The following is a 56,724-nucleotide window of genomic DNA, read 5'->3' as shown; positions in this document are numbered from 1 at the left end:
ACGCCGGCTGAACCGACCCACCTTTTTCCCCCGCAAACGCACACCAGGACTTCTTCATGAGCAACTCCGTCTACATCGGCGCCAAGGAATACTTCCCGGGCATCGGCCGCATCGCGTTCGAAGGCAAGGCCTCGGACAATCCGCTGGCATTCAAGGTCTACGAGGCCGACAAGAAGATCGGCGACAAGACCATGGCCGAGCACCTGCGCTTCGCGGTGGCGTACTGGCACAGCTTCTGCGGCAACGGCGCCGATCCGTTCGGGCCGGGCACGCGCGCCTATCCGTGGGACGCCGGCAGCGACGCGCTGGGCCGCGCCGAGGCCAAGGCCGATGCGGCGTTCGAGTTCTTCACCAAGCTCGGCGTGCCGTACTACTGCTTCCACGACGTGGACCTGGCGCCGGACGCCGAGGACGTGGGCCAGTACGAGAAGAACGTCAAGCACATGGTCGGCATCGCCAGGCAGCGCCAGGCCGACACCGGCATCAAGCTGCTGTGGGGCACCGCGAACCTGTTCTCGCACCCGCGCTACATGAACGGCGCGGCGACCAACCCGGACTTCAACGTGGTCGTGCGCGCGGCGGTGCAGGTCAAGGCCGCGCTGGAGGCGACGGTGGAGCTGGGCGGGGAGAACTACGTGTTCTGGGGCGGCCGCGAAGGCTATGCCTGCCTGCACAACACGCAGATGAAGCGCGAGCAGGACAACATGGCGCGCTTCCTCACCATCGCCCGCGACTACGGCCGCAGCATCGGCTTCACCGGCAACTTCCTGATCGAGCCCAAGCCGATGGAGCCGATGAAGCACCAGTACGACTTCGACAGCGCCACGGTGATCGGCTTCCTGCGCCAGCACGGCCTGGACAACGATTTCAAGCTCAACATCGAGGCCAATCACGCCACGCTGTCGGGCCACAGCTTCGAGCACGACCTGCAGGTGGCGTCCGACGCCGGGCTGCTGGGCAGCATCGACGCCAACCGCGGCAATCCGCAGAACGGCTGGGACACCGACCAGTTCCCGACAGACCTGTACGACACGGTGGGCGCGATGCTGGTGGTGCTGCGCCAGGGCGGGCTGGCGCCGGGCGGGCTGAACTTCGATGCCAAGGTGCGGCGCGAGTCGTCCGATCCGCAGGACCTGTTCCTGGCGCACATCGGCGGCATGGACGCGTTCGCGCGCGGGCTGGAAGTGGCCCATGCGCTGCTGACGTCCTCGCCGCTGGAGCAGTGGCGCGCCGAGCGCTACAGCAGCTTCGACAGCGGCGCCGGCGCGGCGTTCGCGGCCGGCAGCAGTTCGCTGGCGGACCTGGCCGCGCACGCGGCCAAGGCCGGCGAGCCGAAGCAGGCCAGCGGCCGCCAGGAAGCCTACGAGAACCTGATCAACCAGTACCTGATCCGCTGATGCGCGCGGCGGCCGGCGGCAGCGTTGCCGCCGGCCGTGTCGTCCTCCCCCCGATGGCCGCCTTCCTTCCTGCACGACACCAGGTGACTCCATGTCCAGCGTATCCCTAGACCGCCACGCCGATGGCGCAGGCGAGAACACGCGTCTCATCATCCTCATCAGCTGCGTCGCCACCATCGGCGGCTTCCTGTTCGGCTTCGACAGCGGCGTGATCAACGGCACCGTCGACGGCCTCAAGCAGACCTTCCATTCCAGCGCCGCCGGCACCGGCTTCGAGGTCGCCTCGATGCTGCTGGGCTGCGCGATCGGCGCGTTCTTCGCCGGCTGGCTGGCCGACCGCCTCGGCCGCCGCGCGGTGCTGATCATCTCCGCGGTGCTGTTCCTGCTGTCCGCGCTCGGCGCCGGCGCCGCGCACAGCTCCGTGTTCTTCGTCTGCGCCCGGGTCATGGGCGGCTTCGCGGTCGGCGCGGCCAGCGTGATGTCGCCGGCGTACATCGCCGAGGTCGCGCCGGCGCGCTACCGCGGGCGCCTGGCCACGGTGCAGCAGATCGCCATCATCAGCGGCCTGTTCACCGCGTTCCTGAGCAACTACGTGCTGGTCAAGCTGGCCAGCGCCTCGACCGAGCCGCTGTGGCTGGGCCAGGCCGCGTGGCGCTGGATGTTCTGGATGCAGGCGTTCCCGTCGCTGCTGTTCCTGCTGCTGTTGCTGGCTATCCCGGAAAGCCCGCGCTACCTGGTGGTCAAGGGCCGCCGCGAGGATGCGCTGGCGGTGCTGACCAAGCTCTACGGGCTGCGCGAGGCCAACGCCAAGCTGACCGAGATCTCCGCCTCGCTGGCCGCGGACCAGCACAAGCCGAAGCTGTCGGACCTGGTCAGCAAGGTCACCGGCAAGGTGCGCCCGATCGTATGGATCGGCATCGGCCTGGCCACCTTCCAGCAGCTGGTCGGCATCAACGTGGTGTTCTACTACGGCGCGGTGCTGTGGCAGGCGGTGGGCTTCTCCGAGAGCGATTCGCTGCTGATCAACGTGCTGTCCGGCGCGCTGAGCATCGGCGCCTGCCTGATCACGGTGCTGCTGATCGACAAGATCGGGCGCAAACCCTTGCTCTGGATCGGTTCGGCCGGCATGGCGGTGTCGCTGGCGCTGGTCACGCTGGCCTTCGCCAGCGCCTCGCTGGACGAGGCCGGCAAGCTGGCGATGTCGCCGGGCATGGGCCGGCTGGCACTGATCGCCGCCAACGTCTACGTGATCTTCTTCAACATGTCCTGGGGCCCGGTGATGTGGGTGATGCTGGGCGAGATGTTCCCGAACCAGATCCGCGGCTCCGGCCTGGCGGTGGCGGGCGCGGCGCAGTGGACCTCGAACTTCGCCATCACCGTGTCGTTCCCGATCCTGCTCGGCAGCATCGGCCTGGCCGGCGCCTACGGCATCTACACCGTGGCCGCGTTCATCTCGGTGTTCTTCGTGCTCAAGTACGTGTACGAGACCAAGGGCCGCGAGCTGGAGCAGATGCAGGGGTGAACCCGGTGCCGGCGCGAGCTCATCGCGCCGGCGCTGCCGAGGGCGGCGCTGCGCGCCGCGCCCGGCTCAATGCGACTGCAGGTAGCGGTTGAACGCGAGCATGTCCACGCTGCCCCAGCCGGACACGGCGTCCCAGCCCGTCGCGGCGCTGTAACCGTCGCCGTACAGACCGTTGTCGCCGCTGGTCACGTCGTGTTTGCCGTCCGCGTTCTTCGCATAGGCGTACAGCGCCGGCGCGACGAAGCCGATCCGGCTGCCGTTGGCCTGCAGCACCCGCGCGAGCAGGCCGGCGAAGGTCGGCGTCGCGGCGCTGGTGCCATAGACATAGCCGCTGATCTGGTTGCCGTTGCTGCCGGTCTGCAGGACGAACGCGCTGCTGTCGCCCGAGCCGTTGAAGCTGACGTCGGGTACTGCGCGGTAGCCGCTACGGACCATGCCGGGGATCAGGGTCTTCTGCCAGCTCGGTGCGCTGTACAGCTTGCTGATCCCGCCCTGGGTGATGCCGTGGCCACGGTGTGCGTTCCAGGCGATTTCGCTGCCATAGGTGCTGCTGGCGCCGGCAGGGGTGCGCAATTCGGTGGCGCCAACCGCGATCGCGTAGGGATGCGAGGCGGGGAAGCCGACCTGGCGCTGCTCCGGCTTGCCCAGCAGGCTGGCGTAGTAGGGCGGGGTGTCGCTGGCGCTCTGCGGCGTGTAGATGCCGTCGTCGCCGCTGCAGAACAGGAAGTTCTGCCCATTGCCGACCGCCTGGTCGAGGCTGGCGTTCAAGGCCTGGTAGATGTCCTGCGAGACCGAGCCCTCCGGCCCGTAGATCGAGGTGCTGACCACTCTGGCCGCATTGTCGTCGACGGCGCGCTGCACGCCGTCGATCAGGCTCTTCCAGGAAAAGTCCGGCACGTTGTAGATGATCAGCGTGCGCAGACCGCCGGCGTTGCCGAGCAGCAACTGGGTGTCCATGTCCCATTCCACTTCGTTCTGCTTGCTGGCGTCGCTGGAGCGGTAGCCGGCCGCGGCCGGATCGCCGACCTGCACGACGCGCACGTTGGCGCGCAGGCGGTGCTGCGCCTGGAAGCTGGCCAGGCGCAGCAGCGTGTTCTCGAGGTTGCCTGCGGCGATGATCGCGGCGGTGGTGCTGGCGGCGGCGGGCAGGCTCGCGGCGTCGTACAGCACCGGCAGGTCTTCCACCGGATGCATCACCGCGACGGTCCCGGTCGCTGCGGCCGTCGCCTGCGGCGACACCGCGGCGGCGCTGGCGGCCTTGTCCAGCTGCTGTGGAAGGATCCGCGGTGGCGCCGCGCTGCGCACGGTATCCAGGCCGAGCACGCCGACCACGCTGCCGGCTAGCGCGGCCGGCACCTTGGCCGCGCCTTCGTTGACGTAGTGGGTCTGGCCGTCGGCGGTGTAGCGGCGGATCGCGGTGTCGAACGCGGCCTGGATCGCGCCGACGCTCGCGCTGGCCTGCAGCAGGCTGCCGTTGCCGGCCGCGCGCACGCCGGTGATGCCCTTGCCGAGCAGGTAGTCCGTGACCCGCTGCACGTCGGCGGCGTTCGGCGTCGCCAAGGCCTTGGCCCGCGCCTGCAGGGCCGGGTCGGCGGCGATCTGCGCCGTCAGCGCCGCTGTCGCCTGGCGCAGTGCAGCCGGATTCGCCGGCCTGAGCACGATGCTGATGTCCAGCCGTGCGTCCAGCGGAGCCGGGTCCAGCGCCTGCTCCGGCCGGGCGAGCGCATGGCCAGCGGCGACCTGGCTGCCGGTCGCGGTCTCGACCCAGCCGTCCGCGGGCGCGGCGCCGGCGGCGCTGGCAACGGCGCACAGCGCGCTGCTCAACAGCAGTTTGCGGGAACGGTGTTTTTTCATTTCTCGATGCTCGCTGCGGAAGGGAGTTGGCTGGACACGGCGGGTGGCGAAGGAGTTCCGGTTTCCTTGTCGCCGTCTACGCGATTTCAGGGCTCGGTGCCGGCGCATGCGCGCGCGGGCGTCCGCATCGCCTGCCGCGATGGCATGCGGGCTGAAGCGGGGCAGTACGGCGCCGTGGCGGGCGATGACATTTGGCGTCAGTATTGTTATTTTATAACATTACAAAAAAGAGCATTTCCGTGTCCCGTCATCCCGTTTCCCGTGCACGTCATTCCGTCATGGTCCGGCGTCGAGCGCCAAGGCCGGGGAGCGCATGAACCGCCGCGAATGGCTGGGCCTGGCCGGTGCCGCGCTGTTGTTGGCGCCCGGGTTCGCGCGCGCCGCGGCGCCGCGGCTGCTGGCCTGCACCCTGGAAACCGAAGCGGGCCGCCTGCGCCTGCGCCTGCAACTGGAGACGGCGGTGGACTACCGCGTCTTCGCCCTGGCCGCGCCGGAGCGGTTGGTGCTGGATCTGCCCGAGGTGGCCGCCGCACCGCCGCCGATCCTGCCGCCGGCGCAGGACAGCGTGGTCGCCGCGATCCGGAGCGGCGCGCACGGCGACGGCCTGCGCCTCGTGCTGGACCTGCGCCGTCCGGTGGCGGCCAACGCGCAGTGGGACACGGCTGCTGCGGGGCCGTCGCCGCAGCTGTTGCTCGACCTCGGACCGGCCGACGCCATGGCGGCCGCGCCCGCTGCGGCGATCGCGGTGCCGCCGCGCACCTCGATCGCGACGCCGTCGCGGCCGCGCGTGGTCGCCATCGATGCCGGCCATGGCGGCAAGGACCCGGGCGCGGTCAGCGCCGATGCGCGCTACGAGAAGCACGTGGCGATGGCCGTGGCCGGGCGCCTGTACCAGGCCTTGCAGGCCGATCCGCGCTACCGGCCGACGATGATCCGCAGCGACGACCGCTTCGTGCCGCTGCACGAGCGGGTGGTGATCGCGCACCAGCGCAAGGCCGATCTGTTCGTGTCGATCCATGCCGATGCGGCGCCCAACCGCAGCGCGCAGGGCGCCTCGGTGTACGCGCTGTCGGAAAACGGCGCCAGTTCGGCGCTGGCGCGCTGGATCGCCGACAGCGAGAACAGCGCCGACCAGTACGGCAATGTCGCCGAGCGCTATCTGCGGCAGAAGGACCCGGTGCTGTCGAAGGTGCTGGTGGACCTGTCGATGAGCGGCACCATCGCCACCAGCCTGCAGTTCGGCAAGCGCATGCTCGGGCGCCTGCAGCAGGTCACCCGCTTGCACCAGGGCGAGGTCGGCCAGGCCGGCTTCGCGGTGCTCAAATCGCCGGACATTCCGTCGCTGCTGGTCGAGACCGGCTTCATGAGCAATGCCGACGATTGCCGCCGGCTGGTCAGCGACCGCCACCAGGAAGAACTGGCGCAGTCGCTGCAGCTGGGCATCGACGATTACTTCCAGGCGTTCCCGATCCACCCTGCCTGAGCCTGCCCGCTGCGCGGCGCCGCGGTGCTCGCCGCGCGCACGCATCGCCCATCATCATGTCCTGCCGCCGGTCCAATGAATCCGCCACTCCGATCGCCCTTGCCCGATGTCGCTTGCGACGAAGCGCCCGCCATCGCCGCCTCGCTGCAATGGGTGGGCATGGACGGCATCGCCGTGCCGGTCCGCCTGTGCGATGCGGTCGAGACCGAGCGCCTGCCGGCGCAGGCCGCGTTGCACGTGGACCTGCCGTCGCCGCAGGTCAAGGGCATCCACATGTCGCGGCTGTACCGGCTGCTGGACGCATACGCGGAGCAGGCGCTGTCGCCGTCGCGGCTGGCGCAGCTGCTGCAGGCGATGGTGCACAGCCATGCCGATTGCGCCTCCACCGCGGCACGGATCTCGTTGCGCATGGCGCTGCTGCGGCGCAGCCCCGCGCTGCGCAGCGAAGGGCTGGCCGGCTGGAAGGCGTATCCGTTGCGGATCGACGCGCAGTTGCGCGGCGCGCATGCGCGCATCCAGGTCGGGGTGGACGTGCTCTATTCCTCGACCTGCCCATGCTCGGCGGCGCTGGCGCGGCAATCGCTCGCGGACGCGTTCCTGCAACAGCACGCCGGGCAGGCGTCGCTGCACCCGGACGCGGTCGCGGCCTGGCTGCTGCAGCATGGCAGCCATGCCACCCCGCACAGCCAGCGCAGCATCGCCACGCTGCAGGTGGCGGTCTCGCCGCGCGCGGTGCGTTTCGACCTGGGCGCGCTGATCGAGCTGGCCGAGCGGAGCCTGGCCACGCCGGTGCAGGCCGCGGTGCGCCGCGCCGACGAACAGGCGTTCGCCCGCCTCAACGGCGCCAACCTGATGTACGTGGAGGACGCCGCACGGCGCCTGCAGCAGGCGCTGGCGACGCGCTATGGCGGCGTGCGGATCCAGGTGCGCCACCTGGAAAGCCTGCATCCGCACGATGCGGTGGCCGAGGCCGGCGACCTCGACGCCGCGCCTGCAGAGCGGTTCGCGGCCGGCGAGGGGGCCGACGGCGCATCCGCGCATCCGGCGCCATGCGGCCCATAACGCAAAAGCCCCGCCAGGGCGGGGCTTTTGTGGTTTTCACTGCAGGCGAGGCGGCGATGGTGCTCCCTAGGGGGCTCGAACCCCTGTTTTAGCCTTGAGAGGGCCACGTCCTAACCATTAGACGAAGGGAGCAGGTTGGTCGCGTCGATTGCAGGGCGCTAGTATATGGGGCTAGCCGCCCGGCGGCAATCCCGCAACTCGATACGGAAGCGCCATCATCAATCCGCCAGTTCCATCGCCGTTCACTCTGCAGTTGATCCCGCGCGATCAGCACAACGTCTCGCGCAAGGACATCAGTCCCAATGCGTTGCGCGTGCTGTACCGGCTGCGCGAAGCCGGCTTCGGCGCATACCTGGTCGGCGGCGCGGTCCGCGACCTGCTGGTCGAGCTGCAGCCCAAGGACTTCGACGTCGCCACCGACGCCACCCCCGAGCAGGTCAAGCAGCTGTTCCGCAACTGCCGCCTGATCGGCCGCCGCTTCCGCCTGGCGCACGTGGTCTACGGCCGCGAGATCATCGAAGTGGCCACGTTCCGCGCCAACGTCGACGACGGCAGCGGCGACCGCGAGCTCGACAACGGCCGCCTGGTCCGCGACAACGTCTACGGCAGCATCGAGGACGACGCGGTGCGCCGCGACTTCACCTGCAACGCGCTGTACTACGCGATCGAGGATTTCTCGGTGCGCGACTACACCGGCGGCTTCGCCGACGTGCAGGCGCGGCTGATGCGCCTGATCGGCGACCCCGAGCAGCGCTACCGCGAAGACCCGGTGCGCATGCTGCGCGCGGTGCGCCTGGCCGCCAAGCTGGATTTCGAGATCGAAGCGGCCACCGCCGAGCCGATCCCGCGCCTGGCCGGGCTGCTGGCCGAAGCGGCGCCGGCGCGGCTGTTCGAGGAAGTGCTGAAGCTGTTCCTGTCCGGCAACGGCGTGGCCAGCTTCGAAGGCCTGGAACGCTACGGCCTGCTGGCCGCGCTGTTCCCGGAGAGCGCCGCGGCGCTCAACTCCAACCGCAGCGGCGCGCTGCGGCGGATGCTGGTCGAAGGCCTGCGCAACACCGATGCGCGGGTGGCCAACGACGAGCCGGTGTCGCCGGCGTTCCTGTTCGCGCTGCTGCTGTGGCCGGCCTACTGCCGCGCGCTGATGGCGCTGCAGAAGCAGGGCATGCAGCTGGAGGAGGCGCAGCGCCGCGCCGCCGACCGGGTGACCCTGCACCAGCTGAGCACGGTCGCGCTGCCGCGGCGCTTCTCGCTGCCGATGCAGGAGATCTGGCTGCTGCAGTCGCGCTTCACCTCGCGCCAGCGCAAGCGGGTGGTGCGGACGCTGTCGCACCCGCGCTTCCGCGCCGCGTTCGATTTCCTGATCCTGCGCCAGTCGGCCTCGGCCGAGCACGAGGCCGACATCGCCTACTGGCGCGAACTGCAGCAGCAGCCCGGCTACGCGCCGCCGCCGCGCGGCTTCGACCCGGAGATCGACTACGTCGGCGACGAGGTGGCGATGGCTCCGGCCGACAGCGAGGAAACCCCCAAGCGCCGCCGGCGCCGGCGCCGGCGTCCGGATGCCGCCGCCCCGGCCGAGTGAGCGAGCCGATCGTTCCCGCGCCGGTGCAGGCCTGCATCGGCCTGGGCGGCAACCTGGGCGATGCGGTGGCGACCCTGCGCGCGGCCCTGGCCGCGCTGGACACGCTGCCGCACACGCGCCTGCTGCGCGCCTCGCAGCTGTATCGCAGCCCGGCCTGGGGCAACCAGGCGCAGCCGGACTTCGTCAACGCCGCCGCCGTGCTGAGCACGCGCCTGCCGGCGCCGGAGCTGCTGCAGGCGCTGCTGGCGCTGGAAGCACGCCACGGCCGCCAGCGCGCGCCTGGCGAGCGCTGGGGCCCGCGCACCCTGGACCTGGACCTGCTTTTGTACGCCGAGGCGGTGATCGACCTGCCCGGGCTGCAGGTGCCGCACCCGCACCTGCACCAGCGCGGCTTCGCCCTGCTGCCGCTGGCCGAGATCGCCGCGGAGGCGGTCATCCCCGGGCATGGAACGGTGCGTGACATACGCGACCGCATCGAAACCGACGGGATCGTGGCAATCGGTAGATAATGCCCGGCTTATCACCGCACCGCATGAGCTTATGAGCAGCCACGCCGACAGCAAGCCCTGGACCGTTCCCGCCCTGGCCGAGGCCAAGCGCCGCCAGCAGAAACTGGTGATGCTGACCGCCTACGACGCCGGGTTCGCGCGCGCGTTCGACGCCAACGGGGTGGACCTGATCCTGATCGGCGATTCGCTGGGCATGGTGGTGCAGGGCCACGATTCGACCCTGCCGGTGACCGTGGACGACATCGTCTACCACACCGCCGCGGTGGCGCGGGTGCTGCAGCGCGCGCTGCTGGTGGCCGACCTGCCGTTCCAGTCCGATGCCACCCCGGAGCGCGCGCTGGACGCGGCGACCCGGCTGCTGCAGGCCGGCGCGGAGATGGTCAAGCTGGAGGGCGCCGGGCACAAGCTGGAGGTGATCCGCTTCCTCAGCGAGCGCGACATCCCGGTGTGTTCGCACCTGGGCCTGACCCCGCAGTCGGTGCTGACCTTCGGCGGCTACAAGATCCAGGGCCGCGAAGAGGCCGCGGCGGACAAGCTGCTTGCCGACGCCAAGGCGGTGGCCGCGGCCGGCGCCGCGCTGCTGGTGCTCGAATGCGTGCCGTCGCCGCTGGCCGCGCGGATCACCGCCGCGATCGACATCCCCACCATCGGCATCGGCGCCGGCCCCGACTGCGACGGCCAGGTGCTGGTGCTGCACGACTTCCTGGGCCTGGACAGCGGCCACCGGCGGCCGCGCTTCGTCAAGGACTTCCTGGCCGAGGGCGGCTCCATCGCCGGCGCCGTGCGCGCCTACGCCGACGCGGTGCGCGCCGGCACCTTCCCCGACGCCGAACACGCCTACGCCAAATGATCGATACCATCACCGACCTGGCCCGGCTGCGCGCCGTCGTTTCCGGCTGGAAGCGGCAGGGCCTGCGGGTGGCCTTCGTGCCGACCATGGGCAACCTGCACGCCGGGCATTTCTCGCTGGTGATGCTGGCCCGGCAGTACGCCGACCGGGTGGTCTCCAGCGTGTTCGTCAATCCGACCCAGTTCGGCCCGAACGAGGACTTCACCCGCTACCCGCGTACCCCCGAGGCCGACACCAGCGGCCTGGAAGGCGCCGGCTGCGACGTGCTGTGGCTGCCGACGGTGGAGAGCATGTACCCGCTGGGCGTGGAACTGGCGCTGCGCATGCACACCCCGGGCGTCAGCGAGGTGCTGGAAGGCGCCTGCCGCCCGGGCCATTTCGACGGCGTCTGCACCGTGGTGGCGCGCCTGTTCAACCAGGTGCAGCCGGACCTGGCCGCGTTCGGCAAGAAGGATTACCAGCAACTGGCGGTGATCCGGCAGATGGTGGCCGACCTGGCGTTCCCGATCGAGATCCTGGGCGGCAGCATCGTGCGCGAAGCCGATGGCCTGGCGATGAGTTCGCGCAACCAGTACCTGTCGGCCGAGGAGCGGCCGCGCGCGGCGCAGATCCGGCAGACCCTGCTGGCGATGCGTGACGGCCACGTCGCCGGGCGTCCGCGCGCCGAGACCGAGGCGGCGGCGAGCGCGCAGCTGCAGGCGGCCGGTTTCGACGTGGACTACACCGTGCTGCGCCTGCCGGATCTCAGCGAGCCGCTCGACGACGAGGGTCCGCGCGTGGCGCTGATCGCGGCGCGGCTGGGGCGCACCCGGCTGATCGACAATCTGGAGTTCTGAGCGCGTTAGCCGCTGGCGGTCGCGCCAGGCGGGATTCGCGGCCAGCCGACTGGGTGCATTGTGCGAGGGGCTCCGGTACCGACGGTGTCCGAAGCCGTCGGCCTCGCCGCTTCGCTTGTCGCGACTGAAGTCGCTCCCACAAGGGACCTGCGGCAAGCCGGCTGGGTGCACTGTGGGAGGGGCTTTAGCCCCGACGGTGTCCGAAGCCGTCAGGTTCGCCGCTACGCGATGCCATCGGCCAGCGCGGGATTCGCCGCTCGGCTGGCTGCGGTTGGCGTCGCTCGCGTCGCGCCTTGCCGCATCGCGCAGTCACATCATGTCCCTACGACCGGCATGCCGGGACGCGCAGCGGACAACGCCGTACACGCTGCGCCAACCCTTGCTGCCACTGCCGCTTAACCCTCCGGCTGCTAAACTGCGCGTCTTTCCTCCCCGCAGTACCGCGAGCATGCAACTGAGCCTGTTGAAGACCAAGATCCACCGCGCCACCGTCACCCATTCCGAGCTCAACTACGAAGGCTCGATCGCCATCGACGGGCTGCTGCTGGACGCCACCGGCATCCGCGAGTTCGAGCAGGTGCACATCTGGGACGTCACCAACGGCGCACGCTTCAGCACCTACGCGATCCGCGCCGACGAAGGCAGCGGCATCGTCTCGCTCAACGGCGGCGCCGCGCGCCACGTGCAGGTCGGCGACCTGATCATCATCGCCGCCTTCGCCGGCATGAGCGAAGAGGAAGCCGCGCGCTTCCAGCCGACCCTGGTCTACGTGGACGGCCGCAACCAGATCACCCATACCAACACCAGCATCCCGAAGCAGGCCGCATGACACAGTCCAACGGTTTCGACGCACTGCATTCCCACGCCCAGCGCTTGCGCGGGGCGCGCCTTCCCGAACTGCTGGCCGCCGAGCCGGGCCGGGTCGAAGACCTGGCGCTGCAGGTCGGACCGTTGTACTTCAACTTCGCGCGGCAGAAATACGACCGCGCCGCGCTGGCCGCGCTGCTGGCGCTGGCCGCCGAGCACGACGTGGCCGGCGCGTTCCAGCGCCTGTTCCGCGGCGAGACGGTCAACGTCACCGAAGGCCGCGCCGCGCTGCATACCGCGCTGCGCGGCGAGCTCAGCGGCGCGCCGGTCGCGGCCGAGGCGAACGCCAGCGCGCGCGAGGTGCAGCAGCGCATGCGCGCGCTGATCGAGGCGCTGGCGCAGACCGAGGTCACCGACATCGTCAGCGTCGGCATCGGCGGTTCCGACCTGGGTCCGCGCCTGGTCGCCGACGCGCTGCGTCCGGTCGATGGCGCGCGTTTCCGCGTGCATTTCGTCTCCAACGTCGACGGCGCGGCGATGCAGCGCACGCTGGCCACGCTGGATCCGGCGCGCACCGCCGGCGTGCTGATCTCCAAGACCTTCGGCACCCAGGAAACCCTGCTCAACGGCCAGATCCTGCGCGACTGGCTCGGCGGCAGCGAGCGCCTGTACGCGGTCAGCGCCAATCCCGAGCGCGCCGCCAAGGCCTTCGACATCGCCGCCAGCCGCGTGCTGCCGATGTGGGACTGGGTCGGCGGGCGCTATTCGCTGTGGTCGGCGGTGGGCTTTCCGATCGCGCTGGCGATCGGCGCCGACGGCTTCGAGCAGCTGCTGGCCGGCGCCGCGCAGTTCGACGAACACGTGTTGAACGCGCCGCTGCAGCGCAACGTGGCGGTGCTGCACGCGCTGACCACGCTGTGGAACCGCAACGTGCTCGGCTACGCCACCCAGGCGGTGATGACCTACGACCAGCGCCTGGCGCTGCTGCCGGCCTACCTGCAGCAGCTGGTGATGGAGAGCCTGGGCAAGCGCGTGCGCCTGGACGGCAGCCCGGTGCAGGCCGATACCGTGCCGGTGTGGTGGGGCGGCGCCGGCACCGACGTGCAGCACAGCTTCTTCCAGGCGCTGCACCAGGGCACCAGCATCGTGCCGGCCGATTTCATCGGCTGCATCCGCAACGACGATCCGTACACGGTCAACCATCAGGCGCTGCTGGCCAACCTGCTGGCGCAGACCGAGGCGCTGGCCAACGGGCAGGGCAGCGACGACCCGCACCGCGACTACCCGGGCGGCCGCCCGAGCACGCTGATCCTGCTCGACGCGCTGACCCCGCAGGCGCTGGGCGCGCTGATCGCGATGTACGAACACAGCGTCTACGTGCAGTCGGTGATCTGGGGCATCAACGCCTTCGACCAGTTCGGCGTGGAGCTGGGCAAGCAACTGGCCAGCCAGCTGCTGCCGGCGCTGCAGGGCGAAACCACCGAGGTCGCCGACCCGGTGACGCGCGCGGTGCTGGCGCGGCTGCGCGGCTGAGCTCGCAGCGTCGATCGAATGCAACGGGGCCTGCGGGCCCCGTTCTTTTTGCGGCGTCGCCGACCTTGCGCGGCCGCCGCGAGGCGTGTCGGCAGCATGGGCCGGTCGGGCCGCCAGCGGCGCCGCGCGGCGTCCGCCAAGGGCCGGACCAGCCCAACACATCCACCCAGGAATGGACGACGCGGCCTAGCCCAATCGCAGCCCGACCACATCGCCGGTGAGGTAGCCCACCGCCGCGCCGTAGCGGTCCTTGTAGTTGGCGCGCACCAGCGGGTCGAGCTGCGCCCTGACCTTGTCGTGCAGCGGGCTTTCCCAATCGCCGGGATGCTGGAAGTTGCTCATCACGTAGGTCCAGCCGTGGATCTCGTCGACCGCGTGCAGGCCGGTGGATTCGGCGCCGGCCGGCACCGACAGCAGGCGCGACAGCTTGCCGGTGTCGACGTTGTAGGCCCACAGGAAATTGTTGACGTGCATGGCGCTGTCCTCGCCGATGAACAGCGTGCGCAGGCGCTCGGAGAACTTGATGTTGTCCGGGTTGGCGATGCGCTCGGGGTCGGCGAGGTTGCCCAGCGCGTCGGCGCTGGCCAGGTCGCGGCCGACCAGGCCGCTCGGCGCGGCCATGTGCACCGGCACCCAGTCGCTGCGGATCGGCTGGCCGTCGCGGTCGCGCTGGCCGCCGCGCAGGTCCAGCGCGTAGATCGCGCCGGAGGTCGGGCCTTCGACGCGGATGTCGCCGGACCCGTCGAGCATGCTGCCCTGGATATAGGACATCGCCGAATAGGCGATCCTGTCGCGGGCGTTGACGGTGGTGCCTTCCATCTTGGTGAAACCCAGGCTGCCGCCGACCAGCGCGGCGTAGCGGTGGGTCTCCAGGAACGCGGCGGCCTTCTCCATGCCCGGCCGCATCCGGATCCAGTTGACGCTGCCGCTGTAGGGGATGCGGGTGTAGCCGGAGTCGCCCGGATCGGTGGTGCGCACGTCCATGATGTCGGCGATGCGCAGCACGTCGGCCATCGCCTCGATCTCGGTGCTGCTGGCGCTGCCCAGGCGGATCCAGCTCAGCGCGGCCGCGCCGGGGCCGCTGCCCGACAGTTGCTGCCACTTGGCCACGTACAGGCTGCCGCTGGACAGGTCGCATTCGCGGTCGGCGACGAACAGGAACAGGCCGCCATTGCTGGCGTCGTCGCCCATCAGCACGGTGCGGCGATCGGGCATCACCTGCACCAGCTCGTGCGAGATCCTGCCCAGGCAGTAGTGCTTGCGGATGCTGCCGGTGCCGTCCGCATGCACGCTGACTTCCGGCAGGTGGCCGTAGTGGTACGGATTGGCGCGCGTGGCGTCGCCGTAGAGATGTTCGCTGAAGCGCTGGAACTGGGTGTTGCCGGCGATGCTGGCCGCGTCGGGCTCGTATTCCTCGCTGGACAGGTGCGTGTTCCATGGCGACAGGCTGGCGCCGCAGGTGGTCCACAGGCCATGCACCGCCGCGGTATCGACGTTGTGGTACTTGACCAGGCGCAACTGGCCGGTGCGCGGATCCTGGTCCAGGGTCAGCACCGCGATCGGCGCCGGCAACTGGCGATAGGTGCCGTTGCCGGCGAGGTCGCGCGTGGCGTACTCGAACTGCACCACCGCGAACACGGTGTTGCCGCGCACGCCGGCCACGCGCGCCTGCGGCAGGGTCAGCAGCGAGGAGCCGTCCGGGCAATCGGAAAAGAACGGGCGCTCGGCACCGGGGACCGAGCGGTCCAGGATCGGGCGGTTGTCGATATCGTAGTAGCCGCCGGCCAGCACGGTGCCGCCGGCGCCGTCGGGCACCTGGTCGCCGGTGACGAAGAACGGGTGATAGGCCAGGGCGTAGCGATGCCGGCTGCCGTCGCCGAGGACGATGTCCACGTGCGAGCGCACCGTGGTGGTGGCCATCGCCGCGGGATCGGCCAGCGAGGGCGCGTCCATGCCGTCGAAGCTCACCGAGCGCAATCGCGGCATGGGCGGGAAGCCGGGCAGTGGCGGCGCGCTGCCGCCATGGCCGGGCGCGCCGCCTGCGGCGTCGCAACCGCTCAGCAGCGCGGCGGCGGACAGACTGCCGAGGGGCAGCAAGGGCGTGCCCGCAAGCAGGCGCAGGGCACGGCGGCGACCGGAATCGGGTAGCTGTGACATCGGGGGCTCTCCAGGTGGGCAGGATGCAGGGCAGGCGCGCCCCCTCGCGCCGCCGAACGCCGGTTCACGCTAGGCGCGCTTTGTGACGCTTCCTTGAAAGCGGCAAGCGCGGTTGCGCCGGCGCCGCAGTCGCACGGCGCCCGCGCTGGCGTTGTCTACGAATCGCACCGAAGGCCACGGCGGAGTTGCGCAGTTCCCGACGCTGGCCGTGCTGCGACGCAGCAAAGCGGGTCTGCCTGCGCCCAGGCGGACGCGGCCTGCGACGCCATCGGTCGCGTGCGAGGGCGGCGTTGGCGGTATTCCATCGCTATAGCGCAATCCGATATCCATCGCCGGGCCAGGCATACCTCGCGGCGTGGTTGACAGCATCGGGGCGATTAATGAAGCGTAGGCTCCGGTCGCGCGTCTCGGGAGGGAACGCGGCCGTCGTGTGTCGCGCGTTCGCCGTTCCTGGGAGGGAAGATCTTGCAAAAACAGTCCGCTGGCGTGTCCGCGCCGATTCGCACTGCGCTGGCCACCGCCGCCGCGCTGGGCCTGCTGGCCCTGGCCGCGGCCGGCCCCGGCCAATCGGCTCCGGCCGCTGCCACGTCCGCCGCGCCGCCGGCGATCCACCCGCAGCTGTGGCCGTCGCCGGCCTGGCCGCTGGCCGAGGATGCGGCGCTGGAAGCGCGCATTTCCAAGCTGATGGCGCAGATGACGGTGGAGCAGAAGGTCGGGCAGATCGTGCAGGGCGACATCGCCAGCATGACCCCGGACGACGTGCGCAAGTACCACATCGGCTCGGTGCTGGCCGGCGGCAATTCCGATCCCGGCGGCAAGTACGACGCCAGCCCGGCGGAGTGGCTGAAGCTGGCCGATGCCTACTACGCGGCGTCGATGGAGAAAGGCAAGGCCGGCCCGGCGATCCCGATCATCTTCGGCATCGACGCGGTGCACGGGCAGAGCAACATCGTCGGCGCCACCCTGTTCCCGCACAACATCGGCCTGGGCGCCACGCGCGACCCGGAGCTGATGCGCAAGATCGGCGCGGTGACCGCCGCCGAGACCCGCACCACCGGCATGGAGTGGACCTTCGCGCCGACCGTGGCGGTGCCGCAGGACGATCGCTGGGGCCGCACCTACGAGGGCTATTCGGAATCGCCCGAGGTGGTCGCCAGTTTCGCCGGCAAGGTGGTCGAAGGCCTGCAGGGCGTGCCCGGACAGCCCGGTTTCCTCGATGGTTCGCACGTGATCGCCTCGGTCAAGCATTTCCTCGGCGATGGCGGCACCACCGACGGCAAGGACCAGGGCGATACCCGGGTCAGCGAGCAGCAGCTGCGCGACATCCACGGCGCCGGCTATCCGCCGGCGATCGCCGCCGGCGCGCAGACGGTGATGGCCTCGTTCAACAGCTTCAACGGGGTCAAGATGCACGGCAACACGCCGATGCTGACCGACGTGCTGAAGGGACAGATGCATTTCGGCGGCTTCGTGGTCGGCGACTGGAACGGCCATGGCCAGGTGCCCGGGTGCCGCAACGACGACTGCCCGGCCGCATTCAATGCCGGCGTGGACATGCTGATGGCGCCGGACAGCTGGAAGGGCTATTACGAGAGCGCGCTGAAGGCGGTGCAGTCGGGCGAGATCCCGATGGCGCGGCTGGACGACGCGGTGCGGCGGATCCTGCGGGTGAAGCTGCGGCTGGGCCTGTTCGAGGCCGGCAAGCCGTCGCAGCGCCCGCTCGGCGGCAAGTTCGAACTGCTCGGCGCGCCCGAGCACCGCGCGGTGGCGCGGCAGGCGGTGCGCGAGTCGCTGGTGCTGCTGAAGAACCAGAAGCAACTGCTGCCGCTGAAGCCGCAGGTCAAGCTGCTGGTCGCCGGCGACGGCGCCAACGACATGGGCAAGCAGTCCGGCGGCTGGACGCTGAACTGGCAGGGCACCGGCACCAAGCGCGCCGACTACCCGAACGGCAATACGATCTGGGAAGGCTTGCAGGAGCAGGTCAAGGCCGCCGGCGGCAGCGCCGAGCTGGCGATCGACGGCAAGTACCAGGCCAAGCCCGACGTGGCGGTGGTGGTGTTCGGCGAGAACCCGTACGCCGAGTTCCAGGGCGACATCGCCACGCTGCTGTACAAGCCCGGCGACGACAGCGACCTGCAGCTGATCAAGAAGCTCAAGGCCGAGGGCATTCCGGTGGTGGCGGTGTTCCTGAGCGGGCGTCCGCTGTGGGTCAACCGCGAGATCAACGCCGCCGACGCCTTCGTCGCCGCGTGGCTGCCGGGCTCGGAAGGCGGCGGCATCGCCGACGTGCTGCTGCGCAAGCCCGATGGCGGCATCCAGTACGACTTCCACGGCAAGCTCAGCTTCTCCTGGCCGCGCACCGCGACCCAGTACGCCAACAATGTCGGGCAGAAGAACTACAACCCGCAGTTCGCGTTCGGCTATGGCCTGCGCTATGCCGACAAGGGCGACCTGGTCCGCCTGTCCGAAGTCTCCGGCGTGTCCGGCGCGCAGGCGGTGGGCGGGGTGTATTTCGAACGCGGCAAGCCGGCGGCGGGCGTCAACATGATCCTGCAGGGCGCCAGCCAGGCCAATCTGCCGGCGGTGACGACCCCGGCGGCGCTGGCCGACGGTTCGCTCAAGGTCACCGCGATCGACCACAAGGCGCAGGAGGATGCGCGCCGCTTCGAATGGTCGGGCAAGGGCAAGGCGGGGATGGCGCTGGTGCTGCCCAGGCCGGTGGACGTCTCGCGCGAGAGCAACGGCGATGTGCAGCTGATCCTGACCCTGAAGGTGGATGCCGCGCCGAGCGGCACGACCCGCATCGGCGTGGCCTGCGGCAATGGCTGTGCGGCGCAGGTCGATCTGGGCAAGGCGCTGGCGGCGCTGCCCAAGGGCGAGTGGCGCACGCTGGGGGTGCCGCTGAAGTGCTTCAGCGTCGCCGGCGCCGACGTGTCCAAGCTGGAGCGGCTGCCGGTGCTCGAGAGCGACGGCACGCTGGACCTGGCGCTGTCGCGGATCGCGCTGGGCGCCAGCAACGATGCGCAGAGCGTGGTCGACTGCCCGGTGCGCTGAGCCGCTCGCCAGGCAGGGGGCGGCGCCGTCGCTTGCCGGACGCCGCCGTCGCTCGCTGAAACGGGCGCGAGCGTCGCCACACAGCAATACCGGAGCGACCTGCGGCGGCTGAGGCGTTGGGCGGCGCACGACCCGCCTGCCGCGTGGCGGATGCGGGAACGGTCGCAGGGCCGTCACAGCCCTGCCGGCCGGGCGACGGGACGCGCCGCAACAGGCAATCCGCGCGACGGCGTAGCGGCGGCAGCGGCCGCACGCGGCGGCACGCGGCCATTCAAGCAACGCCTGTCCCGACCGGACGGGCGCATCGATACACAGGCGAAAGGGCCGCGGCCCGTGGGAGAAGTGCAGTGGGTCTGGCGACGTTGGATGTGGCGATCGTATTGGTCTACCTGACGGGCATCTTCGTGCTCGCGCAGTGGGTATCGCGGGAGAAGGCCGGGCACAGCAAGAGCGCCGAGGATTACTTCCTGGCCGGCAAGACCCTGCCGTGGTGGGCGATCGGCGCCTCGCTGATCGCGGCCAACATCTCCGCCGAGCAGATCATCGGCATGGCCGGTTCCGGCTATGCGATCGGCCTGGCGATCGCGTCCTACGAATGGATGGCGGCGCTGACCCTGCTGATCGTCGGCAAGTTCTTCCTGCCGATCTTCCTGCGCAACGGCATCTACACCATGCCGCAGTTTCTGGAGCAGCGCTACGGCAAGTGGATCCGCACGCTGATGGCCGTGTTCTGGCTGCTGCTGTACGTGTTCGTCAACCTGACCTCGATCCTGTGGCTGGGGTCGATCGCGGTCAGCCAGGTCACCGGCATGGACCAGACCCTGGCGCTGACCCTGATCGGCGTGTTCGCGCTGGTCTACCAGCTGTACGGCGGGCTCAAGGCGGTGGCGCTGACCGACATCGTGCAGGTCACCCTGCTGGTGCTGGGCGGGTTGCTGGTGGCCGGGCTGACGCTGTCGCGCATCGGCGACGGCGCCGGCGTGCTGGCCGGCTTCAAGCACCTGTGGAATGCGCACCCCGAGCACTTCCACATGATCCTGAGCAAGGACAACCCGTTCTACAAGGACCTGCCGGGCCTGAGCGTGCTGCTGGGCGGGCTGTGGGTGATGAACATCAGCTACTGGGGCTTCAACCAGTACATCATCCAGCGCGCGCTGGCCGCCAAGAACATCGGCGAGGCGCAGAAGGGCATCGTGTTCGCCGCGTTCCTGAAGCTGCTGATGCCCTTGGTGATCGTGGTGCCGGGCATCGCCGCGGTGGTGCTGGCGCCGGACCTGGCCAAGCCCGACCAGGCCTATCCGACCATGATGCAGCTGCTGCCCAGCGGCGTGCTCGGCCTGGTGTTCGCCGCGCTGGTGGCCGCGATCGTGGCCTCGCTGGCGTCGAAGATCAATTCGGTGGCGACCATCTTCACCCTGGACTTCTACGCCAAGTTCCGCCCGCAGACCGAGCAGAAGCAGCTGGTGCGGGTGGGCCGCATCGCCGCGGTGTCGTCGGTGATCGTCGGCGTGCTCACCGCGCGGCCGCTGCTCGGCAATTTCGACCAGGGTTTCCAGTTCATCCAGGAATTCACCGGCTTCTTCACCCCGGGCGTGGTGGTGATCTTCATGCTCGGCCTGTTCTGGAAGCGCGCCAACGAAGCCGGCGCGCTGACCGCGGCGATCGGCTCGGTGGTGCTGTCGTTCGCGCTCAAGTTCGCCTGGCCGGAACTGCCGTTCATGGACCGCATCGGCGTGGTGTTCGTGGCGGCGCTGCTGCTGGCGGTGGTGGTGTCGCTGGCCACCCCGGCCACCCAGGCGCGCGACCTGATCCGCACCGACGACGTGGCCTACGGCACCACGCTGGGCTTCAAGATCGGCGCGGTCGGCGTGGTCGCGATCCTGATCGCGCTGTACACGGTGTTCTGGTGAGCGATGCCTGAGCGCCGCCGCCGCGACCGCATGGTCGCGGTGGGAGCGTTCAACCGCGGGCCTGCTCGCGCCACGGCGTGGCCAGCCAGGCGTCCAGCGCCGCCGCCGGCATCGGCCGCGCGATCCAGTAGCCCTGGCCCTCGTCGCAGCCCCAGGCGCGCAGCATGTCGTGGATCTCCTCGCTCTCGATGCCTTCGGCCACCACCTGCTGGCCGAAGTCGTGGCCGAGCCGGATCATCGACGGCACGATCATGCAGTCGGTGCGGCTGCCCGGCAGCGAGCGGATGAACGACTGGTCGATCTTCAGCGCGTTGGCCGGCACGCGCTTGAGGTAGCTGAGGTTGCTGTAGCCGCTGCCGAAGTCGTCGATGGCGATCTTCACCCCCAGCGCGCTGATCTGCTGCAGCTGTTCGGCCACGTGTTGCGGATGCCGGATCATCGCGCTCTCGGTGAACTCGATCTCGATGCGGCTCGGTTCCAGCGCATGCCGCGCCAGCAGTTCGCGCAGGGTGGCGATGAAGTCGGCCTGCTCCAGGTCCACCGCCGAGACGTTCAGCGACACGCTGAAGTGGTGCCCCTGCTGCTGCCACCGCGCGGCCTGGGCGATGCCGGCCTGCAGCACCCAGGCGGTGACCCGGCTCATCAGCGCGGTCTTTTCCGCCAGCGGGATGAACTCGCCGGGCGCGACCGTGCCCAGCAGCGGGTGCTCCCAGCGCAGCAGCGCTTCCACGCCGACGCAATCGCCGCTGCGCAGGCTGACCCGCGGCTGGTAGTGCAGGCTCAATTGCTCGCGCGCGTTCAGCGCTTCCGGCAATGCGGCGAGGAGCCGGAACGCGTTGCGCTGGCTGGCATCGTGGCTGCGCTCGTACAGGCTCCAGGGCAGGCCGCGCTGGCGCGCCATGTCCACCGCGGTGGTCAGCGAGCGCAGCGTATGGTTGGCGCTCAATGCGCCGTCCAGGCGCACCGCGCCGATCGACGGTGTCGCGGCGTGCGGGATGCCCTGGTGCTCGATCGCCTCGGCGAAGGCGCTGCACACGCGCTCGCAGCGCCGCGCCAGTTGCGCGGGGTCGTTGCCCTCCACGACGAAGGCGAAACTGGTGGTGTCGATGCGGTAGGCCGGCAGTCCGTCCAGCGCCTCGAGCAGCCGGTCGCGCGCGGCCAGCAGGTAGCCCTCGGCGTATTCCCAGCCCAGGGCCTTGACCATGTCGCGGAAGTACTCGCTGCCGCAGACGTCGATCGCCACGCCGGTGTCGTGCTGCTCCGCGTTCTGCAGCGACAGCCACATGGTCAGGTCTTCGTTGAAGCGGCTGCGGTTGGGCAGGCCGGTCAAGGCATCGACGAAGCCGGTGTTGCGCAGGGTCTCGATGCGCAGCAGCAGCAGATCGCGCAGGCCCTGCAGGGTCTGGCGCGATTGCGCATCGAATTCATGGCGCGGTTCGGTGTCGATCACGCACAGCGTGCCCAGGCCGGTGCCGTCGGCCAGCAGCAGCGGCGCGCCGGCGTAGAAACGGATGAACGGCGGACCGGTGACCAGCGGATTGTCGCGGAAGCGCGGATCCTGCTGCGCGTCCGCCACCACCAGCAGTTCGGGGCTGTGGATCGCGTAGGCGCAGAACGCCTGGCTGCGCGGGGTCTGCGCCGCCTCCAGGCCGACCCTGGACTTGAACCACTGGCGCTGTTCGTCGATCAGCGAGACCAGGGCGATCGGCGTCCCCAGGGTGCGCGAGGCCAGTTGGGTGATCAGGTCGAAGACGCGGTCGGCCGGGGTGTCGAGCAGGCACAGCTGGCGCAGGGTAGCCAGCCTCCTCTGTTCGTCGGGCGGCAGCGGGGGAGCTGAGGAATGCATGCCAGGTTAGCGGCGCGCCGCTGTGCCACTTGAGTCGCTTTGCGCGGAATACGACCCCGCCGAACAGCCTCGGGTCGGAAAGGTGAGGGTGGTGTGAAATCCGATGCGGCGACGACGGCGGCGCCGCTGCCGGGGGGCTCAGCGCGGCGGATCGCGCTGCGGACTGGGACGCTTGGCCAGCTTGCGCTGCAGCGAGCGGCGGTGCATGCCGAGCAGGCGCGCGGCCGCCGAGACGTTGCCGCCGGTCTCGTGCATGGCCTGCTGGATGTGCTCCCACTGCAGCCGGCTCAGCGGGGTCATCGCGTCCGGCAGCTCGACGCCGTCGTCGTCCTCGGCGCCGTCCGCCTCCAGGCTCAACGCGCGCAGGATCATCGGCACCGTGGCCGGCTTGGGCAGGTAGTCGTCGGCGCCGAGCTTGATCGCCTCCACCGCGGTGGCGATGCTGGCGTAGCCGGTGACCAGCAGGATGCGCATGTCGGCGCGGATCGCGCGCAACGGCTGGATCAGGGCCAGGCCGGATTCGTCGCCGAGCTTGAGATCGATCAGCGCGTAGTCCGGCGGCGTGGCCGTGGCCAGCGCCAGTGCCGCGGCGCCGCTGTCGGCGGTCAGCGTCTCCAGCCCGCGGCGGGCGAGGGTGCGTTGCAGGGTGCGCAGGTACAGCGGGTCGTCGTCGACCAGCAGGCCCAGCGGGGCGTCGATGCTCATGCGGGCGTCTCCAGGGCGAGCAGCGGCAGGCGGAAACCGACCCGCGCGCCGTGGTCCGGCGCGGGCTGGGTCCACAGTTCGCCGCCCAGGCGTTCGATGGTGGCATGCGACAGCGCCAGGCCCACGCCCATGCTGTCGGGCTTGCCGCTGCGGAACAGGGTGGCCGGCAGCGCGACCTGGTTGGCGTCGAAGCCGCCGCCGTAGTCGCGCACTTCGCCGATCAGCTCGCTGCCGGTGACCCGCACGCTCAGGTCCACCTGCGGCCGGCCGGCGCGTTCGCCGGCGTCGGCGGCGTTGTTCAGCAGCACCTGCAGCAGGTGGCCGATCGCGCTCTCCAGGCGCAGCTGCAGCGGCGCGTCGTCGTTGCGGCGCAACTGCACGGTCGGCCGCACCAGCTGCCACTGGTGCAGCACGTGCGCCAGCGACACCGTGCCGCCGCCGGCGCGCTGCGCCGGCGCGGCCAGCGCCAGCACCCGTTCGCGGCACTGCACCAGCAGTTCGCGCAGGGTTTCCAGGTCCTCGCGCAGTTCCGGCTGCTCGATCTGCTCCACGATGTCGTCGGTGAGCAGGGTCATCGTCGCCAGCGGCGTGTTCAGCTCGTGCGCGACCGAGGCGGCGTGGGTGGCCAGGGCGACGATGCCCTCGTTGCGGGTGAAGCGCTCGCGCAGCAGCGCCAGTTCGCGCTCGCGCTCGCGCAGCGACAGCGCCAGGCGGGTGGAGAACACCAGCACCACGATGGTGGACAGCAGGAAGTTGGCGGCCATGCCCCAGCGCTGCAGGTCCAGCGCCTGGTGCGGGCCGCGCGGCAGCGGCAGGCCGAACAGCGCGCTGACCGTGTAGCCGGCCACGCAGGCCAGCGCCACCGCCAGCGCCCAGCGCAGCGGCAGCGCCAGCACCGCCAGCGCGATCAGCACCAGGAACAGCGAGCCGAAGGCGTTGCCGATACCGCCGCTCCAGCCGACCATCCAGGTCAGCACGGTCACGTCGACCAAGATGTGGCCGAAGGCGGTGGCCGGCGCGGCGGTGTCGGCGTGGCGCAGGCGCAGCTGCGCGTACAGGTTGAACAGGGCCAGCGCGGCCACGCCGGACCACAGCGGCGCCTGCGGCAGCGGCAGCCGCATCGCCCAGGTCGCGACCAGGATCGTCGCCGCCTGCCCGGCGGTGGCCAGCCAGCGCAGGCTGCACAAGGTGCGCAGGAACGAGGCGTCGGTGGAGATCATGGCGCGCATCGTATGCGTTGGCGCGCACGGCTGTCTGCGACAAACCGTCGCAGTGCCCGCCGCGCCGCTGAACCGGCGCCGGCGGGGAGTGGGGCCGGGGCGCGGCTCACGCTAAAATGCGCGCATGTACGACGCCGTCAGCCGACCCACCCCCCCCTCCGACGCCGCGCCCTGGGCGCGCCGTCCCACCCAGCCGGTCCGCGTCGGAGGCGTCGTCGTGGGCGGCGGCAAGCCGATCGTGGTGCAGTCGATGACCAACACCGACACCGCCGACGTGGCCTCCTCGGTCAAGCAGGTCGCCGAGCTGTGGCGCGCCGGGTCGGAGCTGGTGCGGCTGACCGTCAACAACGCCGAGTCGGCCGCGGCGATCCCGCGCATCGTCGACAAGCTGCGGATGATGGGCATCGAGGTGCCGCTGATCGGCGACTTCCACTACAACGGGCACCAGCTGCTGGCCGCCGAGCCGGCCTGCGCGCAGGCCCTGGCCAAGTACCGGATCAACCCCGGCAACGTCGGCTTCGGCAAGAAGAAGGACACCCAGTTCGCGCAGCTGATCGAATTCGCGCTGCAGTACGACAAGCCGGTGCGCATCGGCGCCAACTGGGGCTCGCTGGACCAGGCCCTGGCGGCGCAGCTGATGGACGAGAACTCGCGCCGCGACATGCCCTGGGACGCCGGCCGGGTGCTGCGCGAGGCGTTGATCCGCTCGGCGCTGGATTCGGCCGAGCGCGCGGTGGAACTGGGCATGGGCCGCGACCGCATCGTGCTCAGCTGCAAGGTCAGCGGCGTGCAGGAACTGATCGCGGTGTACCGCGACCTGGCGCAGCGCTCGGATTTCGCGCTGCACCTGGGCCTGACCGAGGCCGGCATCGGCAGCAAGGGCATCGTCGCCTCCAGCGCCGCGCTGGCGGTGCTGATGCAGGAAGGCATCGGCGACACCATCCGCATCTCGCTGACGCCCGAGCCGGGCCAGTCGCGCACGCAGGAGGTGATCGTCGCCCAGGAACTGCTGCAGACCACCGGCCAGCGCGCCTTCACCCCGCTGGTCACCGCCTGCCCGGGCTGCGGCCGCACCACCTCCGAGTTCTTCCAGGAGCTGGCCAAGGTGGTGCAGAACCATGTCCGCGCCAAGATGCCGGAGTGGAAGGTGACCCATCCCGGCGCCGAGAACATGACCCTGGCGGTGATGGGCTGCGTGGTCAACGGGCCGGGCGAATCGCGCCATGCCAACATCGGCATCTCGCTGCCGGGCACCGGCGAGGCGCCGTCGGCGCCGGTGTTCGTCGACGGCGAGAAGACCGTCACCCTGCGTGGCGAGAACATCGCCCACGAGTTCGTCGCGCTGATCGACGACTACGTCGAAACCAAGTATGTCCGCCGCGCCGGGTGAGACCCCGGCCGAGCGCGCCGCCGGCGTGCGTCACTGGTTGCGCCGCAACGCATGGCGCATCGGCCTGCTGTTCGCCGGCGTGCTGCTGCCGATGGGCGTGTTCGTGGCGCTGGCCGACGAGGTCCACGAACTGGAGAACTTCTACTTCGACGAACCGCTGCTGTGGAGCATGCGTGGGCTGGCCTCGCCGGGCTGGGACCGGTTCTTCACCGTCATCACCGAGGCCGGCTACCAGTACGGGGTGATCCCGCTGGACACGCTGATCGTGCTGCTGTTGCTGGGCCTGCGGCGCTGGCGCGAGGCCATGTTCGCCGGGTTCTCGTTCGTCGGCTCGGCGCTGTTGAACATGAGCGCCAAGCAGTTCTTCCAGCGCGACCGCCCCAGCCTGTGGGAATCGATCGCGCCGGAACACACCTTCAGCTTCCCCAGCGGCCATGCGATGGGGTCGATGACCCTGGCCGCGGTGCTGATCGCGCTGGCCTGGCGCACCCGCTGGCGCTGGCCGGTGCTGCTGCTGGCGGGTTCGTTCGCGCTGCTGGTGGGCGTGTCGCGGATCTACCTGGGCGTGCATTACCCATCCGACATCCTCGGCGGCTGGTGTGCGGCGCTGGTGTGGGTGGTTGGGCTGTACCTGCTGATGTTCCGCGGCGAACGGCGTCCGCGCTGGCGGTCGCGGCGCCCGGTGTCGCCCGATCGCGGTTAGTTGCGATCGTTCAGTCGTTTTTTCATCCCGAGCGTCCCGGCAGCGATGGGGGGACATCGCCATTGACTGGCTGGCAGTTGCCCGGCTGATCGCTTACTTGATGTTAAATTTCGCTCATTCATGGAATAGGGAAGTTTTGTGAAATGGCAATCGAATATCGCTTGCGCCGTATGGGGCCTTCGGTATTTTTCTGTCGAGCCATCCCATCTCGCTGCCCGAGACCAGAACGACTGCTGGTGGAGCGGGCGCGCCACTTGCCCGCGCAACGTCGGTTCAATCTGCACGGGCAACCGCTGATGCGATGTCTAGCGTGCGCGGGTGCTGCCATCCTCTGGATGGCGGCACTTTTTACGTCCCCGGCATCGGCTGCCCCTGGAAAAGCGGGGGGCGCGACGCTCTATGAGCAGTTGGCGGACTTGAACGCGCAGTTGAGCAGCGAGAGCGGGCAGTCGCGAAGCGACGCGGTAGTGCGCCTCTATCGCCAGCTGACTGCAGATGTTCATCCATGCTTGCAGGGGCAGGGAAGCGCTGGCGATTTCAATGACGACGATCTTTTCAGGGCAACGGCATTCGCCGAACTCTACTCCCTTGAGGTTGCCGACGTCGACGCGCTCGGTTGCCTCTATCGCAAGCTGGCCGCCGCCGGCGTTTTGACCAGATGGCACACGCAAACCTATGCCGGTGCGCTCGTCAGCGTCTCGCGTTACTCCGAAGCCAACGAACTGCGTGAGCGTACCGAGGCGCCAGGTTTGCCTGTGTTGCCGCAGTTGCAGGTTCCTCGAGTGAGTGCAGGCCAGGGCTGGCGAATGCTTTCGATTCAAGATCGTCTGCATGCACAGGTGCAGGCATGGAATCCGGAGGCCCATCATCCCCATGTCGTTGCGGTCGTCCATCCAGCGTGCGCCTTCTCGGTTCGCGCCTTGTCCGAGATCGAACAGCGACCAGAACTGCAGTGGCTACGCGACAAGCTGCTGCTGGTTGTACCGCCAGACGCATCGCTCCCGCTCGACGGCATACTCGCGTGGAACACGGCGCATCCGAGCCTGCCAATGCACCCGATGTACCTGCGCGCCGACTGGAAGGCGTTGACCAGCCTGGATACGCCGACGTTCTACCTGGTCCGCGACGGACACGTGGTCGGTTCCTTCGAGGGATGGCCGAATCAGCAGGGCGTGGCTGCTTTGCGCGCAGGCCTGTCGCGCTGACGGCTGCACGGCGGCGCCCTGCATCCGGTACAAGCCGCCCGCTCCACCAAAAAGACGTGCTGCGACCTTGGATTCTCGCTCGATCATCATCGCAATCGAGGATGTCGAATGCGGCGGCCACAGCCAGCTTGCGACACGCGTTGGTCGCGACTGCGACGTCCACGCGCTGGCGCGTGCTGCGCGCGGGGCTACCAGCTCGAACTGGCGCCGCCGCCGCCGGAGCTGCCGCCGCCGGAGGAGGACGAGCTGTCGGACGAGGACGACGAAGACCCGGAGGACGACGAGGACGCCGCTTCGCTGGCGTAGTACGCCGCGGTATAGGCGAACGCGCCGGGGGCGGTCTCGACCACATGGCCTTTGCGGATCAGCGCCTTGCGCTTGCGCGCCTGCTGTTGCAGGAATGTGCGGAAGCGTTGTGGCGAGCGATAGCGACGGCCCGACAGCGCCAGGATCAGCACCAGCGCCAGCAGCTCGGCGCCGATCCACAGCCAGAACGCCAGCGGGAACAGTGCCGACAGGATCAGCACGAACACGCCCGGGTTGAGGGTCAGGAACAGCTTGATGAACAATCCGAAGGAGCCAGGTTTGCGCGTCGATTCGGCGATCTCCTCGGGTTTGCCGCCCAGCTCGGGGTGGCGCTGCAACAGACGTTCGCGCAGCTGCCGCAGCCGGCGCCGGTGCAGCGGCGGCAGCAGCCACACCAGCGCCAGCAGGCCGGCCCAGGCGATGCCGCCGCGTACCCAGTCGCCATCGTCGTCGTCGCGCGAGCGGGATGTGGCTTGCGACAGTTCCGCGAGGCTGCCTGGTTCCTTGGCGGCGACGCGCGCCATGAAGCCGAAGGCGTCGACGATCGCGCCGGCCGTGTCGCCCTGGCGCATCCGCGGCGCCAGGTAGTCGTCCAGCGCATGCTTGGCGACCACGTCGGGCAGGCTGCCCTCCAGTCCGTAGCCGATCTCGAAGCGCGAGCGGCGCTCCTGCATGGACAGCACCAGCAGCAGGCCGTTGTCGGAACCCTTCTGCCCCAGTCGCCATTGCTTGAACGCGCGCTGGGCGAGATCCTCGATGCTGTCGCCGTCGAGCGAGGGCACGATGTAGGCCGCGCCCCAGATTCCTTGCGTGTCGCGGATCTGTTGCAGCGCGGCGTTCACGCGCTGCCGTTCCCCCGCATCCAAGGCCCCGGCGGGGTCGACCACGTTCGGCGTGTACGCGGGAATCTCGGCGGCGAGGGCAGGCAGTGCCGGCCACAGCAGCAGGGCGAGCGCGGCGATGGCAAGCAGGCGGAGGGTCCGCATCGGCGTTGTTGGAATCGATCGTCCAGCCATTATGGCGATTGCCGATGCGTGCTGTCGCGCGCATGCCCACGATTCCGTGGCCGTTGTTTGTAAGGCTGCGTCGAGAACGGCCTGCTTTCGCAAAGGCGCGATGCGCCCAAGACCTGCGATCGGCCCGGGTTCTGGTCCTGCCGCGTGGCTACGCCAGGCTGTGCAGCGCCGCGGCCCGCGCATGCAGCGCGGCGGTATCGAACAGCGGCAGCGTGGCGTCGCCGGCACCGATCAGCAACCCGATCTCGGTGCAGCCCAGGATCACCGCCTCGGCGCCCTGCGCCTGTAGAGCCGCGATCACCTCGCGGTAGCGCGCCCGCGAGGCGTCGCGGATCACGCCCTGGCACAGTTCGTCGTAGATGATGCGGTGGACGTCCTCGCGCCCTGCCGGGTCCGGTACCAGCACCTGGAAGCCGCGCCGCTGCAGCCGCTCGCGATAGAAGTCCTGCTCCATCGTGAAGCGGGTGCCGAGCAGCCCGACCCGGGTCACGCCCGCGGCCTGCAAGGCGTCGGCGGTGGCATCGGCGATATGCAGCAGCGGCAGCGGCACCGCGGCGGCGATCGCGTCGGCGACGCGGTGCATGGTGTTCGTGCACAACACCAGGAAATCGGCACCGCCGGCCTGCAAGGCGCGCGCGGCCGCGGCCATCGCCGCGCCGGCCGCATCCCAGTCCCCGGCCTGTTGCAGCTGCTCGATCTCGTGGAAATCCACGCTGTACAGCAGCAGCCTGGCCGAATGCAGCCCGCCCAACTGCGCGCGGACCGTTTCGTTGATGTGCCGGTAATAGGGCAGGGTGGATTCCCAGCTCATGCCGCCGATCAGGCCGATGGTCTTCATGCCGTCCTCCACGCGTCGACCGCTCGCCGGGTGCGAGCAGCGATGATCGCGCAGTGTCGCCGGTTCGCGCGCGGTCCGCGAGCGTCGCGCCGGCATGGCCAAGCGAGTGCGCTCATTCGCCCGGCTTGGCCGCCGCGGTGGCCGCGGCGCTGGCGGCGCGGCGCGACAGCAATGCCTCGCGGTGGGCGATGTAGGCGTTGGCGCCGAGGATGATCAGCGCGCCGAGCACGGTCCAGCGGTCCGGCGCTTCGTCGAACAGCCACCAGCCGAACATGGCCACGAACGGCAGTTGCACGAAGCTGATCGGGGTCAGCGCCGAGACTTCGCCGATGCGCAGCGCGCGTGTCCACAGCAGCTGTCCCAGGGTGCCGAACAGGCCGGTGGCGAGCAGCCACAGCCAGTCGATGCCGTGCGGCCAGGTCCAGGCGAACAGCGCCGGCAGCAGCGACATCGGCACCCAGAATGCATAGGTGTAGAACACCACCGTGTTGGCCGAATCGACCCGCGCCAGCTGCTTGATCTGGATCGCCACCAGCGCGCTCATCACCGCCGCCAGCAGCGCGACCAGGGTGCCGGCGCTGAACGTGGCCGCGCCGGGACGCAGGATCAGCAGCACGCCGACGAAGCCGCACAGCACCGCCAGCCAGCGCCGCAGGCGCACGGTCTCGCCCAGCCAGAACGCCGCGGCCAGGGTCACGAACAAGGGCGTGGAATAGGACAGGGCGATCGCCTGCGACAGCGGCAGGTGGCCGATCGCCCAGAATCCGGCCAGCATCGAAACCAGGCCGATCGCGGTGCGCAGCAGGTAGCGCGGCAGCTGTGCGGTGCGCGGCAGCGATTGGCCCGGACGCAGCAGCATCGGCAGCAGGAACAGCAGGCCGAACAGGTTGCGGAAGAAGGCAATCTCGACCGTGGACAGGTGCGCCGACGCCAGCCGGATCGCGACCACCATCAGTCCGAACGCCAGCGTGCTGGCCAGCATCAGCGCGGCCGCGCGCAGCGAGACCGCCGGGTTCACCAGTGCGCGCCGACGATGCGCGGTTCCGGCTCAAGCAGTACGCCGAAGCGCTCCAGCACCGAGGCCGAGATGCGCCGTGCCAATGCCAGCAGCTCGGCGCCGCTGGCCTGGCCGTGGTTGACCAGCACCAGCGCGTGCGCGGCGGACACGCCGGCGTCGCCGTCGCGATGGCCCTTCCAGCCGCAGGCTTCGATCAGCCATGCCGCCGACAGCTTGCGCTGGTCCTCGCCGTCGCCGGGGAACACCGGCAGCGCCGGGTAGGCGTGCTGCAGCACCTGCGCCTGTTCGGCCGGCAGCAGCGGGTTCTTGAAGAAACTGCCGGCGTTGCCGAGCACGTCCGGGTCGGGCAGCTTGCGGCGGCGGATGTTGATCACCGCCTGCGCCACGTCGGGCGCGCCGGGCATGGCGATGCCGAGCGCGTCCAGTTCCTCGCGGATGCCGGCGTAGTCCAGGCGCAGCGCATGCAGCCGCGGCAGGTTGAATTCCACCGCGGCGATCAGGTAGCGGTCGGGCTGGCGCTTGAACAGGCTGTCGCGGTAGCCGAACTCGCAGGCCGCCGCGTCCAGGCGCACGAAGCGCGCATCGGCGCGGTCGTAGGCCTCGACCACGTGCACGAACTCGCCGACCTGCGCGCCATAGGCGCCGATGTTCTGGATCGGCGCGGCGCCGACCGTGCCCGGGATCAGCGCCAGGTTCTCCAGGCCCGACAGGCCCTGCGCCAGCGACCACATCACCAGTTCGTGCCAGCCCACGCCGGCGCCGGCGCGGACGATGGCGTAGTCGGCGCGGTGCTCGAGCGTGTCGATGCTGCGGTTGGCGAAAGCCAGCACCACGCCGGGCGCGTCGCCGGCGAACAGCATGTTGCTGCCGCTGCCCAGCGGCAGCAGCGCCGCGCCGGCCAGCTGCGGCGCCAGCAGCGCCTCGGGCAGCGCTTCGGGCGCGAAGATCTGCAGCAGCCACGGCGCCTGCGCGGCGACATGGAAGGTGTTCAAGGCCTGCAGCGGCGCATTGGCGGTCAGCGACCAGGCGTTGCTCATAGCGCGGCGACCGCCCCGCGGCTGGGCGCTTCGCGGCGCCGGCGCATCGCCTCGACGCATTCGCCGATCAGCTCCGGGCCGCGGAACACCAGCCCGCTGTAGCACTGCACCAGCGCCGCGCCGGCGGCCATCTTCGCCACCGCATCGGCGCCGGAGAGGATGCCGCCGACCCCGATCAGCGGGATCGCCTCGGGCAGGCGCGCGCGCAGGCGGCGCAGCACCAGCGTGGACTGGCCCAGCAGCGGCGCGCCGGACAGGCCACCGGCCTCGGCGCCCAGCGGGTTGCGCTCCAGGCCGGGGCGGGCGACGGTGGTGTTGGTGGCGATGACGCCGTCCACCTGCAGGTCCGACAGCACCCGCGCCGCCGCATCGATGTCGCTGTCGCTCAGGTCCGGCGCCACCTTGACCAGCATCGGCACGCGCTTGCCGTGGCGCGCGGCCAGCGCTTCCTGCGCCTCGCGCAATTGCGACACCAGTTGCCGCAGCGCCTGTTCCTCCTGCAGTTCGCGCAGGCCGGCGGTGTTCGGCGAGGAGATGTTGACGGTCACGTAGTCGGCCAGCGCGTAGACCTTTTCCAGGCAATGCAGGTAGTCCGACGCGGCGTCCTCGTTCGGCGTGTCCTTGTTCTTGCCGATGTTGATGCCGAGCAGGCCGTGGCGGCGGCGCGCGCGTTCGACGTTGCGCACCAGCGCGTCCACGCCGAGGTTGTTGAAGCCCATGCGGTTGATCACCGCCTGCTCGCGCGGCAGCCGGAACATGCGCGGCTTCGGGTTGCCCTGCTGCGGGCGCGGGGTGATGGTGCCGATCTCGACGAAGCCGAAGCCCAGCGCCAGCAGCGCGTCGATGTGCTCGCCGTTCTTGTCCAGGCCTGCGGCCAGCCCGACCGGATTGGGGAACTCCAGGCCGAACGCGCGCGTGGGCATCGGCGCGATCGCCTTGGCCAGCAGCGGATTGGTGCCGGTGCGGTAGGCCATCTCGATCGCGCGCAGGCCCAGCGCGTGGGCGCGCTCGGCGTCGAAGGCGAACAGGAACGGGCGGGCGAGGGAATACATGGGCACGGCTCAGTTCAAGGTGCCGGCGAAAGCACGGGTGCGGTAGTGGACATCGACCAGGCCATCGACCTGGTGGCGATCGAACAGCGTGCGCAATGCGGCCAGCATCGGTTCGTGGCGCGGATGCCCGGCCAGCGGCGCATACGACGAGGACAGCAGGCGCCCGCGCAGGCCGTCGTAGTCCAGCTTCTGCACGTTCGGGAACTGCGCCGTGCCGCGCAATCCGGCGCCGAACCAGCGCTGCATCGTCGCATCGTCGTGATAGCGCTCGGCCACCGCGCTGTAGTCGGTGCCGTACTCGAGCAACAGCTGTTCGTAGCCGAGCAGGAACGGTGTGCCGTCGAGCAGACGCGAGTTCCAGTACACCAGTGCCAGCCCGCCGCGGCGCAGCACCCGCGCCCATTCGCGGCGCACCGCGTCCAGGTCGAACCAGTGGAAGGCCTGCGCGGCGCTGATCAGGTCGACGCTGGCATCGGGGAGGGTGGTGGCCTCGGCGCTGCCGTCGATCGCGGCGAAGCCGGGGAACCCGTGCAGCAGCGTCTCGGCGGCGGCGCGCATCGCCGCGTTCGGTTCCACCGCCAGCACCGGATGCCCGGCCTGCAGGAACATGCGGGTGGAGATGCCGGTGCCGGCGCCGATGTCGGCGACCTGCGCATCGCGCGCCACGGCCAGTTCCCCGTGCACCCAGTCCAGCAACGCCGGCGGATAGTCGGGACGGTAGCGGACGTAGTCGGCGACGCGGTCGCTGAAGCGTTCGCGCGGAGCGGAGGCGCTCATCGGCTCAGGACCGGGCGCTGGCGAACCAGGCCAGCCCGCCGAAGAACAGCACGAACGCCAGCACCGACAGGATCGCTAGGATCACCGCGGCCCAGCCCAGGATCAGCCCGCCCACCGCCAGCCCGTCGCCCTGGAAGCGCTGCGGCTGGCGGCGGATCTCGGCGCGGGCCAGGTGCCCGGTAATGATCGCGCCGAGGCTGCCCAGCACCGGCATCAGGGTCCAGCCGAGGATGCCCGCGACCAGGCTGACCACGGCGAGCGAATTGGTTTCTCTTACGGCACTCATTGGAGATCCTCGTGCGGTGAAGGCGGCATGCGCCTGGCGGGTTCGCTCGCGTGTGGGGTGGGCGAATTATCCCAGAAGCGCGCCTGCCGTGCGCCGTTCATGCGGGCATGCGGCCATGGCGCAGCGCATGCGCCCATGCCGGCTGGCCGTTGCGTTGCGCCTGCGCCGCGGCGCTGGCGTGGTCGTAGTCGACCGCCAGCAACTGCGCGTCCCAGCGGCCGCTGCGGTATTCCAGCACCGCGTAGCGTGCCTGCGGCGTGCCGGTCTCGACCCGGTACGGCTGCGGCTGCGTCTCGGCGTAGGCGGGCAGGCCGACGCTGCCCGGATTGCACAGCAGCCGTCCGTCGTCCAGGCGCAGCGTGCGCGGCAGGTGGCTGTGTCCGCACAGCACCAGCGGCGCAGCCGGTGCGTCGCCGAGCCGTTCGCGCACGCGCTGCGCATCGGCGGCCCGCAACCGCGGCGGCGCCAGTTCGTCGAGCAGCCAGCGCAGGTCGTCGTGCGGGGTGCCGTGGCATAGCAGCGCCTGCGGCAGCGACAGGGTCGGCGGCAGTTCGCCCAGCCAGCGCCGCTGCGCCGGCGTCAGCTGCGCATGCGCGTAGGCATCGCTGGCGCCCATCGCCGCGGGCGCCAGCTCGCACAGCTGGCGCTCGTGGTTGCCGCGCACCGTGGGCAGCGCCAGCGGCATGAGCCGCTCGGCGGTTTCGCGCGGCCACAGCGGGCCGGAGACGATGTCGCCGAGGTTGACGATCCGTTCCACGCCGCGCCGCCCGATATCCGCAAGCACCGCCTCCAGCGCGGGCAGGTTGCCGTGGATATCGGACAGGGCGGCCAGGCGCATCGCTTACAGGTCGAACTTGATGCCCTGCGCCAGCGGCAGCGAGTCGGAGTAGTTGATCGTGTTGGTCTGCCGGCGCATGTACACCTTCCACGCGTCCGAGCCGGATTCGCGGCCGCCGCCGGTGTCCTTCTCGCCGCCGAACGCGCCGCCGATCTCGGCGCCGGAGGTGCCGATGTTGACGTTGGCGATGCCGCAGTCGCTGCCGGCCGCCGACAGGAACTTCTCCGCCGCCTTCAGGTTCTGGGTGAAGATCGACGAGGACAGGCCCTGCGGCACGCCGTTCTGCATGTCGATGGCCTCGTCCAGGGTGTCGTACTTCATCACGTACAGGATCGGCGCGAAGGTCTCGTGCTGCACCACCTCGTCGCCGTTGTGCAGGCCGGTGACGATCGCCGGCAGCACGAAGTTGCCGGGGCGGTCCAGCGCGGTGCCGCCGGTCTCGACGGTGCCGCCGGCGGCCTTGGCCTTCTCGATCGAGGCCAGGAACTGCTCGACCGCGCCGCGGCTGTTCAGCGGCCCCATCAGGTTGGCCGGGTCGGTGGGATCGCCGATCTTGCCTTCGACCTGCTTGTAGGCCTTGAGCAGCGTCGCCAGCACGGTGTCGTAGATCGAGGCGTGCACGATCAGCCGGCGCGTGGTGGTGCAGCGCTGGCCGGCGGTGCCGACCGCGCCGAACACGATGCCGGGGATCGCCAGCTTCAGGTCGGCGCTCTCGTCGAGGATGATCGCGTTGTTGCCGCCCAGCTCCAGCAGGCAGCGGCCCAGGCGCCGCGCGCACTTCTCGGCGACGTTGCGCCCGACCTGGGTCGAGCCGGTGAAGCTGATCAGCGCGATGCGCTTGTCATCGACCAGCGTTTCGGCCAGTTCGGTGCCGGCGTCGTTGACCAGGAAGAAGATGTCGGGGAAGCCGGCATCGCGCAGCGCGTCGTTGCAGATCTTCATCGACGCGATCGCGGTCAGCGGGGTCTTGTTGGACGGCTTCCACAGGCAGATGTCGCCGCAGATCGCCGCCAGGAAGGCATTCCACGCCCACACCGCGACCGGGAAGTTGAACGCGCTGATGATGCCGACCAGGCCCAGCGGCTGGTACTGCTCGTACATGCGGTGGCCGGGGCGCTCGGAATGCAGCGTGTAGCCGTACAGCATGCGGCTCTGGCCGACCGCGAAATCGGCGATGTCGATCATCTCCTGCACCTCGCCGTCGCCCTCGGGCTTGCTCTTGCCCATTTCCAGCGCGACCAGCGACCCCAGCGCGTCCTTGTGCCTGCGCAGCGCCTCGCCGCACAGGCGGACCGCCTCGCCGCGGCGCGGCGCCGGGGTGGTGCGCCAGACCTTGAACGCGGCCTGGGCGCGGGCGACCACGGTCTCGTAGTCCTGCGCGGTGGTCGCCTGCACCTCGGCGATCACCTCGTTGCTGGACGGGTTCAGCGGCTGCAGCACGCCGGCGCCGGTGGCCGTGGACCACTCGCCGTTGCCGAGGTAGGTGCCGGAATTGGACGCGGTCAGGCCGAGCGCCTTGAGCAGGTCAGCGGACATGGAATCTCCTGGAAATCGTTGCGACAGGGAAGGCGACCGCAGGCGGGGGACGCGGGACGCGACTAGCCGTCAATTTTAGCAGACCCGGCGGGTCCGGCCGCAGCCGCCGCGCACCTTGCCGGGCTTGGCAAGCGCGGCGATCGTGCGACAATGCGCCGGCCAAGGCCCCGTAGCTCAGCTGGATAGAGCGGTCCCCTCCTAAGGGACAGGTCGTGCGTTCGAATCGCGCCGGGGTCACCACCGCAGGTTGGTCTGCGCGTTCGGCGTGGTCGATGCCGTCGCGCGCCGCTGCATCCGCTGCGCCGCCGCAGATGCGGGCAACGACACGATATTGGGTTTGGGCTGCGCCGGGTTGCGTAATGTGGGTGTCGCTTCGCTGCAGTCGCGCACTACGCAAGCTGGATCACCTACAGCCGCCATCGTGCCGTCGTTCGCGATGCGCCCGGCCCGCATAACGCCGTTTACACCTTACGCCGACGCTGCCTGAGCACCGCGTTGCGTAGGCTGCACCCGTCCGCTGATGCAGGAGGGGACGGCATCGCAACGCCGCGATGCGGATCCGCTCCGGCGACCCGGGACGCGCGGCGACGGGCCTGTCCCGTTGCAGGCTCCCCAGGCACTGGGGCCGCACACGGCCGGCGATGCATGCATCGCATGGCGCGCGGCACCACGTCGCTGCCGTTGGCCGGTTGCCCATGCAGGGGCGATGTCGGCGTCCTGGATTGCGGGCTTCATCTCATCCGGCCAGCCACGGCGGCCGCTTCCAGCAACCCCATATGAATGCGAAGCAGGAGTCACTCATGAGCAGAACGTTGAAGTTTGTGTTGATCGGTTCGCTGCTGGCGGGCTTGGTCGCTTGTCAGCGTGATGGCGACAAGCCCGCCCAGGACCAGAACCCGACGACGCCATCCCCCGCGACCGACGCCAGCCAGGCCGACAGCGCTGCGGCGCCGGCCGGCACCAGCAGCGGCGATGCCGCCGCCACCGGGGCGCCCACCGGCAGCGACAGCACCCAGGGCACCACGCCTCCGGCCGATCCGCAGCAGCCCACCAGCGACCCGCAGCAACAGCCGCCGGCGGATAACCAACAGCACTGATCCAACCCAGCGTTGGCGGCGCATGGCGCGCGGACGACAGGTCCGCGCGTCTTTGCGCAAGCCTTGTCGCACCGTCCTTCGCGCCTGCGAGTGCGGGTCGGAAGCACATGAATCGCACCGAACCGCGCACTGAACACGCCGCAACCGCACGCCGCTTTTTGTCGCTTCGAACATGGGCCAGCACAAACGCTTGCCTACAGTGCGGCGCATGAATCCCGTATTCGCCGCGCTCGGCATGATGCTCCTGACAGTGGTCGCGCTGATCGCGTCGGAACTGTCCAGGATCGTGGACAAGATCGTGGCATGGATGCGCCATTCGGCGATGCCGCGCAAACCGACATGGCAGGCTGGCAGGCCCCACCACCTGCTCCGGCCACGGCGCCGATGAGCGCGTCCTGCAGTGCCGCCGGCGAAGGTTCTGTCGCACCGGGGCCGGATAGTAACTTTTGCAACGGATCGACCCGGGTGCGGCCCGCACGCCGCGACCCGGCAGACAGTGCTTGACAGCACCCCGGCGCATGATGTCCTCTTGCGCCCATGCCCACCGTTTTCGCCCTCGCCACCAGCTTCGTGCCGCTCGCGCTGCGGCGCCCGGCCGCGTGCTGCGCGGGCATTACCACCGGTATTACCACCCACACCATTAGCCCGGTGCGGCCCGTCGTTTTCGCGTAACTGTCGAAACCCACGGCCCCGCACCCGGATCAGGATGCGGGGGAACCCGTCGGCCTGATGCGAGCGGGGCCTCCACTCCGAGGTCTCCCATGCCGTCCCCCGCAGTCGCTTCCGCTCCCCTCGCAGAACCCGCGCTCGCTGCGCGTACCGTCGTCCACAAGTTCGGCGGGACCTCGGTGGCCGACGCCGAACGCTATCGCCATGTCGCGCAGCTGCTGCTGGCGCGCCCGGAGACCGTGCAGGTCACCGTGGTCTCGGCGATGAAGGGCGTCACCGATGCGCTGATCGGCCTGGCCGAACTGGCCGCCAGCGAGAACAGCGACTGGCGCGAACGCTGGCACGAGACCCGCGCGCGGCACCGCGCCGCGGCGGTGTCGCTGCTCGGCGAGCATGCCGGCGCCACGGTGGAATGGCTGGATGCGCGCTTCGACCACCTGGCCGAGATCCTCGGTGCGCTGGCGGTGATCGGCGAGCTGCCGCGCGAGGTGCTGGACCGGGTGCAGGGCCTGGGCGAGGTGTATTCGGCGCAACTGCTCGGCGAGCACCTGCGCGCGCTGGGCGAGGACTGCGCGGTGCTGGACGCGCGCGAGGTGCTGGTGGTGGATCGCGGCGAGCTGGGCGTGGACGTGGACTGGGAGGCCAGCGCGCTGCGCCTGGCGGACTGGCGCGCGCAGCACCCGCAGCAGCGCGTCGTGGTCACCGGCTTCGTCGCCCGCGACCGCGCCGGGCGCATCACCACCCTCGGCCGCAACGGCAGCGACTACTCCGGCGCGATCTTCGCCGCCCTGTTCGACGCCGACGAACTGCATATCTGGACCGACGTGGACGGCGTGCTGTCGGCCGATCCGCGGGTGGTGCCCGAGGCGGTGCAACTGGAGACGCTGAGCTACGACGAGGCCTGCGAACTGGCCTATTTCGGCGCCAAGGTGGTGCATCCGCAGACCATGTCGCCGGCGATCGAGCGCGGCCTGCCGATCATCATCCGCAACACCTTCCAGCCCGAACACCCGGGTACCCGCATCACCGCCAGCAGCGCCAGCAGCGGCCCGATCAAGGGTCTGACCCTGAGCCCGGACCTGGCCGTGCTCAACCTCGAAGGCACCGGCCTGATCGGCGTGCCCGGCACCGCCGAGCGCGTGTTCGCCGCGCTGCGCAACGCGCGGGTGTCGGTGGTGATGATCTCGCAGGGCTCCTCGGAGCATTCGATCTGCTGCGTGGTGCGGCAGAACGAGTGCGAGCGCGCGCGCGATGCGCTGCTGTCGGCGTTCGCCCACGAACTGGTGGTCGGCCAGGTGCAGCGTGTGCAGCTGACCACCGGCATCAGCGTGCTGGCCGCGGTCGGCGACGGCATGGCCGGGCAGCCGGGCGTGGCCGCGCGCCTGTTCGAATCGCTGGGCCGCGCCCAGGTCAACATCCTGGCGATCGCGCAGGGCTCGTCGGAACGCAACATCTCGGTGGCGATCGACAGCGCGCACGCGACCAAGGCGCTGCGCGCCGCGCATGCCGGGTTCTGGCTGTCGCCGCAGACCTTCTCGGTCGGGGTGATCGGCCCGGGCAACGTCGGCGCGGCGCTGCTCGACCAGCTGCGCGTGGCGCAGCCGCAGCTGCTGGCCAAGGCCAACCTCGACCTGCGCCTGCGCGCGATCGCCTCGCGCAGCGCGATGCGCCTGGAACCGCGCGCGATCGGCGGCGACTGGCGGCAGGCCTTCGCCAGCGGCCAGCAGCCCACCGACCTGGACGCGTTCACCGCGCACCTGCTGTCGGCGCACCTGCCGCATGCTGTCATCATCGACTGCAGCGGCAGCGCCGACGTCGCCGACCGCTACGCCGACTGGCTGGCCGCCGGCATCCACGTGGTCACCCCGAACAAGCAGGCCGGCGCCGGGCCGCTGGCGCGCTTCCACGCGATCCGCGCCGCCGCCGAGAGCAGCGGCGCGCGCTTCCGCTACGAGGCGACGGTCGGCGCCGGCCTGCCGGTGATCACCACGCTGCGCGACCTGGTCGACACCGGCGACGTAGTCACCGCGATCGAGGGCATCTTCTCCGGCACCCTGGCCTGGCTGTTCAACAAGTACGACGGCAGCGTGCCGTTCTCGCAGCTGGTCACCGACGCGCGCGGCATGGGCTATACCGAACCGGACCCGCGCGACGACCTGTCCGGCACCGACGTGGCGCGCAAGCTGGTGATCCTGGCGCGCGAGGCCGGGCGCGAGCTGAGCCTGGAGGACGTTGCGGTGGAGAGCCTGGTGCCGGAAGCGTTGCGCCAGGCCAGCGTCGAGGATTTCATGGCGCGCCTGCACGAAGTGGACGCGGCATTCGCGCAGCGCCTGCAGGCGGCCAAGGCGCGCGGCTGCGTGCTGCGCTACGTGGCGCAGCTGGCGCCGGACCGCGCGCCCAGCGTCGGCCTGGTGGAACTGCCGGCCGAGCACGCCTTCGCCAACCTGCGCCTGACCGACAACGTGGTGCAGTTCACCACCCGCCGCTATTGCGACAATCCGCTGGTGGTGCAGGGCCCCGGCGCCGGTCCGGAAGTCACCGCCGCCGGCGTGTTCGCCGACCTGCTGCGGGTGGCGGCGGGCGAGGGGGCGCGGCTGTGAGCGAAGTGCAGCTGTCGCTGGCGCCGAACCCCGGCGCGCGCGCCGCGCCACGCGAGGCGCGCGCGTTCGCGCCGGCCTCGGTGGCCAACGTGGCGGTGGGGTTCGACCTGCTCGGCTATGCGGTGGAGGGCGTCGGCGACACGGTCACCGTGCGCCGCATCGACGCGCCGCAGGTGCGCATCGCCGCGATCCGCGGCACCACCGTGGCGCTGCCGCTGGAGGCCGCGCGCAATACCGCCGGCGCGGCGCTGATCGCCTTGCGCGAGGCGCTGGCGCTGCCGTTCGGGTTCGAGATCGAGATCGACAAGGGCATCCCGCTCAGCTCCGGCATGGGCGGCTCGGCGGCCTCGTGCGTGGCCGCGCTGGTGGCGGCCAATGCGCTGCTGGACGCGCCGCTGTCGCGCGAGCAGCTGTATCTGTATTCGCTGGAAGGCGAGGCGGTGGCCAGCGGCAGCCGCCACGGCGACAACCTCGGCCCGATGTTCCTGGGTGGGCTGGTGCTGTCCACGCTGGAGCGGATGGTGCCGGTGCCGGTGCCGGCGGTCTGGCACAGCCTGCTGGTGCATCCGGATGCGGTGCTGGAGACGCGCCGTGCGCGCGAGGCGCTGGCCGGCGACTACCGGCTGGGCGAGTTCGTGGCGCAGAGTTCCAATCTGGCGCTGGTGCTGGCGGGCTGCCACGCCGGCGACGAGGCACTGGTGCGCGCGGGCCTGCGCGACGTGCTGATCGAGCCGCGGCGTGCGCCGCTGATCCTCGGATTCGACGCGGCCAAGGCGGCGGCGCTGGATGCGGGCGCGATGGGCGCGAGCATTTCCGGCGCCGGCCCCAGCCTGTTCGCGTGGTTCCCGACGCGCGCGACGGCCGAGGCGGCCGCGCCGGCGGTGCAGGCGGCGTTCGCGGCCGCCGGTTTCGACAGCCAGCATTGGGTATCGCCGCTGCAGTGTCCGGGCGCCCGATTGCTGTAGCGGCGCGTAGCCTCGCTGTTGCTGTTGCTTTCGTGGTTGTTTTTGCTGTTGCTCTTGTCGTTGCTTTTGCTGTTGCCGTACCGGGTTCCCTTCCGAAGCGGCGGCCATCGCGGGGAAAAGCCCGAAGGGCGGCGCACAGGGATGTGCGCCGTCCGCGGCAGGGGCAGGATGCCCCTTCCGCGGATCCCCGGGATGGACGCGGACCCGGAGCGCGCAGCGCGGAGGGCGCGAGGCAGGGCGGCGCGCCCGCGCTACGCGCGGGTCCGCAAGCAGGATGGGAATTTTCGGAAGGCACATCCATGTGCCTGCCGAAAACGACGCGCATCCTGCGCGTCGCCCCCTTCGGGGGTTGTACCCATCCTGCTTGCCGCGCCTCACGGGAGATCGAAAAGCAAAGAAAGCAACAGCCGAAGCAAGGGCAGAGCACAACAAGAGCAACAACAAGAGCAACAACCAAGCAGTGCCACAGTCACGGATGACGGTGCGATCGAACTCCCCCTGTTGATGGAACCACCATGAACTTCATTTCCACCCGTAACGCCGCGCCCGCCGCCACCCTCAGCCAGGCCATCGCCGCCGGCCTGGCGCCCGATGGCGGGCTGTACGTGCCCGAGCGCATGCCGCCGGCGCGCGAACTGCAGGCCGGCGTCAGCCTGGCCGAGACCGCCGCCACCCTGCTGGCGCCGTTCTTCGACGGCGACGCGCTCGCCGCCGAACTGACGGCGATCTGCGCCGAAGCCTTCGATTTCGATGCGCCGCTGCAAGCGCTGGCCACCCCCGGCGACCACGCGCTGGAGCTGTTCCATGGGCCGACCGCCGCGTTCAAGGACTTCGGCGCGCGCTTCCTCGCCGCCTGCCTGGCGCGGCTGCGCCGCGATGCCGCCACGCCGCTCACCATCCTGGTCGCCACCTCCGGCGATACCGGCGCCGCGGTCGCCGCCGCGTTCCATCGCCAGCCCGGCCTGCGCGTGGTGGTGCTGTATCCGGACGGGCGCGTGTCGCCGCGCCAGGCGCACCAGTTGGGCTGCTTCGGCGACAACATCCAGGCGCTGCGCGTGGCCGGTTCGTTCGACGATTGCCAGGCGCTGGTCAAGCAGGCCTTGAACGACGCCGACCTGCAGGCGCAGGCGCCGCTCAGTTCGGCCAACAGCATCAGCCTGGGCCGGTTGCTGCCGCAGATGAGCTACTACGCGCACAGCGCGCTGGTCCATTACGCCGGGCGCGCGCAGCCGCTGAACCTGGTGGTGCCGACCGGCAACCTCGGCAATGCGCTGGCGGCGATCCTGGCGCGCGGGCTGGGCGTGCCGCTGGGCCGCATCGTGCTGGCGACCAACGCCAACCACGTGCTGCCGGACTACTTCGCCGGCGCCGACTACGCGCCGCAGCCCAGCGTGGCCACCGTCGCCAACGCGATGGACGTCGGCGCGCCGAGCAACTTCGAGCGCCTGCGCTGGCTCTATCGTGGCGACGATGCCGCGCTGCGCGCGCAGTTCCAGGCCTATTCGGTGGACGACGCGCAGATCCGCCAGCTGATCGGCGAGCGCTTCCGCCGCTATGGCGAGGTGCATTGCCCGCATACCGCCACCGCGTTGCACGTGCTGCAGCAGATCCGCGCCGAGGGCGCCGAGGCCGACGCCGGCGATTGGGCGGTGGCGGCGACCGCGCACCCGGCCAAGTTCGAGGCGGTGGTCGAGCCGTTGATCGGCCGGCCGGTCGAGGTGCCGCCGGCGCTGGCGGCCTTGCTGCAGCGGCCGGCGCAGGCCGAGCCGATCGCGCCGGACTACGCGGCGCTGCGCGCGCGCTTGCTGGCCGGCTGAGGCCGGCGACCGCCGGCGGGCCCGGCAGCGGCAGTGCCGCTGTCCGGGCCGCCACGCTGCCGCCTGCGTTCGTCGCGCATGGCGGCGCGCAGGCTCACGCCTGGTCCTGCGGCTGCATCCGCTGCCAGGCGGCCTGCACCACGCTGCGCACCTGCAGCCAATCCAGGCGCGAGCGCGGGTGGTCGCGCAGGAATACGTCGCGCAACTTCGGCGCCACGTCGTCGAAGCGCTGGCCGTGGTACTTCAGGTAGGCGTCGTAGGCCAGCTTCAGCGCCGGCTCGTAATCGGCGAACGTGTGCCCGGGCTGATGGAACGGGGCCTGCGCGAAATGCGCCTTCCAGTAGTCCAGTTCCCTTTCGCGATCCAGCATCACGCAGGCGCGCGCGTCGTGCGGCATATCGATGGCGACGAGCATGGTTGCCCTCCCGTATGGTTCCCCCCCACCGGCACCGCGGCGGCGCCGCAGGTGTGTTGCGGCCGCAAGTCTATGCCCGGACGCGGGGCAGGGCATGGTGCTGGTCTGAAGCATTCATGGATGCACCGGCGGGTGCCGTTTGCGCCGGCCCGGTGGTGTCGTTGCGCAGCCGGCCATCGTTCCCGCCGCGGTCAGCGGAAGCGCTCGCCGTGGCCCCACGAGGTGCTGGCAGCGGGGTTGTCCACAAGGCATGTGGAGCGTTGCCCTGGAAACTTGTGGATAAGTCGGCGAGGCCACGGTGGTGCAAGGCGTAGACACGGGCTGGCGAAAAAACCGCCGCCGCCGGCTCCGGGTCATTCTTCGTCGGAGGCCAGCCGGTGCAGGGCGGCGAAGTCGCGGATCTCGACCACGTGCAGCTGCGGCAGCGCGATCAGGCCCTGCTGGCGCAGCTTGGTGAAGGTGCGGCTGACCGTTTCCATGGTCAGGCCGAGATGGTCGGCGATGTCGCCGCGGCCCATCGGCAGGGTCACCCTGTTGCCGGAATCGCCCTGGCGCGCCGCGCGCGCGGCCAGCTTGAGCAGGAAATCGGCCAGCTTCTCGGCCGGCTGCAGCCGCGCCAGCGCCAGCGCCGCGTCCTGCGCGGCGTCCAGTTCCAGGCAGGCGCGCTGCAGCAGCTTGCGTTCCAGCTGCGGGAACTGGCTGCGCAGCTGCTGCATCTGCGCCACCGGGACCCGGCACACGCGGCTGTCGGCGATGGCTTCGATGTCGTGGCGGTGCTTGGGGGATTCGCTGAGCCCCACGTAGTCGCCCGGCAACACGAAGCCGGCCACCTGGCGGCGGCCGTCGGCCAGCGTGCGCACCAGCCGCAGCGCGCCGGAGGTGACGGTATAGACCGCCTGCCGGGCTTCGCCGGTGCGGGCCACGGTGGCGCCGGCGGCATAGGACTGCGAGGTCGTCGCCCGCTCCAGCGCCTGCACCTCGTCGCAGGCCAGCGCCGAGCAGATCGCCAGGTGGCGCACCGCGCAATGCAGGCATTCGTGCGCGCGCGGATCCCGCGCCGCGGCCGGCTCGGCATAGGGCAGGGCGAATCCGGAAGGAGGCCTGGTCATGGGCGTGGCAGCGGCGTCGGCACCGGGGAATGATACGACGATGCGGCCGCCAGCAGTCGGTGCGGCTAGAATTGGCGTCCGCTCGCCCCCGAATCGCAGGAGTTTTGCACGTGATCAAGCCCCGTACGCCGCCCGGCATCATGGAATTGCTGCCGCGCGAGCAGATCGCGTTCCAGCGCATGCTGGACGTCATCCGCCGCAACTACGAGCGGTTCGGGTTCCTGCCGGTGGAGACGCCGGTGTTCGAACTGTCCGACGTGCTGCTGACCAAGTCCGGCGGCGAGACCGAGCGCCAGGTGTATTTCGTGCAGTCCACCGGCGCGCTGGCCAACGCCGCGGCCGATGCCGGCGGCGAGGGCGGCCTGCCGGAGCTGGCGCTGCGCTTCGACCTGACCGTGCCGCTGGCGCGCTACGTGGCCGAGCACGAGCACGAGCTGAGCTTCCCGTTCCGCCGCTACCAGATGCAGCGCGTGTACCGCGGCGAGCGCGCCCAGCGCGGCCGTTTCCGCGAGTTCTACCAGTGCGACATCGACGTGATCGGCAAGGACGCGCTGAGCATCCGCTACGACGCCGAGGTGCTGGCGGTGATCCACGCGGTGTTCGCCGAGCTGGGCATCGGCGCGTTCGCGGTGCAGTTGAACAACCGCAAGCTGATGCGCGGCTTCTTCGAGAGCCTGGGCGTGGCCGAGGGCGAGCGCCAGCTGGCGGTGCTGCGCGAGGTCGACAAGCTCGACAAGCGCGGCGCCGACTACGTGCGCGAGACGCTGGCCGGCGAAGGCTTCGCGATCCCGGCCGAGCAGGTCGAGCGGATCCTGGCCTTCGTCGCGGTGCGCTCCAGCGGCCACGACGACGCGCTGGCGCGGCTGGATGCGCTGGCCGCGGCCGCCGAGTCGAGCGCGACGCTGCGCGAGGGCGTGGCCGAGTTGCGCGAGGTGCTGGCCCTGGTCAAGGCGCTGGGCGTGCCGGAAACCGCGTACTGCCTGAACTTCTCCATCGCCCGCGGCCTGGACTACTACACCGGCACCGTCTACGAGACCCTGCTGACCGACTACCCGCAGATCGGCTCGATCTGCTCGGGCGGGCGCTACGAGGACCTGGCCAGCCACTACAGCAAGTCCAAGCTGCCGGGCGTGGGCATCTCGATCGGCCTGACCCGCCTGTTCTGGCAGCTGCGCGAGGCCGGGCTGATCGAAGGCATCGCCTCCAGCAGCGTGCAGGCGATGGTGGCGCTGATGGACGAGGCCAAGCTGGCCGACGCGCTGGACATCGCCCGCCGGTTGCGCGTGGGCGGGATCAACACCGAAGTGCAGATGGAGCCGAAGAAGGTCGGCAAGCAGTTCCAGTACGCCGCGCGCGCCGGCATCCGCTTCGTGGTGCTGGCCGGCGACGACGAACTGGCGCGCGGCGTGGTCGCGGTCAAGGACCTGGTGCGCGAACAGCAGTTCGAGGTCGCCCGCGACGAACTGGCCAGCACCCTGCTGGTCGAGCTGGAGCAGGCCAAGGTCATGCCCTGAGCGGGCCTGCAGGGCAGGTGCGGGCGCAACCTGGACGGTGGCGCCGCATGTCCCTTGTGGGAGCGACTTCAGTCGCGACGCCGGTATCCAGAGCCCGCCGCCACCGAAGCCGCTCACGCAATGGCGAGCGCAATGCGCTCTCGCTGTTGCAACCAGTCGCTCCGGTGGTGGCGACCGGAGCGGTGCGTGCGCCCCTGGCCGGTGCGATCGCTGCGAGTGCCTGTCGCGGCTGAAGCCGCTCCTACAAAAGCACGCACACCGCTCCCTGCAGGGGCGGCTTCAGCCGCGACAGGTCGCATCGCGACCTCGCGCCCATCAGGGGCCGAACACAACAACCACAGAACGCCCGCACGCCGCGGCTTGACCCGGGTCGTCCAATCGCGCTAATGTACTAACACGCTATTACATTATCGCAATGAAACAACGACCCGCCCCCGCAACCGATCGCGACGACGCCCCGTTCAAGGCGCTGGCGCGCGCCCTGGCCCACCTGAGCAAGCCGCAGGAGGTGGCCGCGTTCCTGCAGGACCTATGCACGCCGGCCGAGCTGGAGGCCATGTCCGACCGCTGGCGGGTGGTGCCGCTGCTGCTCAAGGGCGTGCCGTACCGCGAGATCCACGAGCTGACCCAGGTTAGCGTCACCACCATCGGCCGCGTCGCGCGGACCCTGGAATACGGCGCCGGCGGCTATGCCACGGCGCTGCGCCGGCAAGCGGCGCGCCCCTCCGATTCCCATTGAGATGTCCTGATGAGTGCTTCCCTGGCAGCGCCGGCGCGTGACCGGCTGCGTATCGCGATCCAGAAGAGCGGCCGCCTGGCCGAGCCGGCCCGCGCGGTGCTGGCCGCCTGCGGGCTGAGCTGGCGCGAAAGCCGCGACAAGTTGTTCTGCTACGGCGAGTCGCTGCCGGTGGACCTGTTGCTGGTGCGCGACGACGACATCCCCGGGCTGATCGCCGACGGCGTCTGCGATTTCGGCATCGTCGGCCGCAACGAACTGGAAGAGCAGGCCGGCGAGCGCCGCCGCAACGGCATGCCCGAGGCCTACCGCGCGCTGCGCGGGCTGAACTTCGGCCAGTGCCGGCTGATGCTGGCGGTGCCCGACAGTTGGGAGTGGACCGGTTCGGAACAGCTGCAGGGCAAGCGCATCGCCACCAGCTATCCGGCGGTGCTGGCCGACTGGCTGGAGGCGCGCGGCCTGGATGCGCAGGTGGTGGAACTGTCCGGTTCGGTGGAGATCGCGCCGCGCCTGGGCACCGCCGACCTGATCTGCGACCTGGTCTCCAGCGGCGCCACCCTGGCCGCCAACCAGCTCAAGCCGGTGGAGACGCTGCTGGAGAGCGAGGCGGTGCTGGCCGGGCCGGTGCGCGAGCCGGGCGACGCCCGCGCCGGGCTGGCGGCGATGCTGCTGCGCCGCCTCGACGGCGTGCTCAAGCTGCGCGACAGCAAGCTGCTGATGTTCCGCGCCTCGCGCGACCACGTCGCCGAACTGACCCGGCTGCTGCCCGATGCCGACCCGCTGGTGCAACTGCCCGGCGACGGCGACGGCCCGTTGCAGCTGCAGACCATGTGCCACGGAGCGATCACCTGGCAGCGCATGGAGGAACTGGAGCGCGCCGGTGCGCAGGGCTTGATGGTGTTGACGGTGGAGCGTTCGCTGGCATGAACCGACTGGACTGGAATTCGCTCGACGCGCAGGCGCGCACGCAGGCCTTGACCCGGCCGGCGCAGACCGTCGCCGCGCAGACCCGCGCCGCGGTGGCGCAGTTGCTGGAGGACGTGCGCAGCCGCGGCGATGCGGCGCTGCGCGAGATCACCGCGCGCTTCGACGGCGTGGTGCTGCAGAGCTTCGAAGTCGGCGCCGACGAGTTCGCCGCCGCCGAGGCCGCGGTGCCGGCGGTGCTGCGCGAGGCGATGGCGCAGGCCGCGGCGCGGATCGAGACCTTCCACCGCGCCGGCATGACCCAGCCGTATGCGGTGGAAACCGCGCCCGGCGTGGTCTGCGAGCGGGTGGTGCGGCCGATCGGCCGGGTCGGCCTGTACGTGCCGGCCGGCAGCGCGCCGCTGCCGTCCACCGCGCTGATGCTGTGCGTGCCGGCAGCGCTGGCCGGCTGCCGCGAGGTGGTGCTGTGCACACCGCCGCGCGCCGACGGTTCGGCCGATCCGGCGGTGCTGGTCGCCGCCAGGCTGACCGGCGTGGATCGGGTGTTCAAGCTCGGCGGCGCGCAGGCGATCGCGGCGATGGGCTTCGGCACCGACTCGGTGCCCTCGTGCGACAAGCTGTTCGGCCCGGGCAACGGCTACGTGACCGAGGCCAAGCAGCAGGTGGCGCAGGCCGGCGCGGCGGCGATCGACATGCCGGCGGGCCCGTCGGAGGTGCTGGTGATCGCCGACGTCGGCGCCAATGCCGCCTTCGTCGCCGCCGACCTGTTGTCGCAGGCCGAGCACGGCCCGGATTCGCAGGTGTTGCTGCTGTCCGACAGCGCCGATCTGATCGACGCGGTCGAGGACGAGATCGAACGCCAGCTGGCGACGCTGCCGCGTGCGGCGATCGCGCGCCAGGCCCTGGCCGCATCGCGGCTGATCCAGGTCGGCGCGCTCGAGGACGCCTTCGCGATCAGCAACCGTTACGCGCCCGAGCACCTGATCCTGGCGCTGCGCGAGCCGCGCGCCTGGCTGGAGCGGGTCGAGGCCGCCGGCTCGGTGTTCCTCGGCGATTTCACCCCCGAAGCGCTGGGCGACTATTGCAGCGGCACCAACCACGTGCTGCCGACCAACGGCGCGGCGCGCGCCTACAGCGGGGTCAGCGTCGCCAGCTTCCAGAATTTCGTCAGCGTGCAGGCCGCCAGCCGTGCCGGCATCGCCGCGATCGGCGCCTGCGCGGTGACCATGGCGCGCGCCGAGGGCCTGGACGCGCACGCCAATGCGGTGGCGCTGCGGATGGAGAAGGCGGCATGAGCGCGCCGTTCGAGACGCAGGCGCCGGGATCGATGCTGGCATTGGTGCGGCACGATCTGCTCGATTTCGCCGGGTATTCCTCGGCGCGCAGCAGCGCGCTGCAGGGCGAGGTCTGGCTCAACGCCAACGAATCGGCCTGGGCCAACCCGGCCGACCGCGACGCCGGCAACCGCCGCTATCCGGATCCGCAGCCGCCGGCATTGCGGGCTGCCCTGGCGTCGCTATACGCCTGCGCGCCGGAACAACTGTTGCTCGGCCGCGGCAGCGACGAAGCCATCGACCTGCTGCTGCGCGCGCTGTGCGAGCCGGGCCGCGACGCGATCGTGATCACCCCGCCGGTGTTCGGCATGTATGCGGTGTGCGCGCGGCTGCAGAATGCGCGCATCGTCGAGGTGCCGTTGCGCGAGGACGCGGCCGGCCTGGTCACCGACGTCGACGCGGTGGTGGAGGCGGCGCTGAGCCAGATGGCCAAGCTGGTGTTCCTGTGCGCGCCGGGCAATCCCAGCGGCGCGGCGATCGCGCTGGCCGACATCGAACGTGCCGCCGAGCGCCTGCATGGGCGCGCCCTGCTGGTGGTCGACGAGGCCTATGGCGAATTCTCCGACGTGCCCTCGGCGACCACGCTGCTGGCGCGCCACCCGAACCTGGCGGTGCTGCGCACGCTGTCCAAGGCGCATGCGCTGGCCGCGGCGCGGATCGGCTGCGTGATCGCCGATCCGGCGCTGATCGCGGTGCTGCGCCGCTGCCAGGCGCCGTATCCGATCCCGGCGCCGTGCACGCAGCTGGCGCTGGCCGCGCTGCAGCCGGAGCCGCTGCGCCAGACCGCGGCGCGCGTGGCCGAGATCCGCCGCGAGCGCGAGCGCATGTCCGCCGCGCTGGCGGCGCTGCCCGGCGTGCGCCGTGTGTACCCGTCGCAGGGCAATTTCCTGTTGGTGCGCTTCGACGATGCCGAGGCCGCGTTCCGCGCCTTGCTCGGCGCCGGCGTGGTGGTGCGCGACCAGCGTGCCGCGCCGACCCTGGGCGATGCGCTGCGCATCACCATCGGCACCGCGGAGCAGAACCAGCGCGTGTTGGGCGCGCTGCAGGCGGGGAGGGCGGCGGCATGACCCCGATCCTGTTCGTCGACCGCGACGGCACCCTGATCGAGGAGCCGGCCGATTTCCAGATCGACGCCTACGAGAAGCTGCGCTTCGTGCAGGGCGTGATCCCGGCGATGCTGAAGCTGCGCGATGCCGGCTACCAGTTCGTCATCGTCACCAACCAGGACGGGCTGGGCAGCGAGGCCTATCCGCAGGCCGCGTTCGACGGCCCCAACGACCTGATGCTGCAGATCTTCGCCAGCCAGGGCATCGCGTTCCGCGAGGTGCTGGTCGACCGCAGCTGGCCGGCCGACAACGCGCCCACGCGCAAGCCGGGCATCGGCCTGATGCTGCCCTACCTGCAGGACCGCAGCATCGACTGGGCGCGTTCGGCGATGGTCGGCGACCGCCTCACCGACATCCAGTTCGCCGACAACCTGCGCATCCGCGGCTTCCAGCTGCGCACCGAGCAGTTCGGCGGCGACTGGGACTGGGCCGGCATCGCCCACGAACTGGCCGATGCGCCGCGCCGCGCCACCGTGCAGCGCGACACCAAGGAAACCCGGATCTCGGTCGAGATCGACCTGGACCTGGTGCGCGACCCGCACTGCGCCACCGGCCTGCCGTTCTTCGACCACATGCTCGAGCAGATCGGCAAGCACGGCGGCTTCGCGCTGGACGTGCGCGCCGCCGGCGACCTGCACATCGACGAGCACCACACCATCGAGGACACCGGCCTGGCGCTGGGCCAGGCCCTGCGCCAAGCACTGGGCGACAAGCGCGGCATCGGCCGCTACGGCTTCACCCTGCCGATGGACGAGACCCTGGCCAGCGCCGCGCTGGATTTCAGCGGGCGCCCGTACTTCGTGTTCGAGGGCGAGTTCAGGCGCGAGCGCGTCGGCGACATGCCGACCGAACTGGTCCCGCACTTCTTCCGTTCGCTGTGCGATGCCGCGGGCCTGAACCTGCACCTGCGCGTGCACGGCGACAACGACCACCACAAGGTCGAGGCCTGCTTCAAGGCGCTGGCGCGGGCCCTGCGCCAGGCCGTGCGCCGCGACGGCGCCGCGCTGCCCTCGACCAAGGGCGTGCTGTGAAGCGGCGTGCTGTGATGCGCGCCGTGCGTAGCGGGAGCCCACGATGAGCGACGTCGCCCTGATCGATGCCGGCGGCGCCAACCTCGGATCGGTGCGCTACGCGCTCGAACGCCTCGGCGTGGAAGCGCGGCTGGTGCGCGACGCGGCCGGGCTGCAGGGCGCGGACCGGGTGATCCTGCCCGGGGTCGGCGCTGCGCCGCATGCGATGGCGCGCTTGCGCGAGCAAGGCCTGATCGAGCCGCTGCGCGCGCTGCAGGCGCCGCTGATCGGCATCTGCCTGGGCATGCAGCTGCTGTTCGAGCATTCGGAAGAAGGCGATGTCGACTGCCTGGGCCTGCTCGGCGGCGTGGTCCGGCACATGCCGCCGGCGCTGGGCATCCGCATCCCGCACATGGGCTGGAACCGGCTGCTGCCGATGCGCCCGTCGCCGTTGCTGGAGGGCCTGCCCGAGCACGCCAGCGCCTATTTCGTGCACGGCTACGCCGCGCCGGTCACCGCCGACACCGTGGCCGGCTGCGACCACGGCGGCCTGTTCACCGCCGTGGTGCAGCGCGGCCGCCGCTGCGGCGCGCAGTTCCATCCCGAGCGCTCGGCGAGCACCGGCGCGCGCATCCTGCGCAATTTCCTCGAGACCGATTTCCCATGAGCTTCATCGTCTATCCCGCGCTGGACATCCGCGACGGCCGCGTGGTGCGGCTGGCGCAGGGCGACTACGCCCGCGAAACCCACTACGGCGACGATCCGCTGCCGCGTGCGCAGGCCTTCGCCGACGCCGGCGCGACCTGGATGCACCTGGTCGACCTGGACGCGGCGCGCGCCGGCGGCTACACCCTGGCGCCGCTGCTGAGCCAGATCCGCGCGCAGACCGGGTTGCAGGTGCAGACCGGCGGCGGCGTGCGCTCGCGCGCCGATGTGCAGCGCATGCTCGACGCCGGCGCGGCGCGGGTGGTGATCGGCTCGCTGGCGGTGCGCGACCGCGAGTCGGTACTGGAATGGCTGGCCGAGTTTGGCGCCGAACGCATCACCGTGGCCCTGGACACGCGCCAGGACGCGCACGGCGTGTGGCGGCTGCCGGTGCTGGGCTGGACCGAAACCTCCTCGCTGACCCTGGAAGCGCTGGCGGTCGAGTACGCCACGGCCGGGCTGAAACACCTGCTGTGCACCGACATCGCCCGCGACGGCATGCTGTCCGGGCCGAACCTGGCCCTGTACGCCTATCTGCGCCAGATCGCGCCGGGCGTGGACGTGCAGGCCTCCGGCGGCATCCGCGACGCCGCCGACGTGCGCGCCGCGCGCGAGGTCGGCTGCGCCGGCGCGGTGCTCGGCAAGTCGCTGCTGGAAGGCCGGCTGCGCCTGGACGAGGCGCTGGCATGCTGAGCCGGCGCATCATCCCGTGCCTGGACGTGCGCGACGGGCGCGTGGTCAAGGGCGTGAAGTTCCGCGACCACATCGACATGGGCGACATCGTCGAGCTGGCGCTGCGCTACCGCGACCAGGGCGCCGACGAACTGGTGTTCTACGACATCGGCGCCAGCCCGGAAGGGCGCTCGGTGGACTACGCCTGGGTCGAGCGCGTGGCGCGGCTGATCGACATCCCGTTCTGCGTGGCCGGCGGCATCCGCGACGTGGCCACCGCGCGCGCGGTGCTGCACGCCGGCGCCGACAAGATCTCGATCAACTCGCCGGCGCTGGAACGGCCGGCGCTGATCGCCGAACTGGCCGAGGCCTTCGGCGTGCAGTGCGTGGTGGTGGGCATCGATTCGATCCGCGAGGACGACGGGCAGTGGCGCGTGCGCCGCTTCACCGGCGACCCGAGCAAGACCCAGGCGCTGCGCGTGCGCACCGTCGACTGGGTGGTGGAGGCGCAGCAGCTGGGCGCCGGCGAGATCGTGCTCAACTGCATGGACAACGACGGCGTGCGCCGCGGCTACGACATCGCCCAGCTGTTCGAGGTGCGCTCGCTGTGCAAGGTGCCGCTGGTCGCCTCCGGCGGCGCCGGCGAACTGCAGCACTTCGCCGACGTGTTCGAACAGGCCGACGTGGACGGCGCGCTGGCCGCCAGCGTGTTCCACAGCGGCGCGATTCCGATTCCCGACCTCAAGCGCTTCCTGCGCCAACGACAGATCGAGGTGCGCGATGGCGCATGAGCACGACACCGCCGCCGCGACCACGGATGCGGAACTGGACTGGAGCAAGGGCGACGGCCTGCTGCCGGTGGTGGTGCAGGACGCGGCCACGCTGCGCGTGCTGATGCTCGGCTACATGAACGCCGAAGCGCTGGCCGCGACCCGCGCCAGCGGCAAGGTCACCTTCTACAGCCGCAGCAAGCAGCGCCTGTGGACCAAGGGCGAAAGCTCGGGCAACACCTTGGACCTGGTGTCGATCGAGACCGACTGCGACCGCGACACGCTGCTGGTCACCGCGCACCCGCACGGGCCGACCTGCCACCTGGGCCGCAGCAGTTGCTTCCCACAGGCGCCGGGCCAGTTCCTGGGCGCGCTCGACCGCCTGGTCGCACAGCGCGAACGCGAGCGTCCGCCCGGCAGCTACACCACCCAGCTGTTCGAGAAGGGCACCCGGCGCATCGCGCAGAAGGTCGGCGAGGAAGGCGTGGAAACCGCATTGGCCGGCGTGGCGCAGGGCGATGCCGAGCTGCTCGGCGAATCGGCCGACCTGCTGTACCACCTGACCGTGCTGCTGCGCGCGCGCGGCCTGGGCCTGGCCGACGCGGTCGCGGTGCTGGAAGCGCGGCACACCTAGGCGCGCGCGACGGCGGTCATCGCCGTGCCGCGGCGGATGGCTACAATCAGGCTCCCCTCGATTGCCGGACTTCACGCATGCCGCTGCGCGCCGTACTGCTTCTCTGCCTGTTGACCGCCGCCGCGCCCGCCTTGGCGCAGACGGCGACGATCAGCGGCAGCGTCTACCAGGAGCGCGACGGCCAGGCGGGCCGCGGCAGCGGCGAGCGCGGCATCGCCGGCGTGCAGGTCTCCGACGGCGTGCACATCGTGCGCACCGATGCGCAGGGCCGCTATCGCCTGCAGGTGGAGCCGGGGCGCACGGTGTTCGTGATCAAGCCCGACGGCTACGCCTTCGCCAGCGCCGGCAACGGCTTGCCGGCGTACTGGCGGCACTACGCGCCGGCCGGATCGCCCGCGCTCAAATACCCGGGCATCGCGCCGACCGGCGGTGCCACCGATGGCTGGGATTTCGCGCTGCGCGCGCAACCGGCCGCGGTCAGCACCGAGGTGCTGGTGTTCGCCGATACCCAGACCGCCTCGGCGACCGACGTCGGCTATTACGCGCGCGACATCGTCGCGCCGCTGCTCGGCAAGACCCGTGCGCGCCTGGGCACCACCCTGGGCGACGTGGTCAGCGACGACCTGTCGCTGTATCCGGCGCTGAACGCCGAAACTGCCAAGCTCGGCGTGCCGTGGTTCCATGTGCCCGGCAACCACGATTTGAACGTCGATGCGGCCGACGATGCCGGCTCGCTGTCCAGCTGGCGCGCGACCTACGGCCCGGACACCTACGCGGTGGAGGAGGGCGGCGCTAGCTTCGTGTTCCTCGACGACGTGGTCTACCAGCCGCAGCAGCAACCCAAGTACGTCGGCGGCCTGCGCGAGGACCAGTTCGCGTTCCTGCAGGCCTACCTGGCGACGCTGCCGAAGCAGCGGCTGCTGGTGCTGGGCATGCACATCCCGCTGTTCGATGCCGCGCCGGGCAAGGAGACCTTCCGCCATGCCGACCGCGCGCGCCTGTTCGCGCTGCTGCAGGGATTTCCGCACGTGCTGGTGCTCAGCGGCCACAGCCACACCCAGCGTCACTACTATCACGGCGCCGACGACGGCTGGCATGGCGCGCAGCCACTGCACGAATACAACGTGGGCGCGGCCTGCGGCGCGTTCTGGTCCGGTGCCAAGGATACCGACGGCATTCCCGCGGCGACGATGGCCGACGGCACCCCGAACGGTTATGCGTTGCTGACGGTGCAGCGCGACGGCGGCTATGCGCTGGCCTATCACGCCGCGCGCGCCGCCGACGATGCGCAGATGACCCTGCATGCACCGAAGCTGCTGCGCCGCGGCGCCTATCCGGCCTGGGCGGTGTACGCGAACGTGTTCATGGGGCAGGACGACAGTCGCGTGGAGTACCGCATCGACGATGGCGCATGGAAGCCGATGGTGCGCGTGCAGCAGCCCGATCCGGACCTGCTCGCCGAGAACGCCCGCGACGACGCGGCCGAGGCGCTGCGCGGCTACGACCGCTCGCCGGAAGCGATCCCGTCGCAGCACCTGTGGCGCGGCGCCTTGCCGACCGACCTGGGCGCCGGCGCGCACCGCATCGAGGTGCGCGCCTTCGACCGCTGGCGCGGCGAGCAGCGCGCCAGTACCGGCTATCGCCTGCAGGAGGCGACCCCCTGAGCACGCGCAGCGGATCTGCGCGTTGATGCAATGGACTTCTTGCCTGGCAAGTGGCGCACGTTTCATCCTCCTGCGTCGGGACTGAAGTCCCTCCCACAATGCACCCCAGCCCGTTGCTGTGCGCCTTTGTAGGAGTCAACTGTCATGCAGAAGCGATCGCAGGGGGGCTGTAAGGTGCCTGATCGCGTGCGATGGCGTTGAGCCATCGCAGGTACTTGTGCATGCACGCGACGATGGCGACCTTGGCGGGTTTGCCCGCGCTGGTCAGGCGTGCGTAGGTGTGTGACAGCGGCGAGCCTGCACGGATCGCGGCCCAGGTGGCCATGTACAGCACCCGCCGCACGTCGGCGCGTCCGCCCTGGATGCGGCGTTGGCCGTGCCAGCGGCCGCTGTCTCGATTGAACGGCGCCAGCCCGACCAAGGCGGCGATCTTGCGCGGTGGCACGCTGCCCAGCTCGGGAAGCCGGGCCGCCAGGGTGGCGCGCAGGATCGGGCCAAGCCCAGGCACGGTCGGCAAGCGTGAACAGGCCGCACCGACCTGGGCGATTTGCCGGGAGATCTCCTTGATGCGCTGTTGCAGCAGCGCGATCACCTCGAGCCACTGGTCACGCACCGCCTCGCAGGTCACGTGCTCCATGCACCGGCGCTGCGCATCGC

General features: G+C 70.6%; 49 protein-coding genes and 2 tRNA genes (2 of these 51 only partly in view). 33 read left to right on the top strand and 18 right to left on the bottom strand.

All coding sequences use genetic code 11. From position 1 onward, the window contains the following. The 3 genes from xylB to AB3X10_RS12725 all read left to right on the top strand — a co-directional run. Positions 1–11, top strand: partial view of a xylulokinase gene (gene xylB, locus AB3X10_RS12735; RefSeq protein WP_369975409.1) — the 3' portion only. The gene continues 1,483 nt to the left of window position 1, outside the view; the window shows 11 of its 1,494 coding nt (coding positions 1,484–1,494); the start codon falls outside the window, past its left edge; the stop codon is at positions 9–11. Between the two features lie 45 nt (positions 12–56). Continuing rightward, the gene (xylA, locus tag AB3X10_RS12730) at positions 57–1,397 is read left to right on the top strand and encodes a xylose isomerase (RefSeq protein WP_369975407.1); all 1,341 of its coding nucleotides are present in this window, start codon (positions 57–59) and stop codon (positions 1,395–1,397) included. 91 nt (positions 1,398–1,488) lie between these two features. Beyond that, positions 1,489–2,919: a sugar porter family MFS transporter gene (locus AB3X10_RS12725; RefSeq protein ID WP_369975405.1), complete on the top strand. Its 1,431-nt coding sequence runs from the start codon at positions 1,489–1,491 to the stop codon at positions 2,917–2,919. A 66-nt stretch (positions 2,920–2,985) separates the two neighbouring features. Here the strand turns inward: AB3X10_RS12725 and AB3X10_RS12720 are convergent, their stop codons facing one another. Next, positions 2,986–4,773: a S53 family peptidase gene (locus AB3X10_RS12720; RefSeq protein ID WP_369975404.1), complete on the bottom strand. Its 1,788-nt coding sequence runs from the start codon at positions 4,771–4,773 to the stop codon at positions 2,986–2,988. Between the two features lie 313 nt (positions 4,774–5,086). On the opposite strand from AB3X10_RS12720, the gene AB3X10_RS12715 reads away from it, so the two are divergent. Continuing rightward, on the top strand, positions 5,087–6,256 hold the full coding sequence (locus tag AB3X10_RS12715; protein ID WP_369975402.1) for an N-acetylmuramoyl-L-alanine amidase: 1,170 nt from the start codon (positions 5,087–5,089) through the stop codon (positions 6,254–6,256). Positions 6,257–6,331: 75 nt separating this feature from the next. Further along, a complete protein-coding gene (gene folE2 / locus AB3X10_RS12710; RefSeq protein WP_369975401.1) occupies positions 6,332–7,318 on the top strand; it encodes a GTP cyclohydrolase FolE2 in 987 nt (328 codons plus the stop codon). Between the two features lie 57 nt (positions 7,319–7,375). Here folE2 and AB3X10_RS12705 read toward each other — a convergent pair. Beyond that, positions 7,376–7,450 (bottom strand) — tRNA-Glu (locus AB3X10_RS12705). A gap of 82 nt (positions 7,451–7,532) precedes the next feature. Between AB3X10_RS12705 and pcnB the strand changes: the two genes are divergently transcribed. The 6 genes from pcnB (at position 7,533) to pgi (ending at position 13,432) form a co-directional block, all read left to right on the top strand. Then, on the top strand, positions 7,533–8,897 hold the full coding sequence (gene pcnB, locus AB3X10_RS12700) for a polynucleotide adenylyltransferase PcnB (RefSeq protein ID WP_369981806.1): 1,365 nt from the start codon (positions 7,533–7,535) through the stop codon (positions 8,895–8,897). Continuing rightward, positions 8,894–9,406 carry a 2-amino-4-hydroxy-6-hydroxymethyldihydropteridine diphosphokinase gene (gene folK, locus AB3X10_RS12695; protein WP_369975400.1) on the top strand — a complete coding sequence of 171 codons (513 nt, stop codon included), beginning with the start codon at positions 8,894–8,896 and terminating at the stop codon, positions 9,404–9,406. Before pcnB ends, folK begins: the two co-directional genes overlap by 4 nt. Positions 9,407–9,437: 31 nt before the next feature. Next, positions 9,438–10,256, top strand: coding sequence for a 3-methyl-2-oxobutanoate hydroxymethyltransferase (panB, locus tag AB3X10_RS12690; protein ID WP_369975398.1), 819 nt, complete (start codon positions 9,438–9,440; stop codon positions 10,254–10,256). Further along, positions 10,253–11,092: a pantoate--beta-alanine ligase gene (gene panC, locus AB3X10_RS12685; protein WP_369975397.1), complete on the top strand. Its 840-nt coding sequence runs from the start codon at positions 10,253–10,255 to the stop codon at positions 11,090–11,092. The genes panB and panC overlap by 4 nt, the downstream gene beginning before the upstream one ends. A 448-nt stretch (positions 11,093–11,540) precedes the next feature. Continuing rightward, a complete protein-coding gene (panD, locus tag AB3X10_RS12680) occupies positions 11,541–11,921 on the top strand; it encodes an aspartate 1-decarboxylase (protein WP_369975396.1) in 381 nt (126 codons plus the stop codon). Continuing rightward, positions 11,918–13,432: a glucose-6-phosphate isomerase gene (gene pgi / locus AB3X10_RS12675; protein ID WP_369975394.1), complete on the top strand. Its 1,515-nt coding sequence runs from the start codon at positions 11,918–11,920 to the stop codon at positions 13,430–13,432. Before panD ends, pgi begins: the two co-directional genes overlap by 4 nt. A 186-nt stretch (positions 13,433–13,618) precedes the next feature. Here pgi and AB3X10_RS12670 read toward each other — a convergent pair whose 3' ends face one another. Continuing rightward, positions 13,619–15,589 carry a PhoX family protein gene (locus tag AB3X10_RS12670; RefSeq protein WP_369975392.1) on the bottom strand — a complete coding sequence of 657 codons (1,971 nt, stop codon included), beginning with the start codon at positions 15,587–15,589 and terminating at the stop codon, positions 13,619–13,621. Positions 15,590–16,039: 450 nt separating this feature from the next. Here AB3X10_RS12670 and AB3X10_RS12665 point away from each other — a divergent pair, with 450 nt between their 5' ends. Both AB3X10_RS12665 and AB3X10_RS12660 read left to right on the top strand, forming a co-directional pair. Beyond that, positions 16,040–18,643, top strand: coding sequence for an exo 1,3/1,4-beta-D-glucan glucohydrolase (locus tag AB3X10_RS12665; protein WP_369981804.1), 2,604 nt, complete (start codon positions 16,040–16,042; stop codon positions 18,641–18,643). A gap of 347 nt (positions 18,644–18,990) precedes the next feature. Beyond that, a complete protein-coding gene (locus AB3X10_RS12660; RefSeq protein WP_369975390.1) occupies positions 18,991–20,553 on the top strand; it encodes a sodium/sugar symporter in 1,563 nt (520 codons plus the stop codon). Positions 20,554–20,602: 49 nt separating this feature from the next. Here AB3X10_RS12660 and AB3X10_RS12655 read toward each other — a convergent pair whose 3' ends face one another. The 3 genes from AB3X10_RS12655 to AB3X10_RS12645 form a co-directional block, all read right to left on the bottom strand. Next, a complete protein-coding gene (locus AB3X10_RS12655; RefSeq protein WP_369975389.1) occupies positions 20,603–22,399 on the bottom strand; it encodes an EAL domain-containing protein in 1,797 nt (598 codons plus the stop codon). A 138-nt stretch (positions 22,400–22,537) separates the two neighbouring features. Then, positions 22,538–23,104: a response regulator transcription factor gene (locus AB3X10_RS12650; protein ID WP_369975388.1), complete on the bottom strand. Its 567-nt coding sequence runs from the start codon at positions 23,102–23,104 to the stop codon at positions 22,538–22,540. Beyond that, a complete protein-coding gene (locus tag AB3X10_RS12645; RefSeq protein ID WP_170069200.1) occupies positions 23,101–24,324 on the bottom strand; it encodes an ATP-binding protein in 1,224 nt (407 codons plus the stop codon). Before AB3X10_RS12645 ends, AB3X10_RS12650 begins: the two co-directional genes overlap by 4 nt. Positions 24,325–24,448: 124 nt before the next feature. Between AB3X10_RS12645 and ispG the strand changes: the two genes are divergently transcribed. The 3 genes from ispG to AB3X10_RS12630 all read left to right on the top strand — a co-directional run bounded on the left by ispG (position 24,449) and on the right by AB3X10_RS12630 (position 27,622). After that, positions 24,449–25,714: a flavodoxin-dependent (E)-4-hydroxy-3-methylbut-2-enyl-diphosphate synthase gene (gene ispG, locus AB3X10_RS12640; protein WP_369975386.1), complete on the top strand. Its 1,266-nt coding sequence runs from the start codon at positions 24,449–24,451 to the stop codon at positions 25,712–25,714. After that, complete coding sequence (locus AB3X10_RS12635; protein WP_369975385.1) at positions 25,695–26,417, top strand: phosphatase PAP2 family protein; 723 nt, start codon at positions 25,695–25,697, stop codon at positions 26,415–26,417. The genes ispG and AB3X10_RS12635 overlap by 20 nt, the downstream gene beginning before the upstream one ends. Positions 26,418–26,560: 143 nt before the next feature. Continuing rightward, positions 26,561–27,622, top strand: a complete 1,062-nt coding sequence (locus AB3X10_RS12630; RefSeq protein WP_369975384.1) for a hypothetical protein — start codon at positions 26,561–26,563, stop codon at positions 27,620–27,622. Positions 27,623–27,810: 188 nt separating this feature from the next. On the opposite strand, the gene AB3X10_RS12625 is transcribed toward AB3X10_RS12630, so the two are convergent. From AB3X10_RS12625 to AB3X10_RS12585, 9 genes are all read right to left on the bottom strand, one after another. Further along, positions 27,811–29,037 (bottom strand): TPM domain-containing protein, encoded by a 1,227-nt coding sequence (locus AB3X10_RS12625; protein WP_369975383.1) that lies wholly within the window; start codon positions 29,035–29,037, stop codon positions 27,811–27,813. Between the two features lie 55 nt (positions 29,038–29,092). After that, on the bottom strand, positions 29,093–29,782 hold the full coding sequence (locus AB3X10_RS12620) for an aspartate/glutamate racemase family protein (protein ID WP_369975382.1): 690 nt from the start codon (positions 29,780–29,782) through the stop codon (positions 29,093–29,095). A 112-nt stretch (positions 29,783–29,894) separates the two neighbouring features. Continuing rightward, a complete protein-coding gene (locus AB3X10_RS12615) occupies positions 29,895–30,764 on the bottom strand; it encodes a DMT family transporter (protein WP_369981802.1) in 870 nt (289 codons plus the stop codon). 32 nt (positions 30,765–30,796) lie between these two features. After that, on the bottom strand, positions 30,797–31,837 hold the full coding sequence (murB, locus tag AB3X10_RS12610) for a UDP-N-acetylmuramate dehydrogenase (protein ID WP_369975381.1): 1,041 nt from the start codon (positions 31,835–31,837) through the stop codon (positions 30,797–30,799). Continuing rightward, entirely contained in the window at positions 31,834–32,889 is a 1,056-nt protein-coding gene (locus tag AB3X10_RS12605; RefSeq protein WP_369975379.1) for a quinone-dependent dihydroorotate dehydrogenase, read from the bottom strand. Before AB3X10_RS12605 ends, murB begins: the two co-directional genes overlap by 4 nt. Positions 32,890–32,898: 9 nt before the next feature. Next, on the bottom strand, positions 32,899–33,666 hold the full coding sequence (locus tag AB3X10_RS12600) for a class I SAM-dependent methyltransferase (protein WP_369975377.1): 768 nt from the start codon (positions 33,664–33,666) through the stop codon (positions 32,899–32,901). 4 nt (positions 33,667–33,670) lie between these two features. Continuing rightward, positions 33,671–33,952, bottom strand: coding sequence for a DUF4190 domain-containing protein (locus tag AB3X10_RS12595; protein WP_369975375.1), 282 nt, complete (start codon positions 33,950–33,952; stop codon positions 33,671–33,673). Positions 33,953–34,049: 97 nt separating this feature from the next. Beyond that, entirely contained in the window at positions 34,050–34,790 is a 741-nt protein-coding gene (locus AB3X10_RS12590; protein WP_369975373.1) for a metallophosphoesterase family protein, read from the bottom strand. 3 nt (positions 34,791–34,793) lie between these two features. Continuing rightward, on the bottom strand, positions 34,794–36,326 hold the full coding sequence (locus AB3X10_RS12585) for an aldehyde dehydrogenase family protein (RefSeq protein ID WP_369975371.1): 1,533 nt from the start codon (positions 36,324–36,326) through the stop codon (positions 34,794–34,796). A 163-nt stretch (positions 36,327–36,489) separates the two neighbouring features. On the opposite strand from AB3X10_RS12585, the gene AB3X10_RS12580 reads away from it, so the two are divergent. The 6 genes from AB3X10_RS12580 to thrC all read left to right on the top strand — a co-directional run bounded on the left by AB3X10_RS12580 (position 36,490) and on the right by thrC (position 43,474). Then, a tRNA-Arg gene (locus AB3X10_RS12580) sits at positions 36,490–36,566 on the top strand. A 560-nt stretch (positions 36,567–37,126) separates the two neighbouring features. Continuing rightward, positions 37,127–37,423, top strand: coding sequence for a hypothetical protein (locus tag AB3X10_RS12575; protein ID WP_369975370.1), 297 nt, complete (start codon positions 37,127–37,129; stop codon positions 37,421–37,423). A gap of 208 nt (positions 37,424–37,631) precedes the next feature. Continuing rightward, on the top strand, positions 37,632–37,811 hold the full coding sequence (locus AB3X10_RS12570; RefSeq protein ID WP_369975369.1) for a hypothetical protein: 180 nt from the start codon (positions 37,632–37,634) through the stop codon (positions 37,809–37,811). A 373-nt stretch (positions 37,812–38,184) separates the two neighbouring features. Then, the gene (thrA, locus tag AB3X10_RS12565; protein ID WP_369975368.1) at positions 38,185–40,692 is read left to right on the top strand and encodes a bifunctional aspartate kinase/homoserine dehydrogenase I; all 2,508 of its coding nucleotides are present in this window, start codon (positions 38,185–38,187) and stop codon (positions 40,690–40,692) included. After that, entirely contained in the window at positions 40,689–41,657 is a 969-nt protein-coding gene (locus tag AB3X10_RS12560) for a homoserine kinase (RefSeq protein ID WP_369975366.1), read from the top strand. Before thrA ends, AB3X10_RS12560 begins: the two co-directional genes overlap by 4 nt. A 515-nt stretch (positions 41,658–42,172) precedes the next feature. Next, positions 42,173–43,474, top strand: coding sequence for a threonine synthase (thrC, locus tag AB3X10_RS12555; protein WP_369975365.1), 1,302 nt, complete (start codon positions 42,173–42,175; stop codon positions 43,472–43,474). 94 nt (positions 43,475–43,568) lie between these two features. Here thrC and AB3X10_RS12550 read toward each other — a convergent pair whose 3' ends face one another. Both AB3X10_RS12550 and AB3X10_RS12545 read right to left on the bottom strand, forming a co-directional pair. Continuing rightward, positions 43,569–43,889 (bottom strand): hypothetical protein, encoded by a 321-nt coding sequence (locus AB3X10_RS12550; RefSeq protein WP_369975363.1) that lies wholly within the window; start codon positions 43,887–43,889, stop codon positions 43,569–43,571. A 353-nt stretch (positions 43,890–44,242) separates the two neighbouring features. Then, positions 44,243–44,908 (bottom strand): Crp/Fnr family transcriptional regulator, encoded by a 666-nt coding sequence (locus tag AB3X10_RS12545; RefSeq protein ID WP_369981800.1) that lies wholly within the window; start codon positions 44,906–44,908, stop codon positions 44,243–44,245. A gap of 200 nt (positions 44,909–45,108) precedes the next feature. Between AB3X10_RS12545 and hisS the strand changes: the two genes are divergently transcribed. The 11 genes from hisS to AB3X10_RS12490 all read left to right on the top strand — a co-directional run bounded on the left by hisS (position 45,109) and on the right by AB3X10_RS12490 (position 56,067). Then, positions 45,109–46,512 carry a histidine--tRNA ligase gene (gene hisS / locus AB3X10_RS12540; protein ID WP_369975362.1) on the top strand — a complete coding sequence of 468 codons (1,404 nt, stop codon included), beginning with the start codon at positions 45,109–45,111 and terminating at the stop codon, positions 46,510–46,512. A gap of 415 nt (positions 46,513–46,927) precedes the next feature. Beyond that, positions 46,928–47,251, top strand: coding sequence for a YerC/YecD family TrpR-related protein (locus tag AB3X10_RS12535; RefSeq protein ID WP_145700169.1), 324 nt, complete (start codon positions 46,928–46,930; stop codon positions 47,249–47,251). A gap of 9 nt (positions 47,252–47,260) precedes the next feature. Beyond that, positions 47,261–48,175, top strand: coding sequence for an ATP phosphoribosyltransferase (hisG, locus tag AB3X10_RS12530; RefSeq protein ID WP_369975361.1), 915 nt, complete (start codon positions 47,261–47,263; stop codon positions 48,173–48,175). Beyond that, positions 48,172–49,467 (top strand): histidinol dehydrogenase, encoded by a 1,296-nt coding sequence (hisD, locus tag AB3X10_RS12525; RefSeq protein WP_369975360.1) that lies wholly within the window; start codon positions 48,172–48,174, stop codon positions 49,465–49,467. The genes hisG and hisD overlap by 4 nt, the downstream gene beginning before the upstream one ends. Continuing rightward, positions 49,464–50,573 carry a histidinol-phosphate transaminase gene (hisC, locus tag AB3X10_RS12520; protein ID WP_369975359.1) on the top strand — a complete coding sequence of 370 codons (1,110 nt, stop codon included), beginning with the start codon at positions 49,464–49,466 and terminating at the stop codon, positions 50,571–50,573. Before hisD ends, hisC begins: the two co-directional genes overlap by 4 nt. Further along, a complete protein-coding gene (gene hisB / locus AB3X10_RS12515; protein WP_369975357.1) occupies positions 50,570–51,643 on the top strand; it encodes a bifunctional histidinol-phosphatase/imidazoleglycerol-phosphate dehydratase HisB in 1,074 nt (357 codons plus the stop codon). Before hisC ends, hisB begins: the two co-directional genes overlap by 4 nt. 43 nt (positions 51,644–51,686) lie before the next feature. Continuing rightward, the gene (hisH, locus tag AB3X10_RS12510) at positions 51,687–52,289 is read left to right on the top strand and encodes an imidazole glycerol phosphate synthase subunit HisH (RefSeq protein WP_369975355.1); all 603 of its coding nucleotides are present in this window, start codon (positions 51,687–51,689) and stop codon (positions 52,287–52,289) included. Further along, positions 52,286–53,020 carry a 1-(5-phosphoribosyl)-5-[(5-phosphoribosylamino)methylideneamino]imidazole-4-carboxamide isomerase gene (gene hisA, locus AB3X10_RS12505; RefSeq protein ID WP_369975353.1) on the top strand — a complete coding sequence of 245 codons (735 nt, stop codon included), beginning with the start codon at positions 52,286–52,288 and terminating at the stop codon, positions 53,018–53,020. Before hisH ends, hisA begins: the two co-directional genes overlap by 4 nt. Beyond that, a complete protein-coding gene (gene hisF, locus AB3X10_RS12500) occupies positions 53,014–53,790 on the top strand; it encodes an imidazole glycerol phosphate synthase subunit HisF (RefSeq protein ID WP_369975351.1) in 777 nt (258 codons plus the stop codon). The genes hisA and hisF overlap by 7 nt, the downstream gene beginning before the upstream one ends. Then, a complete protein-coding gene (gene hisIE / locus AB3X10_RS12495; RefSeq protein WP_369975350.1) occupies positions 53,780–54,403 on the top strand; it encodes a bifunctional phosphoribosyl-AMP cyclohydrolase/phosphoribosyl-ATP diphosphatase HisIE in 624 nt (207 codons plus the stop codon). The genes hisF and hisIE overlap by 11 nt, the downstream gene beginning before the upstream one ends. A gap of 77 nt (positions 54,404–54,480) precedes the next feature. Further along, entirely contained in the window at positions 54,481–56,067 is a 1,587-nt protein-coding gene (locus tag AB3X10_RS12490) for a calcineurin-like phosphoesterase C-terminal domain-containing protein (protein ID WP_369975349.1), read from the top strand. A gap of 142 nt (positions 56,068–56,209) precedes the next feature. On the opposite strand, the gene AB3X10_RS12485 is transcribed toward AB3X10_RS12490, so the two are convergent. Then, on the bottom strand, positions 56,210–56,724 hold the 3' portion of the coding sequence (locus AB3X10_RS12485) for an IS110 family transposase (protein ID WP_369975348.1). Its footprint extends 415 nt past the window's final position; the window shows 515 of its 930 coding nt (coding positions 416–930); its start codon lies off the right edge, out of view; the stop codon is at positions 56,210–56,212.

The organism is Xanthomonas sp. DAR 80977 (genome assembly GCF_041240605.1).
In the GTDB taxonomy this organism is placed as follows: Bacteria; Pseudomonadota; Gammaproteobacteria; order Xanthomonadales; family Xanthomonadaceae; genus Xanthomonas_A; species Xanthomonas_A bundabergensis.
This window is presented reverse-complemented; position numbering and strand designations above follow the sequence as displayed.

Bases quoted from the DNA above. Each gene is read 5' to 3' on its own strand.
- pgi (WP_369975394.1), top strand. From the start codon at position 11,918: ATGACACAGTCCAACGGTTTCGACGCACTGCATTCCCACGCCCAGCGC.
- AB3X10_RS12595 (WP_369975375.1), bottom strand. From the start codon at position 33,952: ATGAGTGCCGTAAGAGAAACCAATTCGCTCGCCGTGGTCAGCCTGGTC.
- AB3X10_RS12655 (WP_369975389.1), bottom strand. From the start codon at position 22,399: ATGCATTCCTCAGCTCCCCCGCTGCCGCCCGACGAACAGAGGAGGCTG.
- AB3X10_RS12670 (WP_369975392.1), bottom strand. From the start codon at position 15,589: ATGTCACAGCTACCCGATTCCGGTCGCCGCCGTGCCCTGCGCCTGCTT.
- AB3X10_RS12575 (WP_369975370.1), top strand. From the start codon at position 37,127: ATGAGCAGAACGTTGAAGTTTGTGTTGATCGGTTCGCTGCTGGCGGGC.
- ispG (WP_369975386.1), top strand. From the start codon at position 24,449: ATGTACGACGCCGTCAGCCGACCCACCCCCCCCTCCGACGCCGCGCCC.
- AB3X10_RS12635 (WP_369975385.1), top strand. From the start codon at position 25,695: ATGTCCGCCGCGCCGGGTGAGACCCCGGCCGAGCGCGCCGCCGGCGTG.
- panC (WP_369975397.1), top strand. From the start codon at position 10,253: ATGATCGATACCATCACCGACCTGGCCCGGCTGCGCGCCGTCGTTTCC.
- hisD (WP_369975360.1), top strand. From the start codon at position 48,172: ATGAACCGACTGGACTGGAATTCGCTCGACGCGCAGGCGCGCACGCAG.
- AB3X10_RS12600 (WP_369975377.1), bottom strand. From the start codon at position 33,666: ATGAGCGCCTCCGCTCCGCGCGAACGCTTCAGCGACCGCGTCGCCGAC.
- AB3X10_RS12620 (WP_369975382.1), bottom strand. From the start codon at position 29,782: ATGAAGACCATCGGCCTGATCGGCGGCATGAGCTGGGAATCCACCCTG.
- AB3X10_RS12550 (WP_369975363.1), bottom strand. From the start codon at position 43,889: ATGCTCGTCGCCATCGATATGCCGCACGACGCGCGCGCCTGCGTGATG.
- panB (WP_369975398.1), top strand. From the start codon at position 9,438: ATGAGCAGCCACGCCGACAGCAAGCCCTGGACCGTTCCCGCCCTGGCC.
- thrC (WP_369975365.1), top strand. From the start codon at position 42,173: ATGAACTTCATTTCCACCCGTAACGCCGCGCCCGCCGCCACCCTCAGC.
- hisG (WP_369975361.1), top strand. From the start codon at position 47,261: ATGAGTGCTTCCCTGGCAGCGCCGGCGCGTGACCGGCTGCGTATCGCG.
- AB3X10_RS12605 (WP_369975379.1), bottom strand. From the start codon at position 32,889: ATGTATTCCCTCGCCCGCCCGTTCCTGTTCGCCTTCGACGCCGAGCGC.
- AB3X10_RS12650 (WP_369975388.1), bottom strand. From the start codon at position 23,104: ATGAGCATCGACGCCCCGCTGGGCCTGCTGGTCGACGACGACCCGCTG.
- panD (WP_369975396.1), top strand. From the start codon at position 11,541: ATGCAACTGAGCCTGTTGAAGACCAAGATCCACCGCGCCACCGTCACC.
- hisF (WP_369975351.1), top strand. From the start codon at position 53,014: ATGCTGAGCCGGCGCATCATCCCGTGCCTGGACGTGCGCGACGGGCGC.
- AB3X10_RS12645 (WP_170069200.1), bottom strand. From the start codon at position 24,324: ATGATCTCCACCGACGCCTCGTTCCTGCGCACCTTGTGCAGCCTGCGC.
- AB3X10_RS12725 (WP_369975405.1), top strand. From the start codon at position 1,489: ATGTCCAGCGTATCCCTAGACCGCCACGCCGATGGCGCAGGCGAGAAC.
- AB3X10_RS12720 (WP_369975404.1), bottom strand. From the start codon at position 4,773: ATGAAAAAACACCGTTCCCGCAAACTGCTGTTGAGCAGCGCGCTGTGC.
- AB3X10_RS12585 (WP_369975371.1), bottom strand. From the start codon at position 36,326: ATGTCCGCTGACCTGCTCAAGGCGCTCGGCCTGACCGCGTCCAATTCC.
- AB3X10_RS12630 (WP_369975384.1), top strand. From the start codon at position 26,561: ATGGCAATCGAATATCGCTTGCGCCGTATGGGGCCTTCGGTATTTTTC.
- hisIE (WP_369975350.1), top strand. From the start codon at position 53,780: ATGGCGCATGAGCACGACACCGCCGCCGCGACCACGGATGCGGAACTG.
- hisC (WP_369975359.1), top strand. From the start codon at position 49,464: ATGAGCGCGCCGTTCGAGACGCAGGCGCCGGGATCGATGCTGGCATTG.
- AB3X10_RS12615 (WP_369981802.1), bottom strand. From the start codon at position 30,764: ATGCTGGCCAGCACGCTGGCGTTCGGACTGATGGTGGTCGCGATCCGG.
- xylA (WP_369975407.1), top strand. From the start codon at position 57: ATGAGCAACTCCGTCTACATCGGCGCCAAGGAATACTTCCCGGGCATC.
- folE2 (WP_369975401.1), top strand. From the start codon at position 6,332: ATGAATCCGCCACTCCGATCGCCCTTGCCCGATGTCGCTTGCGACGAA.
- AB3X10_RS12490 (WP_369975349.1), top strand. From the start codon at position 54,481: ATGCCGCTGCGCGCCGTACTGCTTCTCTGCCTGTTGACCGCCGCCGCG.
- AB3X10_RS12535 (WP_145700169.1), top strand. From the start codon at position 46,928: ATGAAACAACGACCCGCCCCCGCAACCGATCGCGACGACGCCCCGTTC.
- AB3X10_RS12715 (WP_369975402.1), top strand. From the start codon at position 5,087: ATGAACCGCCGCGAATGGCTGGGCCTGGCCGGTGCCGCGCTGTTGTTG.
- hisA (WP_369975353.1), top strand. From the start codon at position 52,286: ATGAGCTTCATCGTCTATCCCGCGCTGGACATCCGCGACGGCCGCGTG.
- hisB (WP_369975357.1), top strand. From the start codon at position 50,570: ATGACCCCGATCCTGTTCGTCGACCGCGACGGCACCCTGATCGAGGAG.
- murB (WP_369975381.1), bottom strand. From the start codon at position 31,837: ATGAGCAACGCCTGGTCGCTGACCGCCAATGCGCCGCTGCAGGCCTTG.
- AB3X10_RS12570 (WP_369975369.1), top strand. From the start codon at position 37,632: ATGAATCCCGTATTCGCCGCGCTCGGCATGATGCTCCTGACAGTGGTC.
- hisH (WP_369975355.1), top strand. From the start codon at position 51,687: ATGAGCGACGTCGCCCTGATCGATGCCGGCGGCGCCAACCTCGGATCG.
- AB3X10_RS12590 (WP_369975373.1), bottom strand. From the start codon at position 34,790: ATGCGCCTGGCCGCCCTGTCCGATATCCACGGCAACCTGCCCGCGCTG.
- thrA (WP_369975368.1), top strand. From the start codon at position 38,185: ATGCCGTCCCCCGCAGTCGCTTCCGCTCCCCTCGCAGAACCCGCGCTC.